This is a genomic window from Sphingobacterium deserti (genome assembly GCF_000757725.1).
Lineage (GTDB): Bacteria > Bacteroidota > Bacteroidia > Sphingobacteriales > Sphingobacteriaceae > Sphingobacterium > Sphingobacterium deserti.
Map to the genome: position 1 here is coordinate 57672 of NZ_JJMU01000053.1, position 57671 is coordinate 115342.

53 protein-coding genes (2 of these 53 cut by a window edge) are annotated in these 57671 nt (G+C 42.2%); 27 read left to right on the forward strand and 26 right to left on the reverse strand.

Annotated features, from left to right (window positions below; all coding sequences use genetic code 11):
• The 7 genes from mrdA to DI53_RS13920 form a co-directional block, all read right to left on the reverse strand.
• Positions 1-118 carry the beginning of a penicillin-binding protein 2 gene (gene mrdA / locus DI53_RS13890; RefSeq protein WP_037500793.1) on the reverse strand. Its footprint begins 1850 nt before the window's first position, so 118 of the gene's 1968 nt are visible here — the first part of the coding sequence; its start codon is at positions 116-118; its stop codon lies beyond the left edge, outside the window.
• Positions 119-138: 20 nt separating this feature from the next.
• On the reverse strand, positions 139-666 hold the full coding sequence (locus DI53_RS13895; RefSeq protein WP_037500796.1) for a hypothetical protein: 528 nt from the start codon (positions 664-666) through the stop codon (positions 139-141).
• Positions 659-1495, reverse strand: a complete 837-nt coding sequence (gene mreC, locus DI53_RS13900) for a rod shape-determining protein MreC (protein WP_037500799.1) — start codon at positions 1493-1495, stop codon at positions 659-661. Before mreC ends, DI53_RS13895 begins: the two co-directional genes overlap by 8 nt.
• A gap of 97 nt (positions 1496-1592) precedes the next feature.
• Positions 1593-2615 (reverse strand): rod shape-determining protein, encoded by a 1023-nt coding sequence (locus tag DI53_RS13905; RefSeq protein WP_037500802.1) that lies wholly within the window; start codon positions 2613-2615, stop codon positions 1593-1595.
• A 152-nt stretch (positions 2616-2767) separates the two neighbouring features.
• The gene (locus DI53_RS13910) at positions 2768-4429 is read right to left on the reverse strand and encodes a M1 family metallopeptidase (RefSeq protein ID WP_037500804.1); all 1662 of its coding nucleotides are present in this window, start codon (positions 4427-4429) and stop codon (positions 2768-2770) included.
• Positions 4430-4856: 427 nt separating this feature from the next.
• Positions 4857-5594, reverse strand: coding sequence for a metallophosphoesterase family protein (locus DI53_RS13915; protein WP_037500807.1), 738 nt, complete (start codon positions 5592-5594; stop codon positions 4857-4859).
• Positions 5595-5596: 2 nt separating this feature from the next.
• Positions 5597-6340 (reverse strand): nucleotidyltransferase, encoded by a 744-nt coding sequence (locus tag DI53_RS13920; RefSeq protein WP_037500810.1) that lies wholly within the window; start codon positions 6338-6340, stop codon positions 5597-5599.
• A gap of 332 nt (positions 6341-6672) precedes the next feature.
• Between DI53_RS13920 and DI53_RS13925 the strand changes: the two genes are divergently transcribed.
• The 3 genes from DI53_RS13925 (at position 6673) to egtB (ending at position 9137) form a co-directional block, all read left to right on the forward strand.
• Positions 6673-6909: a hypothetical protein gene (locus DI53_RS13925; RefSeq protein ID WP_037500813.1), complete on the forward strand. Its 237-nt coding sequence runs from the start codon at positions 6673-6675 to the stop codon at positions 6907-6909.
• Positions 6910-6980: 71 nt separating this feature from the next.
• Entirely contained in the window at positions 6981-7955 is a 975-nt protein-coding gene (egtD, locus tag DI53_RS13930; protein ID WP_052072408.1) for an L-histidine N(alpha)-methyltransferase, read from the forward strand.
• Between the two features lie 21 nt (positions 7956-7976).
• Positions 7977-9137: an ergothioneine biosynthesis protein EgtB gene (gene egtB / locus DI53_RS13935; protein ID WP_037500819.1), complete on the forward strand. Its 1161-nt coding sequence runs from the start codon at positions 7977-7979 to the stop codon at positions 9135-9137.
• A gap of 1 nt (position 9138) precedes the next feature.
• Here the strand turns inward: egtB and DI53_RS13940 are convergent, their stop codons facing one another.
• Positions 9139-9645: a GNAT family N-acetyltransferase gene (locus DI53_RS13940; RefSeq protein WP_037500822.1), complete on the reverse strand. Its 507-nt coding sequence runs from the start codon at positions 9643-9645 to the stop codon at positions 9139-9141.
• 375 nt (positions 9646-10020) lie between these two features.
• Between DI53_RS13940 and DI53_RS13945 the strand changes: the two genes are divergently transcribed.
• The gene (locus tag DI53_RS13945; RefSeq protein WP_052072409.1) at positions 10021-11415 is read left to right on the forward strand and encodes a glycoside hydrolase family 30 protein; all 1395 of its coding nucleotides are present in this window, start codon (positions 10021-10023) and stop codon (positions 11413-11415) included.
• 89 nt (positions 11416-11504) lie between these two features.
• Here the strand turns inward: DI53_RS13945 and DI53_RS13950 are convergent, their stop codons facing one another.
• Positions 11505-11966: a GNAT family N-acetyltransferase gene (locus tag DI53_RS13950; RefSeq protein WP_037500825.1), complete on the reverse strand. Its 462-nt coding sequence runs from the start codon at positions 11964-11966 to the stop codon at positions 11505-11507.
• A gap of 228 nt (positions 11967-12194) precedes the next feature.
• On the opposite strand from DI53_RS13950, the gene DI53_RS13955 reads away from it, so the two are divergent.
• The 7 genes from DI53_RS13955 to DI53_RS13985 all read left to right on the forward strand — a co-directional run bounded on the left by DI53_RS13955 (position 12195) and on the right by DI53_RS13985 (position 21840).
• Positions 12195-13178, forward strand: a complete 984-nt coding sequence (locus tag DI53_RS13955) for an aldo/keto reductase (protein ID WP_037500828.1) — start codon at positions 12195-12197, stop codon at positions 13176-13178.
• 472 nt (positions 13179-13650) lie between these two features.
• A complete protein-coding gene (locus DI53_RS13960; protein WP_052072410.1) occupies positions 13651-14739 on the forward strand; it encodes a sensor histidine kinase in 1089 nt (362 codons plus the stop codon).
• A complete protein-coding gene (locus tag DI53_RS13965) occupies positions 14736-15494 on the forward strand; it encodes a LytR/AlgR family response regulator transcription factor (RefSeq protein ID WP_037500831.1) in 759 nt (252 codons plus the stop codon). Before DI53_RS13960 ends, DI53_RS13965 begins: the two co-directional genes overlap by 4 nt.
• Before the next feature lie 9 nt (positions 15495-15503).
• Positions 15504-15833: a DMT family transporter gene (locus DI53_RS13970; RefSeq protein ID WP_037500834.1), complete on the forward strand. Its 330-nt coding sequence runs from the start codon at positions 15504-15506 to the stop codon at positions 15831-15833.
• Positions 15834-16099: 266 nt separating this feature from the next.
• Positions 16100-17236 (forward strand): efflux RND transporter periplasmic adaptor subunit, encoded by a 1137-nt coding sequence (locus DI53_RS13975; RefSeq protein ID WP_037500838.1) that lies wholly within the window; start codon positions 16100-16102, stop codon positions 17234-17236.
• Between the two features lie 30 nt (positions 17237-17266).
• Positions 17267-20416: an efflux RND transporter permease subunit gene (locus DI53_RS13980; protein ID WP_037500841.1), complete on the forward strand. Its 3150-nt coding sequence runs from the start codon at positions 17267-17269 to the stop codon at positions 20414-20416.
• Between the two features lie 5 nt (positions 20417-20421).
• Positions 20422-21840: an efflux transporter outer membrane subunit gene (locus DI53_RS13985; RefSeq protein WP_037501097.1), complete on the forward strand. Its 1419-nt coding sequence runs from the start codon at positions 20422-20424 to the stop codon at positions 21838-21840.
• A gap of 156 nt (positions 21841-21996) precedes the next feature.
• Here DI53_RS13985 and map read toward each other — a convergent pair whose 3' ends face one another.
• The gene (map, locus tag DI53_RS13990; protein ID WP_037500843.1) at positions 21997-22773 is read right to left on the reverse strand and encodes a type I methionyl aminopeptidase; all 777 of its coding nucleotides are present in this window, start codon (positions 22771-22773) and stop codon (positions 21997-21999) included.
• A gap of 95 nt (positions 22774-22868) precedes the next feature.
• Between map and DI53_RS13995 the strand changes: the two genes are divergently transcribed.
• Together DI53_RS13995 and catB are read left to right on the forward strand one after the other, a co-directional pair.
• Positions 22869-23693, forward strand: coding sequence for an AraC family transcriptional regulator (locus DI53_RS13995; RefSeq protein ID WP_157836785.1), 825 nt, complete (start codon positions 22869-22871; stop codon positions 23691-23693).
• Positions 23694-23698: 5 nt separating this feature from the next.
• A complete protein-coding gene (catB, locus tag DI53_RS14000; protein WP_037500849.1) occupies positions 23699-24334 on the forward strand; it encodes a type B chloramphenicol O-acetyltransferase in 636 nt (211 codons plus the stop codon).
• Positions 24335-24831: 497 nt separating this feature from the next.
• On the opposite strand, the gene DI53_RS19680 is transcribed toward catB, so the two are convergent.
• Positions 24832-26157, reverse strand: a complete 1326-nt coding sequence (locus tag DI53_RS19680) for a glycosyltransferase family 25 protein (protein ID WP_052072411.1) — start codon at positions 26155-26157, stop codon at positions 24832-24834.
• A 74-nt stretch (positions 26158-26231) separates the two neighbouring features.
• Positions 26232-27428 carry a peroxiredoxin family protein gene (locus DI53_RS14015; RefSeq protein WP_037500850.1) on the reverse strand — a complete coding sequence of 399 codons (1197 nt, stop codon included), beginning with the start codon at positions 27426-27428 and terminating at the stop codon, positions 26232-26234.
• A gap of 96 nt (positions 27429-27524) precedes the next feature.
• Here DI53_RS14015 and DI53_RS20185 point away from each other — a divergent pair, with 96 nt between their 5' ends.
• Positions 27525-27734, forward strand: coding sequence for a hypothetical protein (locus tag DI53_RS20185; protein WP_131555283.1), 210 nt, complete (start codon positions 27525-27527; stop codon positions 27732-27734).
• A gap of 37 nt (positions 27735-27771) precedes the next feature.
• Here the strand turns inward: DI53_RS20185 and DI53_RS14020 are convergent, their stop codons facing one another.
• From DI53_RS14020 to DI53_RS14030, 4 genes are all read right to left on the reverse strand, one after another.
• Positions 27772-28119 carry a peroxiredoxin family protein gene (locus DI53_RS14020; protein WP_081939465.1) on the reverse strand — a complete coding sequence of 116 codons (348 nt, stop codon included), beginning with the start codon at positions 28117-28119 and terminating at the stop codon, positions 27772-27774.
• Positions 28120-28215: 96 nt separating this feature from the next.
• Positions 28216-29442 carry a TlpA disulfide reductase family protein gene (locus DI53_RS19685; protein ID WP_052072412.1) on the reverse strand — a complete coding sequence of 409 codons (1227 nt, stop codon included), beginning with the start codon at positions 29440-29442 and terminating at the stop codon, positions 28216-28218.
• 89 nt (positions 29443-29531) lie between these two features.
• Positions 29532-29768, reverse strand: a complete 237-nt coding sequence (locus DI53_RS20190; protein ID WP_131555285.1) for a hypothetical protein — start codon at positions 29766-29768, stop codon at positions 29532-29534.
• Positions 29769-29894: 126 nt separating this feature from the next.
• Positions 29895-31535: a vitamin K epoxide reductase family protein gene (locus DI53_RS14030; protein ID WP_037500854.1), complete on the reverse strand. Its 1641-nt coding sequence runs from the start codon at positions 31533-31535 to the stop codon at positions 29895-29897.
• A gap of 624 nt (positions 31536-32159) precedes the next feature.
• Between DI53_RS14030 and DI53_RS14035 the strand changes: the two genes are divergently transcribed.
• The 3 genes from DI53_RS14035 to DI53_RS14045 are packed head-to-tail and all read left to right on the forward strand — an operon-like array spanning position 32160 to position 36820.
• On the forward strand, positions 32160-33308 hold the full coding sequence (locus tag DI53_RS14035) for a TlpA family protein disulfide reductase (RefSeq protein WP_081939466.1): 1149 nt from the start codon (positions 32160-32162) through the stop codon (positions 33306-33308).
• 41 nt (positions 33309-33349) lie between these two features.
• Complete coding sequence (locus DI53_RS14040; protein ID WP_037500859.1) at positions 33350-35536, forward strand: peptidase domain-containing ABC transporter; 2187 nt, start codon at positions 33350-33352, stop codon at positions 35534-35536.
• Between the two features lie 3 nt (positions 35537-35539).
• Positions 35540-36820 (forward strand): HlyD family secretion protein, encoded by a 1281-nt coding sequence (locus DI53_RS14045; protein WP_037500862.1) that lies wholly within the window; start codon positions 35540-35542, stop codon positions 36818-36820.
• A gap of 73 nt (positions 36821-36893) precedes the next feature.
• On the opposite strand, the gene DI53_RS14050 is transcribed toward DI53_RS14045, so the two are convergent.
• A complete protein-coding gene (locus tag DI53_RS14050) occupies positions 36894-38414 on the reverse strand; it encodes a bifunctional ADP-dependent NAD(P)H-hydrate dehydratase/NAD(P)H-hydrate epimerase (RefSeq protein WP_037500865.1) in 1521 nt (506 codons plus the stop codon).
• Between the two features lie 463 nt (positions 38415-38877).
• Here DI53_RS14050 and DI53_RS20760 point away from each other — a divergent pair, with 463 nt between their 5' ends.
• The 3 genes from DI53_RS20760 to DI53_RS14060 all read left to right on the forward strand — a co-directional run bounded on the left by DI53_RS20760 (position 38878) and on the right by DI53_RS14060 (position 41681).
• The gene (locus tag DI53_RS20760) at positions 38878-38991 is read left to right on the forward strand and encodes a beta/gamma crystallin-related protein (RefSeq protein ID WP_071790501.1); all 114 of its coding nucleotides are present in this window, start codon (positions 38878-38880) and stop codon (positions 38989-38991) included.
• Positions 38992-39481: 490 nt separating this feature from the next.
• The gene (locus DI53_RS14055; RefSeq protein WP_052072413.1) at positions 39482-40990 is read left to right on the forward strand and encodes an alpha-L-fucosidase; all 1509 of its coding nucleotides are present in this window, start codon (positions 39482-39484) and stop codon (positions 40988-40990) included.
• 160 nt (positions 40991-41150) lie between these two features.
• Positions 41151-41681: an STM3941 family protein gene (locus tag DI53_RS14060; RefSeq protein WP_037500869.1), complete on the forward strand. Its 531-nt coding sequence runs from the start codon at positions 41151-41153 to the stop codon at positions 41679-41681.
• Positions 41682-42235: 554 nt separating this feature from the next.
• Here the strand turns inward: DI53_RS14060 and DI53_RS14065 are convergent.
• Entirely contained in the window at positions 42236-43267 is a 1032-nt protein-coding gene (locus DI53_RS14065) for a beta-ketoacyl-ACP synthase III (protein ID WP_241462434.1), read from the reverse strand.
• A gap of 314 nt (positions 43268-43581) precedes the next feature.
• Positions 43582-44637 carry an endonuclease/exonuclease/phosphatase family protein gene (locus DI53_RS14070; protein WP_037500875.1) on the reverse strand — a complete coding sequence of 352 codons (1056 nt, stop codon included), beginning with the start codon at positions 44635-44637 and terminating at the stop codon, positions 43582-43584.
• A gap of 254 nt (positions 44638-44891) precedes the next feature.
• On the opposite strand from DI53_RS14070, the gene DI53_RS14075 reads away from it, so the two are divergent.
• Complete coding sequence (locus DI53_RS14075; RefSeq protein WP_037500878.1) at positions 44892-45110, forward strand: hypothetical protein; 219 nt, start codon at positions 44892-44894, stop codon at positions 45108-45110.
• Positions 45111-45236: 126 nt separating this feature from the next.
• Here the strand turns inward: DI53_RS14075 and DI53_RS14080 are convergent, their stop codons facing one another.
• Positions 45237-45872 carry a peptidylprolyl isomerase gene (locus DI53_RS14080; protein ID WP_037500881.1) on the reverse strand — a complete coding sequence of 212 codons (636 nt, stop codon included), beginning with the start codon at positions 45870-45872 and terminating at the stop codon, positions 45237-45239.
• 191 nt (positions 45873-46063) lie between these two features.
• Between DI53_RS14080 and mgrA the strand changes: the two genes are divergently transcribed.
• Positions 46064-47092: an L-glyceraldehyde 3-phosphate reductase gene (mgrA, locus tag DI53_RS14085; RefSeq protein ID WP_037500884.1), complete on the forward strand. Its 1029-nt coding sequence runs from the start codon at positions 46064-46066 to the stop codon at positions 47090-47092.
• Between the two features lie 64 nt (positions 47093-47156).
• Here the strand turns inward: mgrA and DI53_RS14090 are convergent, their stop codons facing one another.
• The 4 genes from DI53_RS14090 to DI53_RS14105 all read right to left on the reverse strand — a co-directional run bounded on the left by DI53_RS14090 (position 47157) and on the right by DI53_RS14105 (position 51529).
• Positions 47157-48893, reverse strand: a complete 1737-nt coding sequence (locus tag DI53_RS14090) for a thiamine pyrophosphate-dependent enzyme (RefSeq protein WP_037500887.1) — start codon at positions 48891-48893, stop codon at positions 47157-47159.
• A gap of 368 nt (positions 48894-49261) precedes the next feature.
• Positions 49262-50071: a methionine ABC transporter substrate-binding lipoprotein MetQ gene (gene metQ / locus DI53_RS14095; RefSeq protein WP_037500890.1), complete on the reverse strand. Its 810-nt coding sequence runs from the start codon at positions 50069-50071 to the stop codon at positions 49262-49264.
• A gap of 42 nt (positions 50072-50113) precedes the next feature.
• On the reverse strand, positions 50114-50770 hold the full coding sequence (gene metI, locus DI53_RS14100; RefSeq protein WP_037501120.1) for a methionine ABC transporter permease MetI: 657 nt from the start codon (positions 50768-50770) through the stop codon (positions 50114-50116).
• Between the two features lie 12 nt (positions 50771-50782).
• The gene (locus DI53_RS14105) at positions 50783-51529 is read right to left on the reverse strand and encodes a methionine ABC transporter ATP-binding protein (RefSeq protein WP_052072414.1); all 747 of its coding nucleotides are present in this window, start codon (positions 51527-51529) and stop codon (positions 50783-50785) included.
• Between the two features lie 368 nt (positions 51530-51897).
• On the opposite strand from DI53_RS14105, the gene DI53_RS14110 reads away from it, so the two are divergent.
• The 3 genes from DI53_RS14110 (at position 51898) to DI53_RS14120 (ending at position 54213) form a co-directional block, all read left to right on the forward strand.
• On the forward strand, positions 51898-53007 hold the full coding sequence (locus DI53_RS14110) for a hypothetical protein (RefSeq protein ID WP_037500893.1): 1110 nt from the start codon (positions 51898-51900) through the stop codon (positions 53005-53007).
• 138 nt (positions 53008-53145) lie between these two features.
• Positions 53146-53853 (forward strand): type 1 glutamine amidotransferase domain-containing protein, encoded by a 708-nt coding sequence (locus DI53_RS14115; protein ID WP_037500896.1) that lies wholly within the window; start codon positions 53146-53148, stop codon positions 53851-53853.
• Positions 53854-53970: 117 nt separating this feature from the next.
• The gene (locus DI53_RS14120; RefSeq protein ID WP_037500899.1) at positions 53971-54213 is read left to right on the forward strand and encodes a hypothetical protein; all 243 of its coding nucleotides are present in this window, start codon (positions 53971-53973) and stop codon (positions 54211-54213) included.
• A 73-nt stretch (positions 54214-54286) separates the two neighbouring features.
• On the opposite strand, the gene DI53_RS14125 is transcribed toward DI53_RS14120, so the two are convergent.
• Both DI53_RS14125 and DI53_RS14130 read right to left on the reverse strand, forming a co-directional pair.
• Positions 54287-55480 (reverse strand): glycosyltransferase family 4 protein, encoded by a 1194-nt coding sequence (locus DI53_RS14125; RefSeq protein WP_037500902.1) that lies wholly within the window; start codon positions 55478-55480, stop codon positions 54287-54289.
• Between the two features lie 368 nt (positions 55481-55848).
• Positions 55849-56415 (reverse strand): YqgE/AlgH family protein, encoded by a 567-nt coding sequence (locus DI53_RS14130; protein ID WP_037500904.1) that lies wholly within the window; start codon positions 56413-56415, stop codon positions 55849-55851.
• Positions 56416-56684: 269 nt separating this feature from the next.
• Between DI53_RS14130 and pdxH the strand changes: the two genes are divergently transcribed.
• Together pdxH and DI53_RS14140 are read left to right on the forward strand one after the other, a co-directional pair.
• Positions 56685-57338 (forward strand): pyridoxamine 5'-phosphate oxidase, encoded by a 654-nt coding sequence (pdxH, locus tag DI53_RS14135; protein ID WP_037500907.1) that lies wholly within the window; start codon positions 56685-56687, stop codon positions 57336-57338.
• Positions 57339-57341: 3 nt separating this feature from the next.
• A protein-coding gene (locus DI53_RS14140; protein WP_037500910.1) for an NADH-quinone oxidoreductase subunit C crosses the window boundary here: on the forward strand, positions 57342-57671 show its 5' portion. The gene runs 162 nt beyond the window's last position; 330 of the gene's 492 nt are visible here — the first part of the coding sequence; the start codon lies at positions 57342-57344; its stop codon lies beyond the right edge, outside the window.

The following is a 57671-nucleotide window of genomic DNA, read 5'->3' on the forward strand; positions in this document are numbered from 1 at the left end:
CCGATAATAAATATGATTCGTCAATGATCTGAATATAAAACAAACGGATTACAATGATCAGGGCCACTGCAATAAATATTCCTTGAATGACAAATTTACGTGCGAAAAAACTATTCATGAACGTAAAGTCCTTTTGGTTTAAATACTATTGATACGTGATTTTCTTTTGTAGACCAACAAGCTCATTAAAAAGATCACACAGACTGTAAAGATACTACTTAAAATGATGCTCGCTAGGGTGTACAGGAAATTTGTAAAAGAAAATGTTTCGACAATAAATAGGGTGAAGTGATGCACCAAGGTGCCGAAAAATACATATGGAAGAAACCATTTTGTTCCCATTTCCCCCAAGGAGGGCGTGTTAAATGAGTCTTTAATTTCTACTTCCAATGTTATTTTGTGGAAGAAAGTGCGAAACAGGGATAAGGATACGCAGGCGGCCGCATGAACGCCAACCGAATCGTAAAAAGCATCCACGGTAAGTCCTGTCAGAAATGCAATTGTAAATAAAATGATGTTTGGAAGTCCGATAGGTAACAGGAGGATGAAAAATATATATGGAAAAGTAGATGCAATATTGTAGTAACCCATATTTTTAAACAGGGCCACTTGCAGCAAGATTACTACGAAGAAACGGAGAATATTTAAAATGATTACTTTACCCATTGTCTTGATTCATGGCTTCTAAGGTTTCCTTTTCATCAACCTGCAGATCCTTCACGATATATACGTGATTAAGTTTGCTAAAATTTGTTGATAGCTTTATTTTCAGATCTAAAAAGCTCTCCCCGGACTTTATATCCGTTTCGGCAATATTTCCGACGTGAATACCGGCAGGAAATAGCGAATAACCTGAGGTGTATACCTTTTCGCCTTTTTTCACCTGCACGTGGTTTGGAATATCGCGAACCATTCCAAATCTTGGATCAATATTGTTTCCCCATACCAAGGATCCAAAAACTTCCGAGCTGTCGAGCGTTACGGAGATTTTTGTGTCGGGGTGTAGCAATGACTGAACCGAGCTAAAATGAGCCGAAGTTTGTAAGACAATCCCCACTACACCGTTGCTAGTAATGACGCCCATACCTTTTTCGACGCCGTCTGCGGATCCTTTGTCTAACGTAAGGTAATTACTTTTTTGATGTACGCTATTGTTCGCAACATTAGCTACAATAAACGCGTAGCGTCCTTGCTCTATGGAATCTACAATATGTACGGAGTCTGCAGAGGTGTCTGCTTGAAGCAGGTTCTGGATCTGCTGCCTCAGCATAACATTTTCTGCCGCCAGATCTTCATTGGATTCATGCAAAGACAAGTAACTCTTCCAAGAATTTACTTGCTTATAAAATGAGCCCACGAGCACATTTGAAGAATTAAAAAAGGAAGCGCGTTGATAATTATTGTGTTGAACAACAAGTATGATGGATATCGTAAAAAAGAGAATAAACCAGAAGATAGCATTATATCTAACAAGAAATAGCCAAAGGTTTTTCATGAATACCCGTTAAATTAGACTGTCAACAAATACGCGATACAGAAGAGGGTGTTTGTTTTCCATATCGCGCGTATATTCATTATAAAATTAATGTGCACTATTGCATCAAAAATTTAAATCTTCCTATGTTTTTCAAGGCTATGCCTGTTCCTCTTACCACCGCTCGAAGTGGATCTTCAGCCACATGCACCGGCAACTTCGTTTTAGCCTGAACACGTCTGTCGAGTCCACGAAGAAGTGCGCCCCCACCAGTTAAATAGATTCCTGTTTGGTAAATATCGGCTGATAGTTCTGGAGGTGTGATTTCCAGCGCTTTCAGGATAGCTTCTTCGATTTTTGAAATTGATTTGTCTAAACAGTGGGCGATTTCGGTGTAAGACACGGTGATTTGTTTCGGTATCCCTGTCATCAAATCACGACCCTGAACGGCAAAGTCTGCTGGTGGATCCTGTAGCTCAGGAAGCGCAGCACCTACCTCAATTTTAATCTTTTCCGCGGTACGTTCACCAATCATGATGTTATGTTGGCGGCGTATGTATTGTACGATGTCGGAGTCAAAGTTATCCCCCGCTACGCGAATAGATTGGTCGCAAACGATTCCAGACAGCGCGATAACAGCAATTTCTGTCGTACCGCCACCGATATCGATGATCATGTTTCCAACGGGCTCTTCAACATCAATCCCGATACCGACTGCTGCTGCCATTGGCTCGTGAATCAAATAAACTTCTTTCGCTCCTGCAATTTCGGCAGAATCCCGAACGGCACGTTTTTCTACCTCGGTAATGCCCGAAGGAATGCAGACTACCATACGAAGTGAGGGGAAAAACCAAGATTTTCCATTATTAACTAATTTCACCATTCCGCGAATCAAATGTTCAGCGGCAGTAAAGTCAGCGATTACCCCATCACGAAGAGGTCTTACAGTCTTTATATTATCATGCGTCTTTCCTTCCATCTGCATCGCTTGGCGTCCGATCGCAATAACTTTATTCGTTGTACGATCAAAAGCAACAATGGAAGGTTCGTCGACGACTACTTTATCATTATGTATGATGAGGGTGTTGGCAGTTCCCAAATCGATAGCAACTTCTTGCGTAAACCAGTTAAATAACCCCATTGAATATGTCTTGTCTTATTTTCAAATTTAAATGCAAACCTAAATAAAAAAAATGGTTTTACCCATCTGTTAGCTAGGAAAAAGTAGTGCACCCGATAAATGTTTTGTTGATTAAAAATCTATTAAAATTCTACAACGTGCATTTGCTGTAATTATTGCATTAAGACGCCAATATAATAGTTAAAGGTATCAATATGAAGGGCTTTGAGGTCTTCTGTTTTTATGGGTAATGTCTCGAATTTTGATGTCACTTCGTACCTTTTTAAGGTTTCACCCGCTATCCCTAAATGGATAGGCATTTTAAAATCCGGCGTTTCCGAAATCCATCGACACTGCAGCTGCCCATCGTTAGTTTTACGAACTTCCAGGACCGGGATACTCTTCCGTTGAACGTACTGTTCGAACACGCTGCTCAAGTCTAAACCCGATTCCTTGTTTACATACTGCACGATGTCACCATAGTCAACCGTCTTATGATAGAAATTCTCATTCAGTCCACGTAAAATGCGTCGCCAAACCTCATCATTATCAATTATCCTACGAATCATATTCATCAGAACACCGCCTTTCGGGTACATGTCGCCAGAGCCTTCTTTGTTAACGTGGTAGGGTCCTTGCATTGGCTTGTCATTCAGAATACCTTGACGATTACCGTGCACATAGGCCAAGCTGGCATCCTTTCCATAGTGGTAGTCTATAAATAATGCTTCCGAATAGTTCGTGAAGCTTTCATGGATCCACATGTCAGCGAGATCATTTGCGGTGATGTTATTACCAAACCATTCGTGACCGGATTCATGTACCACAATGAAATCCCACTTTAAACCCCAGCCTGTTCCTGATGCATCTCTACCAAGGTAGCCATTTTGAAATTTATTGCCATAGGCTACGGCGCTTTGATGTTCCATCCCTAAGTGAGCCGTCTCTATTAGCTTGTAACCATCTTCGTAGAAAGGGTAGGGGCCAAACCAGTGCTCCAACGCATCGAGCGTTTGTTTTGCATTCTTTTGCAGATGTGATATTTTCCCTTTATTTTCTTTTAGTACATAATAGTCCAAAGAAAGTGGGCCTTTCTCTCCTTGATATGTCTCGTTCACGTGTGTGTAGTCGCCGATATTAAGGGCTATGTTATAGTTGTTAATTGGGTTGCGTACCTTCCAATCGTATCGTGTGTAGCCATTTTCCAATTTTTCAACGTTCTGTAGGCGCCCATTAGAAACATTCATCAGTCCATTCGGTACAGATACAGATACCAGCATACTATCCACCTCATCGGATTGATGGTCTTTATTTGGCCACCATACGCTTGCCCCCAGTCCTTGGCAGGCGGTAGCTACCCAAGGTCTTCCATTGCTGTCCGTTTTCCAATCAAAACCGCCATCCCATGGAGCGCGTGTTGCCGCTACAGGATGACCGGAGTAATAAACAGTGAATGAATCTGTTTTTCCCTTTTCAATAGTTGATGGAAAGTCAACGAACACTGCATTATAGGATCTTTCAAATGCTAGTGTTTTGCCATGAAACTTAACACTATCGACGGAGAGATTCTCAAATAAATCGAATTGCAACCTATTAAAACTTTCCACTGCTCGAAATTGGAAAAGGTTGCTGCCCGAAATATAGCGGTTTTGTATATCAACTTTAACGTCTAAGTGATAATATTGGACATCATAGCAGGTGCGAAGCGGGGTAAGCATGCCCCGCAGCGAATCTGCTTTGTTAAAAAGTTCTTTCGCCTTCATCAGCTGCCCGTGAGCGGGCAAACAAAGCACAGAAAGGGTAGCAATGGCGTATAGTTGAATGATGTTTTTCATTGACGAATCTTTTCTCGGATGTTTCAAAGGTAAATATATAAAACGATGGACGAACTGTTGTTGTCAACGAGCATAATTTGGAAGATATCATAATAAGCCGAAGTTGGTATTCATAAAATGGTCGGAGAATATCTACATTATTAATTATTTAAAGGGGGGGAATAACCGTTTGTGAAGCTTAATGTGAGGAAAGTAGTTATTTCTTGACATATGTTAAGTCGGAAAGTTTAATTTTCCTTTAGTTTTGGTTAACATAATTGAATTGATTTATGAGTGCATCCGATAATACTAAGCTTAAAGAGAAAAAAAACGGCTCTTTTGGGGGAAAGAAGAATACTGCAGTAAGGCAAAATAAGGAAGAACTATGGAAAGCTAGTTATTTCTTCCTCAATTTGCCATTCCGTCTCATGATATAAATTCGGTTGGATTATATTTCGACGATAAAAAAATCTTTTTCCTGTTGGTGTTTTCGCAAAACAGGCAGAGCAACGTTGTATACGGCTAGATTATCCTTTAAGGATCCTTTCAACTGCCCAGCGTGGGCATGGCCGTGAAACACCGCGGATACCTGCCGCCTTACCAGCGGTTCTGCTAATAATGAAGAGCCTAGAAAGGGAAAGATTTCTACTGGTTCGCCCTGCACCGTTTCTGCTGTGGGTGAGTAGTGTAAAATTGCCACCTTCGGTATTTCTGGATACTCTTGCTCCAGTCTGGCCAGTGCTCTATCGAGCAGCATCGACTCGTTTACAGATTCCTGAACAAATGCTTTCATTGCGTCTTCACCAAACATGGATAGCATATAGCGGTCGAAACCGCCACCGAATCCCTTTACGCCGGCGAATCCGGTATCTTTTATCACTACGGACTCTCCATCCAATAATTGGAAATTGCTCGTTGTCAATGTTTGTCTGATCAATTTTTGACGGCCTTTTTCATGATCATGATTTCCTAGCACACCGACGGCAGGAATGTGTAGCGAAAGCAGTTCCTCCGCTAATATCGCCGCTTCTTCTTCGTCTCCCGTATCTGTAAGATCTCCACAAATCAACAATACATCGGCTAGTTCTGAAATTTCTTCGAAGCAAGCTTTCCAAGCCCCCTTATCGTTGTTTTTAACATGGAGATCGCCTACTGCGGCAATTTTGATAGGTTCTCTTGTTGACATAATTAAACTGTTTTTATTGTATATGATTTATAGTTCCACTCCCGTACATCCACTTGATACTGTGTTTGATCGATAAGTGGGCCACGACAAACCTTTTCGACGGGTGGTGGGAGGTCGTATTGCTCTTTGGCTCGTTGTAAAAGATCCATAAATAATTTTTGTGGGATGATTTCTGCATATTCTGATGGGTATACAAATTGGAACGATAGCAGCTGGCTTAACAACAGGTGCCAATGTGCATCAATCCTAAAAAGTAGATGATCCCAGTCCAACTGCTTTCCATGCTTCAGGAGGGTATGGTTGATATCTGCGTTGTCATTGCGCTCTCTGTTTTGGACATAGAGTTTACACCATATTAATTCTTCTGCAGGAATGAACCGAACGGGAATATCAAGGAAATGTCCATCCGAAGCACGCGCATACCACGAGTCGTCGACAGTGCAGATATGGTTTACACTATCGAAGATGATGTCGATATAGAAATCGTCCTTAAACACCTTTGCTAACCAACGCACGTCGGTGTTTTCCACCCTATAGCCCTGCTCAGCAAAAAATTTCAATATTTGCACATACTCGGTGCTTTTACAAAATATATCAAGATCTTTTGTTTCCCGGAAAATACCGGTATAATGGAACATAGCAAAAGCACCGCCCAGCATATAGGGAAGTTGGCTTTCATGAAGTTTTTGCAACGCTTCCTTGAAAAAAGCTTCAGTTGCTTTGTGGTCTATTTCTGATTCTGCCATAACGATATTAAGCTTTAGTCAATCACGGCACCAACGTATCGGGCCATTTGCACATAAAATAACAGTGGAAGGATGCATTCGTTCACCCTGCTCAAGCTTTTTAAGTATTAATATGCATTTCGAAAAATGGTTATACTCATGCTAATTAAGATATTACATCGAAAAATATGATAATCACCCGTACTATAAGTGCTATCACCACGGTTAGAACTACTCGTATGGTTTGTATTTATACGTGTTTTTTCCGCGCCGCCCAACTTGTTCTACGTTTGAGCGTCCTTAACAGGTAGGGAGGTCTGACCTCCACATTACTCACGATAAGCACAAGTGTTATGAAAAAAATGTTTTTGATAGGTTTTGCTGCATTACCTTTATTTTTATTCTCTTGCGGAGGCAACAATGAGAAAAAGGCTTCTGAGACGGAAGAAAGCACGCCAGGTCCGGTGAGTGAGATGGATAAATCACGCTACAACCTAAATTCTACGGATGAACCGTTATATGGCACGACAGATACACTCAAGCAGGACTCTTTGGAAAAAGCAGATTCCTTGAAGAAGGCCTCGGAATAATCAATGCAAGATATTGCAATGAAAACAATCTCACATCGTCGATGTTTAGCTAGAGAGGGAATACTATGTATATGTTAAGTAAACGAGACGATTCGTCGACATCTCCGGTAAACCGAAATTTTTACGACGATGTAATGTGCGGCCTGCGTCAAACCGAAAAGTCTTTGCCGTCAAAATATTTCTACGATGCGCAGGGTGATGTGCTGTTCCAACAAATCATGCATTGTCCGGAATACTATCTGACACGCTGCGAGGAAGAAATTTTAAGAGAACAAAGGGAAGACCTAGCACCATGCGTTTCGCTAGGAGATGACGTAACATTAGTGGAACTGGGTGCCGGCGATGGCAGCAAAACATTCCATTTGCTTCAATGTCTAGTTTCGAATTATAAGCATGTCACCTACCATCCCATCGATATTTCATCCCATATTCTAAAGCATTTGGAAGCAGATCTCGGAAATAAATTGCCTGAGCTTTCAATTGATAGTTATCATGGTGATTATTTCGAAGGGCTTGCTGCGTTACAGCAACAAGGACATACGCCAAAGGTTGTACTTTTTTTAGGAGCTAACATCGGTAACATGCCGAAAGCCGAGGCCATGCAGTTTTGCATTCGTATGCGAAGTTTTTTGAATAAAGGTGACAAAGTGCTGATCGGTTTCGATTTGGTCAAGAACCCGCGTATTATCCAAGCCGCCTATGATGATGAAGCGGGCTTGACGCGAAGATTCAATATCAATCTTCTTACACGTATGAATCGGGAGCTTGACGCTGATTTTAATGAAGAGCTTTTTGAACACTACTGCCATTATGACCCAACATCGGGAACTTGTTCTAGTTATTTGGTAAGCTTATTAGAACATACCGTCCTATTTCCGGAAGATGAGATTCATTTCGATAAAGGGGAATTGATCCATATGGAGGTATCACAGAAGTATCTACCATCTGAGATCGATCATATGGCTTCCGAGACAGGTTTCGCTCCAGTCAAAACCTTCACCGATAAAAGGGGTTGGTTTGTAGACGTATTATGGGAAGCTAAATAAATTGAGTATTAAAATGTTGTTATGAATGACCTTGTAAAGCTATTTGAAACCATTAGAAATAGGACGGAAGAAATCTGTGCTCCACTGTTGACTGAAGATTATGTCGTTCAGCCAATCGATTTTGTGAGTCCGCCCAAATGGCATTTGGGGCATACGGCATGGTTTTTTGAAACTTTCCTTCTATTGGGTAAGGATAATTATGCTGCTTTTGATCCGCAGTATAATTTCGTTTTTAATAGCTATTACGAGTCTGTAGGTGCCCGAGTGGTGCGCACTGATCGCGGTAACCTAAGTAGGCCAACCGTGGCAGATGTGTATGAATACCGGCACCATGTGGATAAAGAGATTATCGCGCGAATGGACGAGATCGAATCAGACGAGCGGTTGCGTGAAATTTTGATTTTAGGATTAAACCATGAACAGCAGCATCAAGAACTTCTTTTTACTGATATCAAATATATTTTAGGGCATAATCCGCTTTTTCCACCTTATGATTTAGGGTATCGGGATCCGTTGCCTTTTTCCCCCGTCCATAACGCATTTATAAAATTTAAAGAAGGCCTCTACACTATCGGACATGATGGCGAAGGCTTTGCCTACGATAACGAAAAAGTGCGTCATCAAGTGTGGTTGGAGGAATTTGAAATTTCGACGCAGTTAGTGAGCAATGCTGATTTTCTGGCGTTTGTTGCAGCGGGAGGCTATCAGAATTTTGCTTTTTGGCATTCCGATGGTTGGCAATGGGTGAATGATAACAAATTCCAGGCGCCGTTATATTGGTACCAAATAGATGGCGAGTGGATGCAGTACACGCTTAATGGCCTTCGTAAATTGAATCTTGAAGACCCGGTTAATCATATTAGCTTCTACGAAGCATCTGCCTATGCCGCTTGGAAGAAGATGCGCTTGCCTACGGAGCAGGAATGGGAAGTTGCTGCTCCATCGTTAGACTGGGGGCGACGTTGGGAGTGGACGAATAGCGCCTATCTGCCTTACCCGAACTTTAAAAAAGAAGAAGGGGCCATTGGCGAGTACAATGGAAAGTTTATGGTCAACCAAATGGTACTTCGCGGAGCGTCTGATGTCACTTCTAAAGAGCACAGCCGTGCTACGTATAGAAACTTTTTCCATGCATCGACACGCTGGCAATATGCAGGCATCCGGTTAGTTAAGGATAGTTAATTTAAGGAGCTAAACGCTTTCCTAAAATCTTCAATCCATATTCTTGCCCATCCATTTCGGCAATCCGCGGAAAATCTCCCCAATCGGTAAATCCCGTCTTATAAAACAATTGTAAGCTAGGTTCATTATGTGCAAAAATAAACGCTAATAAGGTCTTGATGCCCAGTTGGGGAGCACGGCCTATCGAATCGTTTAAAATTTGTTTACCGTAACCAAGGCCTCGCATTTCTGGCGAGAGATAGATGCTTATTTCTACAGTTCCATTGTAGGCAGGACGCCCATAAAAAGATTGAAAGCTGACCCATCCGACTGTCTCCTTGTTTTCATTTTCCACGATCCATAGCGGACGCTGCTCAGGGTTGTGTGCCGCAAACCAAGATTCGCGACTTTCCAGACTCACTTCTTCCGTGTCTGCCGTTACTAAACGGGAAGCTATTGTTGTATTATAAATTGCTACAATCTGTTTCAAATCCGAATGCGATGCATCCCGATAAACTAATGCTTTCATGTCCATTGTTTTGTCGCTGCAAATATATTTAAAGACTGCGGACATTATAAACCAGATATTGATTTTTATTACCACCTACCAAGATACATTTGCGTGTCGTAGCAAAAGTAACTCGGGAAGTTACTTAAGTGACTTTCGTTGAAAACGACGTTATTAATGATATTTAACTTTTTTATTTTAAAATATATCTTAAAATGATTTAAATTTGTTTTGAATACTGTTTATTTAGTGTTTGTACGCTTGAAAATTATGTCTAAATATTGATACTACGTTTATATTGTTGAGAGGGTATTTTCTGAATATTATACCGATATTATATTGCGTTGCATGCGTTATTTAACGTTTATCTCTAATAGCCATTTAATAAATTCTACTATGAAAAATATTAAGTTTAAGTTGGCCCTGATCATTTTCGGGTTTACATTTCAGGCTGTAAAAGGCCAAGCAGTCAAGGTTCATTACGTCGATCTGCGCGATAATGCCGCTGTGGAACGTGTTCCGCTAAAAGCCTTTCATTCCGATTCTGTAGGAAAAGCTCAAGAAAGAATTGTCGTCCATCCCGACATACGTTTCCAAACGATCAATGGTGTCGGGGGCGCATTCAATGAAATTGGCGGGGAAGCCCTAATGACTTTATCAGCTGATAAGCGTGAAATATTGATGGAGGGATTGTTTTCTGAAAAAGCTGGTGCCGGTTTTTCATTTTGTAGAACAGCGATAGGCGCCAGTGATTTTGGTATAGATGCCTATTCCTATAGCGAAACAGCAGAAGACTATCACATGGAAAAATTTTCTATAGACCGGGAAAAGCGTTCTGTTATACCTTATTTGCAACTGGCCTTCAAACAGAATCCAAACTTGAAGATGTTCGCTTCTCCCTGGAGCCCGCCGGGATGGATGAAGTATAGCGGTCTTATGGACAAAGGCATAGATGCCGGGAAAAAAAATAGATTGATAGATGATAAAAAGATATATGATGCCTACGCGCTTTATTTTTTAAAATACGTGAAAGCGTATGCGCAGGAAGGTGTCAGCATCGATCGCATCTTGATTCAAAATGAGCAGGATCTAAACACAAACTATCCATCATGTAATATGCCTGTGGAACAAATGGTGACCCTTGTCCAGCAGCACATCCATCCGCTTTTTCAAAAAAATAAGTTGAAAACCGAATTGTGGGCTGGTACGTTCCGCGCCGCCGATGGTGCAATTGATGGTGTACAATTTATGTCGGAGCCGGCACATTTTAAAGGTTTTGATGGTGTCGGAATACAGTATACGAACGGGAGGTTTATTTCGGATATGAAAGCGCTAAACCCGCAGATGGACATCATGCATACCGAAAGTGACTGCTATAATGGCGACAACAGCATGGAGCAGGCACGCAAGCGGTTTGATGAAATTGCTTCTTACATAAATGCAGGTAGTGAAAACTTTACCTATTGGAATATGATATTGAACGAAACCGGGAAAAGCGGTTGGAATTGGAAGCAAAACTCCCTCGTTACGATCGACAGGGGTAATCAGCAAATTACTTATAATCCGGATTATGCGGTGATGTTTCTTATGAGCACCTACATACGCCCGGGGTATGTGCGGGTCGCTCATTTCGCGTATTCAAATGTTATGACGTTATACAATGGTAAAAACGCAACACTTTTTATACAGAACAACAGTAATAAAATTCAAAGTAAGGAATGCGTGGTCGGCGAAAAGACGTACAAGTTCAGTATTCCACCCTTATCTCTTTGCGCTGTCGAGTTGCTATAGGTAGGTTTGCTAAAAAGGTTATGCCGTTCCAAAAACAATATCTGTTAAAAAAAGCAAATATTTGCCTTTTGGGTTTAGGATCGTTCACTTTAAGGATGTTGTCGTTCATACAGCATCTTGTACATATCAAATCCCGGAGCCCAATAGTCTTTTTGAATATCAACGACTTTAAATCCATGTTTTTCGTAAAAGCGGTAAGCGAGCTGCGAGGTGCGCACAGTTATTTCCTGAACCTGGGGCATCTTAATAATTAGGTCGATTCGGTAATTAAGTAGCATTTTCCCCAATCCTCGACCATGCTTATCAGGATGGACAAAGTCCCAGCTTAATTTGCCAATGCCGTGTTCCTTTTCAAAGTTGATGCCAGCAGCGGCAACGAGTTTGCCCTGCTCTTCGGCAACAAAGTAGCGTTCGACTTCGTTGTCCAAATATTCGCTGAGATCTGCAATTTCCTCCTCGGCAAAGTACGTCGGAACTAACAGCCTCAAAAGTTCGAGTAAGGTCGCTTTGTCTGTTGATTGATAGGGTCTGATAATGATGTTTTTTTCCATTTAGTTTGCTGATTGAATGCGTGAAAATTGTATGCCATCGAGATAGCAATTCCTATTTCATAGAACAAGATATAAATTGCGCCCTATTTCTTCGTAATTTTTGACCGGTGTAACTTAATTGTTTTTAATACGTTGAACGCTACCTTCCTTTTTTTCTATTGAATGGGGAATGAAAATTGCTTAGTTTGGCAAGCATTTAATAAGTAAAATCAACGAAATTAGATAATAATGGAATATAGGAAATTAGGTAATAGCGATTTAGAGCTATCGACAATCACGTTTGGAGCCTGGGCAGCTGGTGGCTGGATGTGGGGCAGTACCGATAGAAATGATGCGGTGGAGGCTATTCGCGCATCTTTCGATGTGGGTGTGACATCCATTGATACCGCGCCCATCTATGGACAGGGCACGAGCGAAGAAATAGTAGGTGAAGCTATAAAAGGGATCGCACGCGATAAAGTTCAACTTTTAACAAAGTTTGGGATGCGCTGGGACTTGGAGAGCCCGCAGGGTGACTTTGCCATGCATACTAAAGACAATAGTGGAAAGGAGATTGATGTTTACCGATATGCTGCGAAGGATAGCGTGATAAAAGAGGTGGAAGATAGCTTGAAACGGTTAGGAACCGATTACATCGATCTTTTGCAGATCCATTGGCCAGATAGCACAACACCCATCAGCGAAACAATGGAGGCTATGGAACTTTTGCTGCAACAAGGAAAGATTCGGGCAGCGGGTGTATGCAATTACAACGTTGACCAAGTCAAAGAAGCGAAACAAACATTGAATATCGCGAGTAACCAAGTGCCTTACAGTATGCTCAATAGAGGGATTGAATCGGAATTGGTTCCTTACGCTTTGGAGCAAAATTTGGGTATCGTTGCCTACAGCCCAATGGAACGTGGATTACTGACGGGTAAATACCGAGGCGAGACATCTCTCAACGATGGTGACCACCGGCAGCAATACTTCAAAAAATTCGAAGGAAAAGATGTACTGGGCCTTCTTGATGAGATACATCCGCTGGCAACCGATAAAGGAGCGAGCCTAGCACAAGTTGTGTTACGCTGGACGACCTTACAACCTGGGATAACTGTGGTTTTGGCTGGCGCCCGGAATAAAGAACAGGCCGTGTCCAATGCCAAGGCTATGCAGATTGATCTAAGTGCTTCCGAACGCGATATCATTGCTGAGGCTTTAGCTAAGTTATAGCACGTTGAATCATTGATGGTCTGCATGAAGATTACTTCAGTTGCAGCATAAAGCAAATTTTTATTAAATAAGCTAGCGTGATAAACAAGCAATAAGTCGTTTGTTGGCACACTAGCTTTATTTTTTGATAGCGCAACACTAATAGGGTATCGGGTTTGTATACGCCGCAGGCCTATATCGTATCATCGGTTTTGCCAATCATTTCCTTTATTCGATAGCGACCTTTTCTTCGCACATTATCTTGCTAAATCAATCTGTGTCCTTGCATCCTCACTACGCTCAAATTAATACTAGTTTGTAATGTGCTAGACAAGTTAATCGGCTTAATTCAAATAAGGTATCAACGAGTTGGGTAATCCTATTTTACAGTTCAGACGAAAAAAAAGACAGTTAGGAAAGAAAATGATGTAAAAGCAGCAGGCATCGTTTACCTTTGTATACGTTTTATACATACGCAATATTGTGATGGCATATGGGATTGAATAGTATGAGGGATAGTTTTTTAAGCAATAGCCGAAAGCGCATTTTGCTGGTGTTTTTTGCGTTGGTTTTGCTTTATCTCGTTTCCTACATTATTGATCCCTTTTCATCCTACTGGGATGGATATTTCACCCGATCGTCCACTATTGCCGATTTGTTATTTTCATTCACCCTGTGCTTCGCCTACTCCGAATCCAGTATTTTTATAAGTTCCCGATTAAATAAGCGTGTTCCTTGGACGGTCAGTCCGGCGAGGCGTTTTCTTTTTGAATCCTTACTTATATTTTTCAGCGTTTTGCTGATTAATTTTACTGCAGATTCTATCAGTATTCTATTTATTGACGCCAGTTGCGGTGGTATTTGGCGGGATGTATCGATTGAAGAAACGCGTGGAATACTGCAGTGGACGGTTGTAAGCGTCATGATCGCGTTCATGATCATGGCTGTCAATACCGGAAATTACTTGATCCAAAACTGGAAAAATGCCGCGGTGCATGCCGCCGAATTGAATCAGTTGGCTACCGAAGCAGAACTTCATTCGCTAAAATTGCAAATCGATCCACATTTTGTATTTAATAACCTCAGTGTGCTTTCTGAGCTTATTTTGGAAGACCAGCAGCTGGGCTATGAATACGCAGAAAACTTCTCAAAAATCTACCGGTATATGTTGGTCAACTCCAAGCGCGATATGATCTCGCTGGAAGATGAGCTTCGTTTTTTAAATTCTTATATCTTTTTGATTGAGAACAGATTTGGGGAAGGCGTGCAGTTTGAAATTAACGTGGAGCCGCAATCTCTACCACTCTACACGCCACCATTGACACTGCAATTGTTGGTCGAAAATGCGTTGAAGCACAATAAAACCAGCAAGAAAGATCCGCTTTTGGTGCGCATTTATACTGTAAATCAAGATACGTTGGTGGTGGAGAATACTCGTTTACCTATCGATAAAAGATTGGACTCATCGGGTATTGGTATCGAGAATATCAAACGCAGGTACAAACTGTTATCTGTACGTGAACTACAGGTATTGCAAGAAGATAATCTGTTTAAAGTCATTATCCCTTTGATCCAACGATGATAGCAAAAGTTGTAATTATTGAAGATGAGAAGCCTAATGCAGATCGCTTGAAGCGCTTGTTGCGGGCGCTTTATCCCGATGCGGAAATCGTAGCCGTATTGGACTGTATTGCTGAAAGTGTGAAATGGTTTTCTTACAACCCGCACCCGGATGTCGTGTTGATGGATGTTCGGCTTTCTGATGGTTTAAGTTTTGAAATATTTGATAAAGTGAATGTCACCGCTCCGGTGATCTTTACAACGGCGTATGATGAGTATGCGCTACGTGCTTTCAAGCATAACGGCATTGACTATCTACTTAAGCCGATAGAATCTGACGAACTCAAGATCGCATTGACAAAAGTGGAACAGAACCAGTTTTCCGTGATGCAAAATGTATCGCTGGGTAGTGTTTTGGATTTGTTCAAGCCGAAAGAATATCGGAAGCGATTCTTACTGCCCTATCGGGATGGCTACAAAACAGTGATGTTGGAAGATGTTGCTTTTTTCTATTCTGAATTGAAAATTACACATGCTAAGTTACGCGATGGTCAGGAAGAAACCATTCCCCAAACTATGGAAGAGCTTGAACAGCAGCTCGATCCAAAGCTTTTTTTTCGAGCAAATCGTCAGTTTCTTGTGCACATTGATGCCATAGCACGCGTGCACAATTATTTTAATGGCAAGCTAAAGCTCGAAATCAAGAAAAATCCTGCTGTTGAAGTGGTGGTAAGCCGCGACAAAGCGATGTTGCTCAAAAATTGGTTAGACTTTTAATTTTTTCTAATGAAATATATTTATTTGGCTCTGGCCATTCTTTTGGAAGTAACAGGTTCGAGCTTCTTGCAAGCATCAAAAGGCTTCTCCAGGCCTATACCAACTGTCGTGATGGTTATTGCCTACGTGGCTTGCTTCTTCTTTTTATCGCAGGCACTAAAAACCATCCCATTGGGCGTCGCGTATGCAATATGGGCTGGCTTAGGCATTGTGTTGACAGCTGCCGTCTCTGTTTTGATTTTTAAACAGAGTTTGGATCTTCCCGCCATTATAGGTATGGCGCTGATCATTGTGGGTGTGGTGGTTATCAACGCTTTTTCAAAAACAGCAGCGCATTAATAAATCGTTGCGCTGACTCAGTAGGCGATGTCACACTCCTGTCTACGCATGCGTTTTCTTAGCCAACTCGCGCCCCCTTTAGATTGCTTTCGCTACACTAATAACTAAATTTTCCTCGTGGTATAGGAAGCTTCTGCTTCTTTGCCGTTCCTCGCGGCGGTAACACTATTCGATTCGGCTCCCAAAAACAACGGTTCGGTTAGATTATTCAACTTTTCATTCCTTGCTTTTCGTTGTTTTGTGCCGAAAAATATAATTCGGTAAACATGACAAAGCGATTTTCACAAATAGGGAAAGGGACAGTAGCCTACATGCTGTGTGCCCTATTGTTATCTTCCTGCGCAGGCAATCAACAAGAAAGTTATGAGGCGGCGCCAGTAGAGGTTGATTTTATAAATATCCAACCTGCTGATGCGGCTGTGGAACAACGCTATCCAGGGACGATAGAAGGTACCGTCAATGTTGATGTCAAAGCACAAGTATCGGGCTATCTAGCTAACATATACGTGAAAGAGGGGGATTACGTTCAGCAAGGGCAAACCCTTTTCAAGATTAAGGATGATGTTTACAATGAGCAGGTAGAAAATAGCGAGGCTCTTTTGCAGGCAGCACAGGCCGCTGAAGAAAGTGCGCGTATCGAGCTGCAAAAAATCAAACCGTTGGTCATGGGAAAGGTGGTTACCGAGCTTCAATTGCAGACTGCTGAGGCCAATTATGCCGCAGCCAAGGCTCAGGTAGCGCGAGCAAAAGCTTCCCTCGGCTCGTCCCGCATCAACGCAGGCTTTACGCTGATCAAGGCACCCGTCAGCGGGTACATCGGGCGTATTCCGAATCGTGTGGGAAATCTCATCACACCGACAGATATGACGCCTCTCACATCGCTATCTGAGATTAATCAGGTACTCGTTTACTTCTCGCTGAGCGAGGCAGATTATATCGCTTTCATGCAAGATCAAAAACAAGATGCAGGTATGAATACGGTGGAGCTTATCATGGCTAACGGCACGGTTTACGACGAGAAAGGGCGCATTGAGTCTGCCAGCGGAAATGTGGATCGAACAACCGGAAGTATACCTCTTAAAGCCGTATTCGCTAATCCAGATAAGATTTTACGTTCGGGAGGATCAGGGAAGATCGTCATCAGGAAGAATATGAAGCAAGTCTTAACGATTCCGATGGCCAGCGTGAAAGATATACAGAATAAGTATTTCGTTTTCGCCTTAGCCGATAGCAATAAAGTCGCCATGAGACCTATCGAAATTGCTGGGCATACCGGTAATAGGTATATCGTTAAATCTGGATTGCAAACCGGTGAAAAGGTTGCTTTGAATAGGATAGATGTTTTGGCCGAAGGTATGAGCGTGAAGCCTACAGGCGAAGAAAAGAAGGTAGCGCAACAGTAGTCGTTCTGGCGAGATGATAAAAAGTAAAAGATGTTAAAGAAAATTATAGATAGACCAGTGTTTGCGACGGTTATTTCCGTTGTGATCGTCATATTGGGTATTATCGGGATGATCAGTCTGCCGATAACCCGTTTCCCTGATATTGCGCCGCCAACCGTTATGGTGAGCGGTAGCTATCCGGGAGGAAATAGTGAAGCCGTTATCCGCTCCGTGGTGACGCCTTTGGAAGAGCAGATTAACGGAGTAGAAAACATGCAGTACATTACTTCTACAGCGAGTAATGACGGTACATTTTCCGTACGTATTGTTTTTAAACAAGGCGTAGACCCAGATCAAGCCGCTGTAAACGTACAAAATCGAGTGCAACAGGCTACACCGATATTGCCTCAAGAAGTGGTGCGGATGGGATTAACCACATCGAAGCAGCAAAACAGTATGATCATGATCTTCAACATTTATACGGAAGATAATGCGAAATACGATGAGCTATTTCTGCAAAACTATGTCAATATCAATTTGATCCCCCAGATTAAACGTGTTCCTGGCGTGGGGCAGGCGCAGGTTTTTGGTATGAAGGATTATTCCATGCGGGTATGGCTAAATCCAGAGCGGATGGCGAACTACAGCCTAATTCCGCAAGATGTAACAGCTGCTATTGCGAGCCAAAGTTTGGAGTCGGCGCCTGGAAAATTGGGTGAGGAATCAAAAGCGGCGCTAGAGTATGTCATCCGATATAAAGGCAAGAAAAACTTGCCAGAGGAATATGAAAATATCGTCGTTAAGCGAAATGGAGCAGATTTGGTGCGCTTGAAAGACGTTGCCCGCATCGAATTTGGTTCTATTAGTTACAGCGGAGATAATTCCATGAATGGCAAAAACGCAGTAACTGTAGCCATTCTACAGACATCGGGATCGAATGCAAACGCTATTGAAGTCGGTGTTCGAGAGGAAATTCTTAGCTCCTCACGCACCTTTCCGCCGGGTATTAAGTACAGCAGCGTCATGAGTACCAAAGATCGACTTGATGAGGCTACTGGCCAAGTGAAATCTACGTTGATCGAAGCGTTTATTCTCGTATTTATCGTCGTGTTTTTGTTTTTGCAAGATTTCCGCTCAACGATTATTCCCGCTATTGCGGTGCCAGTTGCTATTGTAGGAACTTTCTTCTTCTTATTGATTTTCGGTTTCACAATCAATATCCTTACGCTTTTTGCCTTGGTATTGGCGATCGGTATTGTGGTGGATGATGCCATCGTGGTGGTTGAAGCGGTGCACAGCAAAATGGAGGGGAGTACACTATCTGGTCGGGAGGCCACGCACAGTGCGATGAGTGAAATCACCGGGGCTGTTATCTCCATTACAATGGTGATGGCGGCCGTCTTTATCCCTATTGGATTTATGACGGGTTCATCGGGTCTTTTTTATAAGCAGTTTGCGTATACCTTGGCTATCGCCATTATTATTTCAGCGGTTAACGCATTGACCTTGACCCCTGCTCTATGTGCGTTGTTGCTTAAAAATGATCATGCTGACGACGCGCAAGGGCACGCTAAGCGGCAAGGTTTTGGGAAGCGCTTCTTCGTGGCATTCAATTCCAGTTTTGAAAACCTCACAAACCGATATGTTGGTGGCGTTCGGTTTTTAGCAACTAAGAAATGGCTTTCCGCTGTATTGATATTGATCACAATTCTCGCTGCCGGTTATCTAATGAACAGTACATCTCGAAGCTTCGTGCCCATGGAAGATGACAATTTTATCGTGTACAGCTTGAGCATGCCTCCCGGAACGGCCTTAGACCGTACCACGGCTGTGGCAAAGCGTATCGATAGCTTGTTAACAGACATGGAGGCTGTCGAAAGTAACTCTGGCATTACGGGATTCAATATCTTGAACAATAGTGCGGGACCAGCTTATGCACTCGGGTTTGTGAAGCTTAAACAACCGAAAGCACGTGGCGAGGTGAAAGATATTGAAGTCATCAATAACATGATTTCGGAAAAACTTGCGGCGATCAAAGAAGGTTCAGCCATGGCTTTCCGTATGCCGCCGGTAGACGGTTACGGTGTGACCTCAGGTGCTGAGCTCGTGTTGCAAGATCGGATGGGTAAGGATCCCGCTTCGCTGAAAGCAATGGCCGACAATGTTATCGGGCAGATTATGCAGATGCCGGGTGTGCAGTATGCCTACACCATGTTCCGCGCAGATTTTCCGCAATTGGAACTGGAAGTGGATGAAGATAAAGCTGCGCAAATGGGGGTGGACGTCAGCGTTATGCTGGGCGCTATCCAGACCTATTTCTCAGGCGATCAATCGCTTAATTTTTCACGTTTCGGTAAGTTCTATCGTATCAACGTGAAAGCAGATGGCGTTTTCCGGATGGATCAAGAGGCATTTAACGAGATTTTTGTACGCAATGATCAAAGACAGATGGTGCCGGTGAAGTCGCTCGTCACGTTAAGCAAAGTATACGGCCCAGAATCTGTCAGCCGCTACAACCTCTACAATTCATTAACGATTAATGTGGTGGCTAATCCCGGGACCAGTAATGGAGCCATTATGGAAGGTTTAGAAAACGATATATTGAGCAAATTACCTAGCGATTACAGTTATGAATGGACCGGTTTGAGCTTGGAAGAAAAATCCTCGGGTAACCAAACGGTCTTTATCCTAGCACTTAGTTTACTCTTCGTATACTTTTTACTTTCGGCGCAATACGAAAGCTACTTATTGCCTTTGGCGGTTTTGTTATCTATTCCTACGGGTGTCATCGGTGCGTTTTTAGGTATCAAGGCCATTGGTTTGGACAACAACATTTATGTACAGGTTGGTTTAATCATGTTGATTGGCCTGTTGGCGAAAAACGCCATTTTGATCATCGAGTTTGCGGTGCAGCGACGTCGGGCAGGTTTATCAATCAAAGATGCTGCGCTCGAAGGCGCAAAAGCGAGGTTGCGACCGATTATCATGACGTCTTTGGCCTTTATTGCCGGAATGATTCCGTTGATGCTGGCCACTGGTGGAGCTGCCGCTGGAAACAAGTCCATCAGTACTGGAGCTGCGATGGGTATGCTTACGGGTGTCGTGCTTGGGGTATTTGTTATTCCGTTGCTCTTTATGTTTTTCCAGTACCTACAGGAAAAAATCGGACGAAAAAATAGAGTAGATAGCTTAAATGGATAATGTATATGCGTAGTTTAAGATTAAATATAATAGGATTGACGTTAGTTCTGTTAGGCTCGTTTGCATCATGCAATGTGGGCAAGCGATACAGCCGACCCGAGTTGGATATGCCTGAACACTATCGGGATTCCACCCTTTCACTGACTGCTGATACGGTTATTTTACCTTGGAAAACCTTCTTTAAGGATCCATTGTTGATTGGATTAATCGATCAGGCCTTGCAAAAAAATAACGATCTGGCAGTTGCTCTGCTCAGCATGCAACAGGTAGATTTAACGTATCAACGGGCCAAACGCGAACTCTTGCCGACCTTGAATCTACAAGTTGGCGCTTCTCGCAACTGGTTTTCAACCAACTCATTAAATGGTTCTTTAGGCGAGCAGTTTTTGGGAAGTGACTTTCTGGACGATTACAGTGCTACTTTGCAGTTGCAATGGGAGGCTGATATCTGGGGAAAGGCCAAAAAGCAAAAGGAAGAAGCCTTAGCGCAGTACTTTGCACAGCAAGAAAATGTATCGGCCTTACGCACACGCATTATTGCGCAGGTGGCACAAGCTTATTACAATCTTTTGGCATTGGATGAGCAGGTGGAAGTCGCCAACAGGAATATAGAAATGAGCAGCACCACACTGCAAATGATCGAATTGCAGTATAATTCTGCGCAGGTAAATTCCTTGGCGGTCGATCAGGCAATTGCGCAAAAGAAAACTGCGGAACTGCTGTTACCATTGGCGAGACAACAGATTACAGTGCAAGAGAATGCATTAAGCATCTTATGTGGTAGCTACCCAGATGGTGTAGCTAGAGCAGGGGCATTAAAAGATGCCATGCCAGCAGCTATCTTCACTTCGGGCGTTCCTGCAACATTATTAAGCCGTCGCCCAGATGTTAAGGCGGCCGAGTTTGCAGTCGTTGCCGCGAATGCACGGGCGGGTTTAGCCCAGGCTGCTATGTATCCGACGATCAGCATTTCGCCATCTATAGGCGCAAATTCCTTTCAGTTCAATAGCTGGTTTGATTTGCCAGGGTCACTCGTAAAAAACGTGGGGGCAAACCTCACGCAGCCCCTCTTTCAAAAAGGAGCATTGAAGACGGCACACGAGATTGCAAAACTCGAACAGGAAAAGGCTGCAGTACAATTTAAGCAATCCGTAATGACGGCAGTCGCAGAGGTGTCTGATGCACTGGCTATCGTCTCGCATAGCGAGGAGCGATTGACGTTGGTAGGTGAAAAAACAGCATCGCTCAGCAAAGCGTCGAACGATGCCTTGCTGTTGTATCAGAACGGTATGGCCAACTATTTGGAAGTCATCACCGTACAAAGTAATGCTTTGCAAAATGAGCTGGATGCGATAGCCATTCATCGCGAAAAGTTGCAGGCGATGACCGACTTGTATCGTGCTCTGGGCGGGGGAGTGGAGTAAGTGACTGCTGTTTGATAGACGTAGCGATCAGCGCGATGACAGCTTTAGTTGGCTGTCATCGCGCTGATCGATGGTCGTAGGTGCTGGAAGAAGCAGGCGTTACTTTCAAACCAATACCTCTTAGCAACGGCATGCAGGCTTTGAACGGTAACCGTATTATTCAATTTTAGACGAGCTTAAATACAGCATTGGTGTAATAACAATAGGTGCTTTCTCACTTAATACCAGCGTCACTTCATGTTGTACAGCAAAACCTCCTTTGTTTCCTAGCATGGTAAAGCCATCAGCCTGCTCAACCGCGACGGTAGAACGTGTGTTAAAAAATGTTTCAATGGCAACCACCGATCCTTTACGGAAGCGACGTTTGTCTGCCGCATCTCGGTAATTTAAGATTTCGGTAGGCTCTTCGTGCAAGGCTTTTCCTAAGCCATGGCCGCCCAGATTTTTGATAACCTGGTAGCCTGCGGCTTTGGCCTGCTTTTCCATATAGGCGCCCACTTCATTAATCCGCATCCCGGACCGCACGCTCTTTATAATGCCTTGCAGTGTTTGGATCGAGCAATCCACTAGTTTTTGATGTTGGTGTATGTCGTCGCCCACCACTCTTGAAGCACCGTTGTCTGCCCAAAAGCCATTCCACTCGGCAGAAACATCAATGTTTATCAAATCGCCTTCTTGTACAATAATATCGCTAGCAGGAATTCCATGGGCAACCACGTTATTTACACTGATACACGTATTACCAGGGAAGTTATACGTAAGTCGGGGTGCTGATTGCGCTCCTTTATCTGCTAAGTAGGCGCCTCCAAGATCATCCAATTCTTTGGTGGTCATTCCCGGGCGCACTTGTTCAAGCATATAGTGTAAAGTCTGCGCCACAATCATTCCTGCTTGTTTTAGCATGCTCAGTTCTTGTTCGCTTTCTATTATCATTTCTGTTTTTTATCAAAGGTAAGTTGTATGTTTTTTAGAGAGATAGTAAATTTTGGACATGGGCATTGCTCGGTAAAATGGTTATCTTTGTAGCTATGCCCATACAATGTTTGACATCGATTCGGTTTTCGAGTGAACACGCAGGAAACAGTCTACCTGTAGATCCGCGTGTGGCAGCATTTGTAGTGGGCATATACGAGTTTGACCTCGCGGCCTTGGGCAAAGAGGTTGCCCTGTTTAATGATGGCTTGCCGGCATTGATAATTCTTCCAAAACCTGACTTAGCAAGCTCATGTCGCATACAAAATAAATGCATTGAGCTGGATTCTATTTGGTTTACAGCGGGTTTGCTCAATCAAAGTTATTGGTTGCCACCTGAAACGATTGCTTCCGAAAAGCTGACGATTGTGCGTTTCTTCCCGTCTGCATGGAATGCGCTATTTGGTAAACGAGCGATTATCGCACCCTATGTACACAATCTTGCAGATTATCATCCCGACCATTTTTCGATGTTTCAGCAGGTTTACGAAGGACCTGCGCTAGTCACAAATTTAGTAGACCTTTTGTCGGATTTATTCACCACGGTCTTGATCGATAAGAAGGCATTGACATTTGACCAGCTCGCTATTCACGTATCAACCGAAGATGCGATGGGCGGAAAAGAACTATCCGTTTTATCCAGGTTTCACCCTAAGTGGGTACAACGACAATTTAAACGCAATCTAGGCCTGAGTCCCTATCAATTTGGACAGCTCCAACGTTTTATTGCCGCCTATAGGCATCTGGACCAAGAACCCACACTTAACCTACACGGCGTTGCCGATAACTGCGGCTATTACGATGCAAACCATCTTGTCAAGGATTTTAATAAGTATTTGGGAATATCTCCAAAACAGTATTTTAAAGAACGAGCAGGTTGATAAGCATGGAAAACAACTTTGAGAGCCCTTTTCGCGGCAAAATTATTGCTGAGCATAACACGAATCCAAACATTATTGCTGGAAAATTCAGCTATTATTCAGGCTATTATCATGGTCATGCTTTTGAAGACTGTGCACGTTATCTATTCCCCGATCGGGGTGATGTTGATAAGTTAATTATCGGAAACTACTGTTCTATCGGTACCGGCGTTTCTTTTATTATGGCTGGTAATCAGGGACATCGCAGCGATTGGATTTCGACCTTTCCATTCCATTTCATGGATGAGGAGGATGGGTTTAAGAATAGCGAGAATGGCTATAAGCCAGCAGGGGATACCATCATTGGTAATGATGTGTGGATTGGCGCAGAAGCGATGATTATGCCGGGCATACGCATCGGCGATGGAGCCATAATCGGTAGCCGGGCGCTAATCACTAAAGATGTTGCGCCTTATACCATCGTTGCCGGAAATCCAGCTAAAGAAATTCGAAAACGATTTACAATCGAAGAAATTGATAAGTTAATGGAAATCAAATGGTGGAATTGGGAAATGGATAAAGTCGCCGCAGCCATGGCCATAATCTGTTCTGCTGATGTGGAGAGCTTATACCTTTTTCATTGTATGTATGATCCTATCTAGCAGATCAACCTTATCCAATTTGAAGTCGAAATACCATTATCAATGATGATTCCTAAGGCAACAGGTTTCGCCATTAAAGAGACTTTAAAAATTTATTTCTTTAGTGAATTTTCAATCCATTCGATCAGTTTTTCATTACCCATGTAAGCCCCAATACTTTTGTAGGAAGATTGCTTCCTAACCGTGTTCATCCGTATAAAATTTGATGTTTATATGTTCAATTTTATGTTAGAGGATCGAAAAGTTGGCAGCGACTGTCTTTGTCGGTAATACGCTAGTTTTACCCCAGATTTCTAAGCTTATCATTTACTTATTCTAGTTTATTGGAGTTTAGTATAACTAATCCATTAGGGGTCTGTTAAACTTTATGCGGTTTAACTTATGCTGCTATAGCGGTTAATCTTAGACCCCCTATGACACTTGTTCCATTTTCTTTCTAAGTTCAAATTTTAATAACAACTTCGTTGTCAAAAACTTGTATCTCGTTGCAAATACATTTACTTAGGACAGTATCTCTTGTGAACCGAACGTATGCGATTTAACTTTAGTTCACATTTCGAAAACCAAGATTGGTAGTTGGCTGTATTAACGCCTGCAATTGGAATATCCGAATAACCAAAATCTTTTTGCGTAGATATGAAAGGGTGTATAACGTATTTATTTGCGGTTATTTCGGACCACTTGATATCCACTGCATCCGTGTCTTCAAAATCTACTGTGAGGATATCATCGAAAAGGTTGCTGTATACAATCGTAAACTGTGCACCTAAAAAAGTATCTACCCAGCAAAGATCGGGACTTACTACAATGGCCTGTAAGGTATTACTAATTCCTCCCAATATAAGATCAGCGCCTAAGTGAGCTCCTTGAATAATTGCGCGGAACAACGTTTCTTTGGAATAATCTTCTGAAAAGGTATGGTCGTCTTCGCAAATGATGACGATATCTTCATCCATATCTTTTGCATGTTGAACAGCCTTTCTGATACTGCTCCAAAGCCCCAACGAACCACGCTCACTTTGACATGCTTCGATAATATTTAGATCAAACTCACTTTTACCTTCGAATTGGCTTTTGATATGCTTTAACCTATCAATCCGTTTAGGAAGGTTGATTGCATAGGTTGTTATCATTAAGCTTTCGTAGTCACTAACCTGTAATTCGACCTTTTCAAGCTTACTTACGCGTGAATAGATCTGATCCAACCCCGCTAGGCGATTTATTATATCAATATATAACTTACTTACAACGCCCTGCTTATTGTTCATAGCATTTACATCCGAGTAGCCAAAATCGTGTTGTACGGAAATTATCGAGTTTGTCGTAAAAATTCGATCGGAGATGTCGGAGATGACATGGTCTATGTGCTCGTGTTTGCGAAAAGGATAATTGTACAATTTCTTATAAAAGCGCTTAAAAACAATTAGAAACTGTGCTCCGGTAAATGCGTTGAGCCAAGATAGATTCTCGTCCACTCTAACACCATAGTCAAACCAACTCGGTCCACCTACTAAGACGTCGGCCTCAAGCAAATCACATCGATCAATCAGCTTAATTAATGTTAAGTAGTCATAATCTGATGTAAAGTGATGATCGTCTTCGCAAATGAGGACAAATTCTTCATCACTAATTAATGCTCGCGCCATAATCGACAAAACAGTTTGAGATAAACCAAAACCGCCAATGTGATCTTCAATGGCAGGAATGACCGTGACGCTAAACTCATCTTTATCATTAAACTCTCTTAATACGTGAGTTTTTCGATCAGGCCTTCGTTCGAGATTGATGATAAAGGTTGGTATTTTTAATGGAGTTAGGCTCATAGCAAACAAATTAGATCTGTGAATGTTAAATAGTATAATAGGTTCGTGTCAGTTCATACAATCAGGAAACAATGTTATTTCAAAAAATCCTTTAGTTCATCGATTGAAGCATTTATTTTTACGATACGACCATCTTCACCAAGTAAATAATTCAACGGGATCGTTGGAATAAAAAAATCGGACAATTGAGGCCCTTGCGGTGAAGACCAAACCTCGACCCAAGGGTATCTGTGCTCCCCTATTGCCCTTAGCCAGGCGTCTCGTTCCTTATCAATAGAAATTGTCAGAACCTCAAACCGCTTTCTATCCATGGAAGGGTAGTAGTCTCTTATTTCGTTCATTTTTTGAATACACGGGCCGCACCAGGAAGCCCAAAAGTCAACTAAAAGGTACTCGCTATGCTTAAGTTTTTCCGAAACGGAATGTACGATGCCAGAAGTATCTTCCAAGCTGATATTTGGAAAAAGATCGCCGACCTTATGTTTGCCCATGGAGTTCACAGTTCGGATGTATTGATTGACTACCGGGTTCCGCAGCATATCGTTCGAGAAATGGGTCGCACCAGAAACTATCTCATGTTTGTGTTCGATCATATCATCCAAATTTTCCCGGGTTATGCTATAGCTATCCAAAGCTAGCGCGCTAGCATAGGAGCCGGGGTAAAGACGTACGTACTTCAGAAACATCTGTTCCGGATACGCTCTGTACATTTTGCTGTACGCATCGATGAGTACCGCTTTTTTTTCTCGTCCCAGCAAAGAATCTATTTGCCTGTTTAGCTTCTTTTTGTGCTCACTGCTGTATTCTTCCAGCGGTTTATTACCCAATTTTGTATCGTAAATCTGGTAGAGATCCTCTTGATAGCGGGAGGCGTTCTGTCGATCATGAGTGAAGCGTTGTAAAATCTCTTCCTGCCAAGATCCTGATATAAGGCTTTTAGTCAAGTCATTAGATGCTACAAATACGGAGACTGGTGCCGTGTCTACAAAAAATGAGATAACAGATTTCCTATTTGCCAATACCAATTCCCGTGGATAGGCTATATGTCCTTTAAAATTGAAACTACCATCTTTATTTGTTGGAATTTTTATCTTACTAAATTTTTCACCGGAGGTATTGGGATGATCTGAAAGGAATAGTGTATCTAAGGGCTCTTCTATACCATAAAAAAAAATGGTTACGTTAATTTCCAATGAATCTTGTGCATAGCTTGGCGAACAGATCAAACTGAAAACCGCTAAAAAAAATGTAAATTGGCTGAGTATTTTCATGCGAAAAGTTTTAAAATTTTTAGAGAGAGGTTATTGATTTATTTTACCTCTCTCTTGCAGCTATCGTTGTCGAGCCACCGTTAGCAGTTCTTTCTTATGGGGTTTTCCCCTGTACATTCGCAATTTACGGAAGTAGATGTACTCGAACAGCTACCGCCGTTAGGGCAACCACAATCTATTGTCTTCGGTGTAGTTCCTTCAGGAACTATACAGCTAACCGCAGCAACACATGAGAAAGCCTCGCTTCCTCCGCTACCGGTCGATCCTCCTAAGATATGCTTTAGCTGCTCTCTTGACAATCTCTAAAATCCGAAACTCTAAGGAATTCATATGATTTGGATATTTACATCAATCCAATTTCCTGTAGTTTATTTTTTACGTCGTCCAGTTTATTTGAGTTTAATATGACCACTCCATTGGGGTCTATTAAGACCTTATGCGGTAAACTTATTGCCTTGTTGCGGTCAATCATAGAGCCTTTGTTGCCTTGAAGATCGCTAATATTTAACCAAGGAATGGTATGCTCTTTTATACTTCTTTTCCATAAATAATCCTTGGTATCGAATGAAACGCCCACAAAAGTTATTTTCTTTTTGTCAAGCGAGCTATACACCTTTCTTAACTCTGGGAGCTCCACCAAACATGGCACACACCAACTAGCCCAAAAGTCTAACAGAATATACTTCCCGATGAGATCTGAACCTGTAGCTCACGATGTCGATAGCTCTAAAGAAATTTTAAGAATATGCTTCATCACATACAATACATAAATTATATTTTGCTCTTGTTACAAACTTCCTAAATGTTCATCCAACCATCTCAGCACTTCTCCGCCCTCATCGACATTATTACTGATGACTTGAATAATACCATCTTTGTCAATAATTAGGTAATAAGGGATTCCGTTGATTTCATATCTTTTTCTCAAATTGTTCGCTGTTATTCCCTTTCCTTTTTCCGGATTTACCAATTCGCTACTTAAGGCATGAGTCCACATAAAAAGCTCGTCATCGCGAATAGCTTTTTTCCATAGCTCGGGCTTATCGTCGAGTGATATACTGATAATCTCAAGGTCAGTAGTATTATATTTACGGTATAGATTTTTAAGACCAGAGGATTGCTGCCGGCATGGCACGCACCAACTAGCCCAAAAATCTAGAAGAACAACTTTTTTATTTTTTAAATCCGATAGATGCAGAATCCGACCATCAACACTCTTAAAGGTTATGTCTTCAGCCAACTGCCCAATTTTTAGTGTTCTTGAATCCTGAATACTTTCTAAGAACCGCTGCCCGCCCTTGCTAAGCTGGATTTCGGCATCCAAGCCACTATACACGGAAAGTAATATCTGATGATCAAAAACCCCCGCAGGAACAAGGCTTCTCAAAAGAAATATGCTAGCAAAGGAGGATGGATTTTCAACAGCGAAATTCTTATCTTTTAGATACATCTTGTGTAACTGTTTGTAAGATTCTTCATTCACAATGTTCATCTCATTATCCAGTCTTTTACGGATAATTGAATCTTGGGTTTCCAGCTGTTTCGCCAAATCCTCCCGACGTTTGTTTAATGAATCTATTGCTACTATCTGTTCTTGCTTTTGTTGCTGTAACGCGAGCATTTGAAGGTTAAGACCAGACCCTTCTACACGAATCTTTTGAAAGTTTTCATGATCAAGATTTACAACCATTTCTGTGGGCTCAAGATAGATGGTTCCTACCAATGGACCATTATAATCAACAACAAATGTACCCTTTTTCCCATTTACAAGATACCCAACGACCGGCTCATCTAAACTTCCGGAAAAAGAAAACTTACCATTATTCACCTCGGTTATATGTTGAATTTCCTTATCTTCTGGATTCCAATAGCGAAGCATTACTTTTACTCCATCTTTTTCAGCAACATACCCAGAGATTGTGAATTTTGGAGAATTACCTTGTGCAAATACTTCCAAAAACAGGAAATAACATAGCGACGTAATAAACGCGTAACAATAATTTTTTCTGTTCATAATTTCAATTTTGAACTACAACATCTACTTTTTAAGGATAGGTAAGCTGTCCTTAAAAAGTAGATGTTGTTGCTTGTTAACGGTTAGTATTATCCATTTACGCTTGTAACACAAGTTCCCCAACCAACAGATTCGCCACCTACACGATAACATATCGTACAGTTTCCCCAACAAGCTAATTCAGAAACAACGGGCCCCATTTTACAACTTTGCGAGCAAGTGGGGCTACCACTTCCCAAGTTACCTCCCAGCACATCTTTCAGTTGCTCTCTTGATAATTTCTCCACCTCCTTGAGATTAAGATTCTTTAATGAAATTTTTTGCATAATTTTGCACTATTAATTACATATTGATGTTCACTCACTCCTGAACATCTTTGGAGGGTCTTTTACAGGGAGCCTTCTGTGTGCCCAAGATCGTTTGCAACCGGCTTGGGCTTTTTTATAGAGTCTTTACAAAATGTTTTTCAGTTCTGCTATTTGATAACCATCAGGCAGCTCGCTACCGTTAATAAAAATAGTCGGCGTAGCCCGAATCTTCATCAAGTCACACCAATCTCGCATCGCGTCGATCTTATCGCCTTGCAGTTCTAGCTCTCCATTCATTGGATATTTAGTTGAAAATTTCTCGTAATTCTTTTCCTTGGCGAGATACCAATCGTCCAGTGCTTCTCTAACTTTCTCCATTCCAAGTGTTTGTTGTATGGCCAAAAGGTGTGCAACAGGTTTGGTTCTTATATCGTCGGCTGCGCCTGTGCCAGTGAAAATAATTCTTAATTTTACGTTAGGGTTCTGATCAAGAACCGCTTCCAGCTCGGGGTGAGCCTTGGAACAAGGACCACAGTATGTGTTGCATACCTTTACAATCTCTATCTTAGCCTCTGGATTACCAATGACTACCCCAAGTCCATCTACAGGTGTGGTGATTTTGCTGCTCTTTTCCAGTAAAGACTGAAAAATATCGGGATTGTAACGCAAGCGACGCCATTGCCTTTCAAGATCTTTACTCTTTTTCGAATCTTTCAATAGGGGAACGGCTTGATGTGCCAGCAATAAGAAACCGAGAAAGAGAAACCCTAAAGGAAGTAAAGCAAATCCGTTCAGACTGCCGTAAGCCAAAGAAGATTCACTTAAAAAATAAACAGATGCTAGGGCATTAACCAATAGTGTGGCTTGAACAAACAGACATAGGGGGCACCACTGTTTTATTATACGAGCCTGAAAGTATAAGGAATATGCGATATAGGGCGAAACAAATATGGAGGCGTAGGCTAAAAGATACAATCCTGAAGGCTGGAACACAAAAAACAATTGAGAAACAAAAAAGCATGCAAAATATGCAAATCCCCAGGTAGACCAACTTAAACCTAAAAAGGAAGCTCCAGAAGAAGAAAGCACGGCGTTGCAGTCTGATTTTTTTCCGAAGCCACCGCAAACTTCTTTTAAAAAAGGGTGAAATGCATCTACTTCATGCCAGATCAGCAGTGAGGAAAGGGCTAGTCCTATAGACGAAGTGAAAAGGAAAATAGCAGCGAGCCAAGTCGCTTCAAAAGATGTATTCAGGATATTGAGCAATGCTAACGATAGGAGTATACCAGATCCATAAAATGCAGCTTTTTTTAGATTGTGTTGCCGCTTCTCGGTTTTTCTATTCGTTGCGTAATCAGCCTCGTCCCGTTTAGCGCCATCGTCCAACAGCAAGACGACCTCCTTATCAATTTTGCTGAAATCACGTACCGAAACTCTCTCCATTCTCTTATGCTCTGGATCCCAAAAGCTAACCTGATCTTCCGCCGCCTGCTTGACAACTGTTAAGGCAGGATGAGGCCAGTGTTCCCGCTGTAACACACAAATAAATGGGGTTTCAAAATCATTGTACTGATAATCCCCTAAACGCACGGCAGCACTTTCTATTCCATAGGAATCTAGGATATCCTGTACCGATAGCAACGAAAATGGTTCAAGATGGGAAGACAAGGAATTAGAAAGTTGCAGTTGCGTATGCTTCACCTTGGCATACAGCAGTACTTCCTGGCACACTTGTATGACATTGCTTTCACGATCTATATAGCGCTGTTTCAGTAAATTCACCATAACAATGCGTTTATTTACTAAATATTATCGAGGTAATATTTAGTGTATTGGTTATTACTTTTTCAAATATATGTGGTAATGTCAAAAAAAAATAAGCATATTTTTAAGCAATCGATTGCTTAAAAATATTATAAATACATATTTCTATGAAATATTCAGGTAAGGATTTTTGCTAAACAAATGTATATGATGCATTTATATGGACAAAACTCTATATTAATTTTATTGAATGTTTTGTTAATTCTTGTAAAAAGTATTTATATAAATATTCTCTTGTTTGTAACAAGATGTGAATTGCGGATAGTTTATTGTTATTATTGAATAATAAGATTTATATACAGATCTTTTTTTTAAACGGCTAGAGTCAGTTTCGATCAGGTGAATAGTCGTCTATAGACTATCATGACAGTTTAACTTGTTAATTCTTTTTTACTTAAACGGTAACACTTAGTGTTTTTAAGCGGATAGTATAAAAGCTTTGGTAGTTTCTTTCTTAGATAAAAACTCATTTTGGATCGAAAATCTGTTACAGATAAAATTTTAATTGTATTTTTATACGTTGGTAAACCGTTTTATTAAAAATAATTCTTTTTTTTGAAGCAATTATTGAAAAAGAGAGTATATATGAGGATAAGAACTTTTACACTGTATTTTTATTGTATGCTTAGCTTTGCTATATATTCGCAAGAGCTCAAGAACCCTTCATTAAATCTCGGAGATACAGCTCCTCCGTTGTATTTAAAGGAGTGGATAAGGGGTGACCCCATCCAAAAGTTTGAAAAGGGTCAAGTTTATGTGCTAGAGTTTTGGGCTACATGGTGTAAACCTTGTATTGCTGCAATGCCATATCTTTCGCATTTAGCGGCCAGGTACAAAGGTCAAGTCACCGTTGTCGCTGTCAATGTCTATGAAGATGAAAATACCTCTCTTGGTCAAATTCGAGAGTTCGTTGATGATAAGGGTGAAGTGATGAGTTTTAACATAGCTGTAGACGATCACAATTATATGACCAAAGAATGGATTGTAGCTGCTGCTGAACAAAATTACGGAATTCCGCGATCTTTTGTGATAAATGCCGAAGGCAGATTAGCATGGATCGGCCATCCTAAAGACCTTGACACAGTTTTGCAAGAAATCGTTGATAACAGCTGGGATATCGAGAAAGCACGGTCTTATCGTAATGAAGGCCGAATAATAGACAGTCTGGCAAAAGATGTAAGCTATATGTTAAGCGATGTAGAATACGATTCCGCAACACAAACACATTTCCCCGTGTATGCTACAGCTGAATCAAAACTAGATGCTGTAGAGGAAATTGTAGGAAGAGAACCCCGCTTAAAAAATACACATGTAATCACTTATGTAACCTTTTCATCCTTACTTCAAGTTGATCAGAGAAAGGCTTGCGAATATGCTAAGGAGATGTTGGCCTCTTCTACTTTGGGTAAACACCAACCTTATGAGGCTATTATCGAAATTGTGACATCTCATGCTGATACGTTGGATATGTATCCGGAAGTTTACCATACTGGTGCAGAGGCTTACAAAGTAGCAATTTCCCATCTTGCTTATCTGGAGTTAACGGATATAGTAATGTGTTATGGTAAGATGGCTGAGTGGTATTGGAGAGGGAAAGATAAAACGAACGCTATAATTTCGCTAGAAAACGGCCTTAAACAGTTGAAAAATAACAAGAATTTTTCAGCTTTAGATTTAGAGCCCTTGGAATCGCTGCTCGTAAAATATAAGAGTTCGGCAATAGATGAAAGTTGAACGTAAGCGCTTCCATTTGATACACCGTCTGAAATTAAACCATGTTAAAACGCTTCCCACACTACAAACAAATGGATCAGATGGACTGCGGCGCCACCTGTTTGCGAATGGTATTCAAGTACTATGGGCAGTTGGTTTCCATCCACAAGATTCGGAAGTTGTGCCAGACGACCAAAGCAGGTGTCAACCTGTTGGGCATAAGTGAAGCTGCGGAGAAGCTGGGCTTTCGCACGTACGGTGTTCGGCTTTCCTTGGAGCAGCTTTGGGAAGCCGAGCTTCCCTGTATCTTGCATTGGAACCAAAATCACTTCGTGGTATTGTACAAAATCAAAAAAGGAAAGTATTATGTTGCAGATCCAGCATCGGGCCTGTTGACCTACGATGAAAAAGAGTTTGCCAAAAACTGGTTTTCGACCAAAGAACTGCACAACGGACTTTCGTTGCTGCTAAGCCCTGGGCCGCGATTTTATCAGCTTGACGAGGAAGAACCCCAGCTCAAGCTAAATTGGCGTAAGGTAGTGAGCTACTTTTACAAGTACAAGCGTCTTTTCGTGCAATTGATATTAGGGATGTTGCTAGGAACGATCCTACAATTGATTACGCCGTTTTTAACGCAGTCTGTTGTTGATATCGGGATCAACACCAAAAACATCAACTTCATCAACCTGATTCTGATCGCACAATTGATGCTGTTTATCGGGCAGACATCCGTATCCTTTATCCGATCCTGGATCATGCTGCACATTACCACACGGGTAAACATCGCGATCCTGACCGATCTGCTGATCAAGATTATGCGCTTGCCCATGACCTTCTTCGACCTGAAAACCCATGGTGACATCATGCAACGCATGGGCGACCAGCAACGTGTAGAATCCTTTATTACGGGCAATACGCTAAATACGCTCTTTTCCCTCGTGAATATGCTCGTATTCGGGATCTTGCTCATCATCTACCATAAATTGATTTTCGCGATCTTCTTTGCGGCGACTTTACTATACACGTTGTGGATCTTGCTGTTTATGAAATACCGGCGTGAGTTGGATCACCGCCGTTTTAAGATCAGTTCTGACAATCAAACGTATATGGTGGAGATGATTCAAAGTGTCAAAGATATCAAGCTTAACAATGCACAAAAGCAAAAGCGATGGGGCTGGGAGGCTTTGCAGGCCAAACTCTTTAAGTTTAAGGTAGACAGCCTGACTCTTTCCCAATATCAGTCTATTGGCTCCCTAGCCATCAATCAGCTCAAAGGGATATTGATCACCTTCGTCGCTGCAAAAGCCGTTATTGATGGCGAAATGACATTAGGAGGGATGATGGCGGTGCAATATATTGTGGGCATGGTGGCTAGTCCGGTTGAGTCTTTGTTGGGCTTTATGCAATCTTATCAAGACGCTAAAATTAGTATGGAACGGCTAAACGAAATATATGAGGCCGAAGAAGAGGAGATATTGGAAAAGGACTACCTTCGCCAATTACCTGCTGAGAAAACAATTGAGGTCCGGAACCTCACCTTTCGGTATTACGGTGCAGGTAATGAGCCCATCTTCTCAAACTTGAACCTAACTTTTCCAGCTGGAAAGACGACCGCCATTGTGGGAACCAGCGGGAGCGGCAAAACGACAATCCTGAAACTTTTGTTGAGATTTTACGAAGCGGAAGAGGGAGAGATCCTTATCGGAGGTAAGAAATTGGATCAGATCGACTTTACGCTTTGGCGAGATAGCTGTGGCTTCGTCTTGCAGGATAATTATGTATTTGCCGATACCATTGAGGGTAACATTGCGGTTAAAGATGAAATTCCAGATCAGCAAAAGCTGGAAGATGCCATCCACATTGCGAATCTAAATGAATTTATTGCCGAACAGCCCTTTGGATTGGCCACCAAGATAGGTACAGCCGGTAAGGGCATAAGCCAAGGGCAGCGACAGCGGTTGATGATTGCCCGGGCGGTATATAAGCAGCCCGAATTTCTGTTTCTGGATGAAGCCACCAATTCATTGGATGCCAATAATGAAAAGGTCATCACCGACAACCTAGATACCTTTTTTGAACAGCGGACAGTTATTGTGGTTGCACATCGCCTTAGCACGGTCAAAAACGCAGACAATATTATTGTGCTCGAAAAAGGGCAAGTTGTGGAACAGGGCACGCATACAACGCTAACCGCCCAACGTGGGAAATATTATGAGCTTGTTAAAAATCAGTTAGAATTGGGGAATTAACGTATGGCAAAGAAAACAGGATATTACGAAGATGATTTGCATTCCGAAGATCTGCAGGAAATCATCGCCAAGCCGCCCTCATGGCTGCTGCAACGTGGCATCACCTTTATTTTATTGACCGTGCTGATGATGATTGGCCTTTCTTTCTACATTAAATACCCGGAAATGGTGGCGGCCAACCTAAAATTCAATACGGTACAGGCGCCCAAGGTCGTTGTCAGTAAAACACAGGCTAATATCTCGCGATTGCTGGTGGCGGATGAGAGCTGGGTTAAAGCTAATACGGGTCTGGCCTATATGGAGAGCACAGCAGATCATGGACAAGTATTAATGGTGCTTGATACCTTGAAGCAGTACCGCGAAAGGCTGATCGAACTGGATAATTTGGAAGAGATGCTCTCGCCAAGTAAGCTCAATCTTGGCGAGCTGCAAAGTAGTTACCACAATTTTTACCTCGCTTACCTCAACTATCAAGCCGCGAGCAAGCAAGGGATATTTGACCGGAGGCGCAAGCTATTAGTGGAGGAAATGTCGAATATCCGTGAGCAAAAAAGTCATATTCAAGAGACCTACGATCTGCAAAAAAGAGAATTGGCATTGGCCGAGGCCGAGTTTGAGAAGTATAAGATCCTGGCAGAGAAGGAAATTATCAGTCCCATCGAACTTCAGCAAAAAGAAGCAACGCTACTGATAAAACGGCAATCCATCCCGCAAATGGAAAATACCATTATCAATAATCAGGGCAGCATGTTGTCAAAGGATAAGGAGCTCTCCGAAATTGATAACCAGATCATGGAGGAGCGGAAGAAGTTTGTGCAAGCGCTAAACAGTTTTATCAGTGAAGGAGAAAACTGGAAAAAGCAATATGTGCTTACCGCGCCAGTTTCTGGAAAACTGATCTATAGTTCTTTCCTACAGGAAAACCAGCTGATCAAGATGGGGGAGGAGCTGTTTTATATTAATCCTAACAACGAGGAGTATTACGGCGAAATGTTTATTCCGCAGGCCAGCTCCTCAAAGGTCAAACGTAATCAGGAGGTGTTGATCAAGGTGCGGTCCTATCCGTATGAAGAGTATGGGTATTTGCGTGGTAAGATCGCCTACATCAGTGATATTCCGGTTAGGGATAGTGTGTTTTTTTCCCGCGTGGATGTGCTACGTCACGAAAAAGATTCACTTATTAAATTGAAACCTGGCATTTTGGCGGATGCGGAGATTATCACCGAAGATCAATCTGTTTTTAAACGCATTTGGCTGAATCTGACAAAATCGCTTAAATTTTAACTCTTTAAAAAGGCCTGTCATCCAGCTCTATTCCGTTTATTACAGAATATTATCTTGTCATCGTGTTGCCTGCTTAAGACAACAAATACCGCCACGCGTCCGAGAGATGTTCGATAAGATCCGATGCCGTGATACTTTTTTGATGGATCGTTTTTGCAGCGCAATCGCCCGCTAGGCCATGTAGGAATACACCTAGGATAGCGGCGTCCTTAGGCGCGTAGCCTTGAGCCAAGAGCGAACCAATAATGCCTGATAATACATCGCCTGCGCCAGCTGTGGCCATGCCTGGATTACCAGTCGAGTTGAAGTGCAGTTGACCATCCGGAAAAATGATGACCGTATTGGCACCTTTGATAACTAAAATTTGTTGGTATTTCGCGCTCCAGGCAGACGCTTTTTGGAGTTTGTCGAAGTCGTTTTCCCATTCGCCGATCAGGCGTTGCAATTCTTTCGGATGTGGCGTCAGTATGGAAAAGGATGGAAGTAAATTTAACCATTCCTTGTGCAGGGATAAAATATTAAGTGCATCTGCATCTAATAGAAGTTTTGGAGGATGGTCGAGCTTGTCTAGATCTTTTAGAAACTGATGTAAGGCTTCCTGACTTTGCTGTGCTCTCCCTAAGCCCATTCCCACCGCGATAGATCTGGCCTGCAAAAGCTCCGGAGCAAAGTTACTGATAACCCGATCTGCCGAATCTGTTTTTACCAAAGCTTCGGGCACGGTGGATTGCATGATTTGATAACCACACTGTGGTACATAGCTGCTTACAAGGCCACATCCTGTTTTTAGCGCCGCACGACTCGCAAGCACTACAGCACCTATACTGCCGTAACTTCCTCCAGCTATTACAGCATGACCGAACGTACCTTTATGCGAAAACTTACCCAGTGGCTTAGCCATTTTTTTGACATCATCCAGTGTGCTGTAATAATTTTTTGTGTCAATCTCATGGAGCGCATCCTGATCAAGTCCGATATCCAGCAGTACAAAATCTCCCACAAACGCTCCATATGCTGGCAGTAGCAGCGCAAGTTTTACGAAGGCAAGCGTGTAGGTGCGTTCTGCTTTCACCACAGGTGCATCCGGAGGTGTGTGCTCGTCAGCAAGTAAACCTGAGGGAATATCAATAGCAAAAATACGATTGTTTGCAGAATTGATTTGTTGGATCAATGGAGTCCAGCTTTCATCAAGCAAACGAGAAAGTCCGTAGCCGAAGAGCGCATCAAGGATAATGCTTTTTTCGGAAAAAGCAAGGATGCTGTCCTTGTTTATGTTTACAATTTCGACACCGCTTTCACGCAGCCGTTTCTGGTTGATTAAATTATCATTACTATAATGGTCATGCTCCACGAGATATATCGTCACCTCGTGTCCTGCTTCATGCAATAAACGTCCCAACACCAATCCATCGCCGCCGTTATTGCCAAAGCCACACAGTATCTCCGCCTTGCATCGGCATTCGCCAAATACATTTTGAAGTTCGCCAAACAGCAAGCGACCAGCGCGCTCCATTAGGGCTGCTTCCGATAATTGCTGTTTGATCTCCGTTTGCTGCTCTAAGCTTCGGATGTCTTGGGCGGATAGGATTTTCATAAGGCTCTGTTTTAAACTACTTGAAATGGCTAATAGTTAAACCTAATTGCCCGCTTAAAGTTTTTTAAACGGTAGATTTCAGCTCGAATCAGCGTCAAGTAATTTCAGCCTCCTATTTCTTTGTCGTAGAACTCCTCACTCTTCGTTGAGCGAAAGGCTCGTTTATCCCATTTAGATAAGATTGTGTGCCATTTGGCGTTTCGAAGCACTTGCATTGTTACTCTATTTTTTTTAAAAGTTTCTTCTATGTGTTTATTTGTTTTTAAATGATGTTATTAGTTACGCAAACGATTGTGTTTTATTTACTATATTTTATTTGTGTAGTATTTATTAATATTGACTGATAATTCTTTCGTAGTTAATAACTAGACGGAATAGTGCTAACATATTAAATAAATCCTGAACGGCTTTTGGCCTCTTTTAAAACATCTTATCATTGCGGATTCCTCCTGGAATAAAGGTGATGCTGTTTGACCAAGATAATTTTCGCGGTAACTCTCTCACTCTAACATCAGATACGGCAGATTTAGATGCGTTTAAAAACAAAACTAGTTCAATATTGGTATTGAGAAACTGATTCTTATAAAGAAAACGCATTTTTTTCGTTTGGTAGACTTCATCAACAAAGGACTAAAAGTGATTAAGTTTTCAATTAGCTTGTTTTTACAATGTAAGATTTAAATTAAGAAATGGGTAGATCCTTTTAAATCGCTTTTTACCTGGGGGTATTCAGACTAAAAAAACTGGTTGATAGTTGTTTAGCCATCTATGCCTTATCAGAGGAAACTTCCAGGAGAGTAAATTAAATTTAGCTCTTGATCGGAAAGCAGAAGTTTGTCGAATGCTAGACACTGGTGAGGCTCTTATATTCTCAAATGCTGATGGCAATACGATTATCGATTTACCGAAGCGAGCCAGCTTTGATAATAGTATAATGGTGGTTAAAATAACGATGGAATAAATGCTATTTCTCAAACGGTTCGCAAATATGTAGCTACAAGAGATGCAGTAACGCTTTCCTTGGTGATACAATATTTTTTTAACAGTTTACATTAAATACATAACAAATGAAACTAAAGATTTCAATAAAAATAGCTTGTTTCTTATCCGCTTTTATGGTGTGCATAAACGTGTATGGACAGCAAAATACTCCAAATAAAGAACGGTTGGAGCTTCGTCACGGTAGCCATAGGGAAGGAAAGCGAAATGATGCTGAAATGCAACGCTGGCGTGATTATGGTTTAGGACAATTTATTCATTGGGGCGTATATGCTATCCCGGGTGGGGCATGGGATGGGATTAGCTATAATGGGGCGGCGGAATGGATCCGATCGTGGTCGGAGAAAAGTGGTGCGCCAAAGGACTGGCGAGCAACATATGACAAGCTTTACAAGCAATTTAATCCTCAGCATTTTGATGCAAAAATTTGGGCTAAACAAGCCAAAAAGATGGGCGCGAGATATATGATATTTACTACCAAACATCACGATGGATTCTGCCTATGGCCAAGTAAATATACCAAATACACGATCGTCAACTCGCCTTATAAGAAGGATATCGTGAAGGAAGTTGTGGAAGCTTATGCAGCAGAAGGTATAGATGTGTATCTGTATTTCTCTATTATCTTCTGGAATCATCCAGGCTACCGCAGTACAGTGCCTAAAGCTCCACATGATAGCCTTGCTTACGAATCGTTTAAGGAGTTTACCCGCAATCAACTTGTTGAACTCCTTCAAAACTACCCACAAACCAAAGGCTTATGGTTTGACGGATCTTGGGACGCAGCGTGGGTGAATCAAGCTGCTTGGACAGACAAATTGGAAACAGAGCTTAGGCAATTAAAGCCAGGATTAATCATTGGTAGCAGATTTCGCGCAGATGAGTATGGCAAACGGCATTTTGATTCAAACGGGATAATGATGGGCGATTACGAGCAAGGTTGGGAACGGAAATTACCAACCACCATTGATGATACGCATGGAAACGATTGGGACTGCGTGATGACTATTCCTCCTAATCAGTGGGGATACAACGCCGACTGGAAGTCTTCTTATATTAAAACACCGTATGATCTGATCGCTATGCTGATGCAGGCAAATTCGCTTAATGGCAACTTTGTTATCAATTTTGGACCCGATGGCCAAGGCGCAATACGGCCGGAGGAAAGTGCTATTGCAGCAAAAGTAGGTGAGTGGATGCAGATAAATAGCGAAGCGGTGTATGGTGTGACCCATGCCAATTTTCCGAAGCCAGACTACGGAGTGTTAACTAAGAAAGACACAACGCTGTATGTAACAGTTTTTAATAGGCCTATTAATAATATCGTTCGGCTGGCGATACCAAAATCCAGTAAAGAAATTCCCGGAAAAGCATATCTATTAGTAAATAACGTACCTTTAGATCTGTCTGCCGTCAATATGGGATTAGATAGGGATAATAATATGTATTACGATGTGGCGCTGCCAGTCGGCTTTTCTGCGGCGGAAATGCCCTTTGTAATCGTTGTACAATTAGAGCAAAGTAAGGAATCTGGAAGTCGTTACCGTGATGCATTAACCTATCTACGTAGATCTTAAAGGAACTGCTTCTGCGTGAATCATTATCCCTGCTTGGATTGTCGTTATTCATCAGCGTTGCTGTCAGGCCAATTGAGCTATCGCGCACATTTTCTATGCAAAGATCAGCCTCATTCACTCGGCTATCGCTATATTTGAGCGCTAAAAAAAATTCCTGATAATGACTCGACAAATAGAGATATTTCGCGACAGCAGAAAGAGTAGAAGTTTATTTATTAAGACAACGGCATTATGTGTAATCCTAGCAGCTACGGCTGTATATAGCGTTGGTGTTTTCGATCATGTGGTCAAGATAAAATTAGCGGTTGTATCTTGCGCGCTTTTGTTGATTATGCTTTTTATGCTCGTTGGATCCTTGCGTCGATTAAAAGATAAGTCAGCCTTAGTGAGAATAAATGCGAAAGGAATATCAGGAACAACTACACCACTCTCAAAAGCCTTTGGAGAAATCGAATGGGGCGATGTTGTTGATATTCAGTTGCAGAAAGTGAGCGGGGATACATTAGTGGCCTTCGTCATCCAAGACCATCCGAAATACGAAAAGCGCTTATCTAAATCATTCCGTAGCATGGCTTTTAAAAAAGAGACCAACCACTATGTTATTATGTTTACAGCTTCTGAAATAGAGACTGATGCCGACACGCTTTTTGATCAAGCTCAACAGTATTGGAAGATGCATGCAGCAGGCTAAAATGCTTTGTTTAAAAACGGAGAATAGGCCAGACCTTGTAAAGAAGAAATTTACATTTGAAAATTATCCCATCCTCGACCTTTCCGTCCTTGCCAGGACAGGGCCTTCCTTTTTTTTCTAAAAAAAGGAAGAAAAAAAATCGTCGCTGAATTTCTGTTGCATCCTTAATGGACAGTGGAATGGCGAATGACTACATACGCAACAGAAATGAGGCGACATTTCGATGAATTATGGATAATGCATTTAATACAATAAGCCTATTGGGTCGCAAGCAGCAATTAAAAAGTAACAAACTCCACAACCGCTACCCATACTATATACTAAGTACTAAAATCTACATACTAAATTTTATTCTCACTACGCATTACCTAATACCCACTACTGATAGATTGCCGCGCCATCGTTCCTCCGGCTCGCAATGTCGTTTACTTATCGCAAACAATATCTCACAACGCGATACTCACTACCCTTTCTAAATATCAGGTACTAAAATCTATATACTAAATACTAGGATCTACTCTCACTACACGATACCCAATACTCACTACCACTTTTTAAATCGCCCAGCGAAGTAGGCTGGCTCCCCAAGAGAAACCCGCGCCAAAGGCGGTAAGCATGAGTAAGTCTCCTTTCTGCAGCTGCTTAAGGTTTTCCCATATGCAGAGTGGAATAGTGGCGGCAATTGTATTTCCCAAATACTCGATATTACTCAGTGTACGGTCCGCCGCAATATTAATCTCTTTGCCAACCGCATCTATTATCCGTTTATTAGCCTGATGTGGAATCAGCCAGTTTACTTGATCGATATCGAGGTTATTGCGTTTCAATACTTGGTTGCAAGCATCACTCATCGACTGTATGGCCTGTTTGAATACTACTTTACCATCCTGACGGATATATTTTTTTTCAATTGCTATAGTTTCATTGTTCAGCGAATGCAAGGAGCCACCGCCTTCAATGTTAAGAAACTCACGTCCGTCGCCATTGCTCTGCATAAAAGCATCAATAATGCCATTTTCGGAAGATGGTTCTAGCCAAACAACACCAGCGCCGTCGCCAAAAAGAATATTTGTAGAACGATCTTGAATATCTACGAATGAGCTGATATTATCCGCTCCGACGACCAACACATTTTTATACCGCTCCGTCTCAATCAGTGACGAGCCCATATCCAACGCATATAAAAAGCCAGAACATGCCGCATTCATATCAAACGCCCAAACATTTTTCAACCCTAATTTTTTTGCTATAATATTTGCAGTAGCTGGCATCATTACATCCGGAGTGGATGTAGCCACAATGATGGCATCAACATCATCCAAATCTTTGTTGAATTGTGTACAAAGGTCGCGGATAGCCATCACTGCCATGTCTGATGTGGCTAAGTCCTTATCCAATATACGACGTTCCTTGATCCCGGTTCTTTTCATGATCCACTCATCCGATGTATCGCACACCTGCTCTAAATCAAGGTTAGTCCTTCGTTTCTGGGGCACATATCCACCAATACCCGTGATTGCTGCATACGGTCTAGAAAGGTAATTTTGCTGCATGTATTTCTCTTGTTCCTCAAATAAACTGTGCAAAGGTACATTTTTTTATCTTCTTTGCTGTGACTGCTTCCTGTTAAAAATTATCAAATCTCCCGACTTTATCCACCAATATTTATAGCAAAATCCAATTAAAATTGAAATTCGGCAATAGATGCTTCGAAACGTATCCAACTATTTAATTTTAAGCGGTTTTAAAAAAAATATTCGATTCGTCAAATGATTACATCTAAACGCTTTTGAACACCAGTAAAGACCTTTAGACCGCTCGATCGCTATAAGGTACTACCCGTATAGTTAACATTTTTATCGATTGGTCAGGCGCTCGCTACCCCACATATCCCGGTGCACTACGTGTCTGCATGTCGCTTTTCGGCTGCGGTTTCCCGATCGTCCGCATCAGCTTCCAGCACAGCATCTTCCTGTTCCTCATCTGCGTTTCGCTCATATTGCAACTGCGCGAAGATAGGGAAGTGGTCTGAATCGAAATTGTCTTCTTTCCTGATGGTTTTCAACTTAAAATGCGGAGAGATAAATGCATGGTCTAAGGGAAAACGAAGGAAAGGATAGTGCGCATGAAAAGTGTTGAAAAATCCACGTCCGCGACGCGGGTCTAAGAGGCCGCTAATCTTCAAGAATAAAGTTGTTGTGTAACTCCAGGCTACATCGTTCAAATCACCCATCACTAAAACAGGTAATTTTGTTTTGCTCGCTTCTTCAGCAATTATCAATAGCTCCTTGTCGCGCTCTGTCGATCGAGGGTTTTCATTAGGAACTGGCGGCGTAGGATGCACCGCGTATACCTGAACTTTTTTTCGACTCGGTAACTCTACCAGGCAACGTATCGAAGGAATATCTTCCTCTACAAGACAGCGCACGGTCGCATTATGCAACGGATACTTGGAAAACAGAAGCATGCCGTAGGTATTATTTAGGGGAACCTTCACTTGGTGCGGATACGTGTCATCCAATGTCTGTGTGCCTGCAGCCCATTTATCATTTGTTTCCAGCAAGAGCACTAGATCGGCATTACAACGATTGACTACATTTAGGCAACCTGCAATATTGTCGTTGTCTTCATACACATTGGATATTAAGATAGAGATGCTGTTGTCTTGGTCATTTAGCGTGGCTTTTTGAACCTGTTTTGTGGCTAATATCGTAAAGGGGAAAATTAAATAAAATAGATAAATCGCATTGATAGACATCAACACAGCCATCACAGCTACCGTTGTTTCCGAGGGTATGCCCATGGCAAGATAAACCCCAATCCAGGCCAACGTTAACACCAATTTTTGTAGGCGGGGATAGTCGAACACTCGGAATGTCCAGTGGTCATGACGAATAAGAGGTATGAGCGTGAAACATAAAATTACGATTCCCGCGAGCATTAAAGCATTATTCATGTATATTATTAAATACGGTTATCCAATAAACCACGCAATAAAATTAAAGTTTGGATTTTATTGAAATTTAGTATGTGATCTCAGGTCTTGTTACATGTTTTCGCCAGCTTGTTGCATAATACGATATGAAACATTGTTTTAATGTTTTTATTTGCGATATTCAAATTGCGCTTGATAATATTGGCTAATGGCAAAGCTGATCCCTATGGTTGAACGTTGCATGCTTTCAAACATGCATTAAAAACAAAATTCTTATGGAAAAATTAATTTTTGAAACAGATGTAAGGTGCTCATCATTCTTTGAAAAGATACATGTAGCCGTTAAAAAAGTTAAAGGAATTTCCACGTGGACATTAGATTTAGACTCTGCTTATCGCTTACTTACCGTTGAAGGGAAATCCCTGGATTACAAGGAAATCATCAATCAGCTATCCATGCACGGTGTCGATGCAAATCGATTATACGAGGAATAAACTACGTGTGTGTATAGTGTTCAGACAACTCCAGATTGGCTCCATACCAAGCTGATTTGGATTGTTTTTTTACAGTGGAGAATGGACATCCGGCCAAACACAGCACATCTATCCAATATCCGGCAATTACTTAATCTCCTCTACAGTGAATGAAATTTCCTTTACAGGATAATCGGCTTTATCCGTTTCGGTTCTGCTCATCTCCAGTAACACTGCTAAGCCTTCGTAAACCTCTCCAAAAACGGTGTAGTCGTTATCTAGCCGTGGCTGGCCGCCTATTTTCAAATAGGTCTCACGAGCTTCCTTACTGTATGTAATGCCTTTCTTCTGTTCCAACTCGTCCAAATATTCCGCAGTGACAGGTTTCCCCACGACAAAATAGATCTGATTTAAAAAAGATGCTTTTTCTGGATTGTCGTCACGGCCGGCACCAAAGGCGCCCACCTTATGGAAAGCACGCTGGTCAAATTCCCCCGCTAGACGTGGCTTGCCCAGCTCAGGCTGCTTGGCTTCTCGTTTCGCAATATCGACATCGTGTTCGCCGCCTTGAATTACGAAATTTTCAATGATACGGTTAAAGAGTGCATCGCGATAAGCACCCGTCTTTATAGCGGTCAAAAACAAGTCGCGATGCTTTGGCGTGTAGTCATAAAGCAAAACTTTAAAGTCACCATAGCTTGTCTTAAATAAGACGCGATGTGTTTGGGCAGACAGACCCGTGAACACTAAAAGGAAAAGGCAAATCGTGATTATCTTTTTCATCCGTGAGAGCAAAGTTCCAGGCCAAACTTATCGAAAAAAACTGAAAGTAAGCGCGTCATACAGTCCTTTTGTGTTTGAGGACTGGAAGGGAAATGATATTAGTTAGCTGTTCAACTAGCATATCTCTGTGCCATTGTCTCTGTTGACAATCAGCCTAAATTTGTCTATTTTGCATGTAAATTTATATTTCCATGAAGTATACAGCTCATCCAGATCGTTATAAAAAGATGCGGTATAACCGCTGTGGTAAAAGTGGCCTGTTGTTGCCAGCCATCTCGTTGGGGCTTTGGCATAATTTCGGCGATGACGTTCCCCATCAAACGAAGGTCGATATCTGCACCAGCGCATTTGATCTTGGTATTACACATTTCGATTTGGCCAATAATTATGGGCCGCCGCCGGGTAGCGCCGAAAAAGCTTTTGGCCGCATATTAAAAGAAGAATTTGCCGGGCTGCGTGATGAACTTATTCTTTCATCAAAATCAGGATACCTGATGTGGGACGGTCCTTATGGCGAGTGGGGCAGCCGCAAAAATATGATCGCTAGCTGTGATCAGAGTTTAAGGCGTTTGGGGGTGGATTACGTAGATATTTTCTATTCCCACCGGTTCGATCCGGAGACCCCTCTCCAAGAAACCATGCAGGCTTTAGACCAGTTGGTGCGATCTGGTAAGGCGCTTTACGTGGGGGTATCGTCGTATAATGCGGCGCGTACACGAGAAGCTTATGCCATCCTGCAGGAGTTGGGAACACCGTTCGTCATCCATCAGCCTAGCTACTCTATGCTCAACCGTTGGGTGGAAACAGACGGTCTGTTGGATACCCTGGAAGACATCGGTGTAGGTTCGATTGTCTTTTCACCGCTAGCACAGGGCATGCTAACCAATAAATATTTGCAGGACATTCCGCAAGGTAGCCGTGCTAGCCAAAGTAAATCCTTATCAACCAGCTTTCTTTCTGAAGAAAATTTAGGTCGGGTGAAAGCCCTGAACCAGATTGCGGAGGAGCGCGGTCAGACGTTGGCACAAATGGCTATAGCCTGGGTATTGCGTGATAAGCGCGTTACTTCAGCCCTGATCGGTGCAAGTAAGCCGCAACAAGTTGTCGACTGTGTGGGCGCCTTGGAACGATTGGATTTTTCACAAGGAGAGCTCGCCGCTATCGATCGTTACGCATTGGACAGCGATATCAATATCTGGGCGAAGTCTGCAGAACTTTAGTATCCATGCCGTCTTTCCCTCCGAAAAAGTTAGCAGGAGGGAAAGACGCATAGGCTAATTAAGCTTAGAAAATTTCCTTGAGGTGCTTGTAGTTGGATTTTATCGTGTCAAACACTTCGTCCATTCTGCCGCCGAGTATCATTTTCGTCATGCTTTCCGTCATGCCCAATACCTGCTCTTTCGTGATATGCGCAGGCATAGCCAGCGCATTGGGATTGGTGAACACATTTAATAAAAACGGACCATCAAAGGAAAATGCCTGGCGTAAACCATCCTCCACTGCTGACGGCTCGTGCACATTAAGGGCATGAATACCCATTGCTTCCGCTACACGCGCGAAATCTGGATTTTCCATCGTTGTTTCATTGTCTACTAAACCGGCAACTTCCATTTCCAATTTGACCATCCCTAGCGCACGGTTATTGAATACAATAAGTTTAATAGGTAAATTGTATTGCTTGATCGTTGATAGATCGGCCAGCAGCATAGATAGTCCGCCATCACCACAGAAAGCAATCACCTGCCGCTCAGGGTGTGCCAATGCTGCTCCAATCGCCATCGGCATAGCATTGGCCATACTACCATGGTTGAAGGAACCCAACAAAACGCGATTTCCCGTTTGGTGAATATATCGAGCTCCCCAAACGCAGGACATGCCAGTGTCTACTGTAAATATGCTGTCGTCGTTGGCTAAGGTGTTGATCTTGTCTGCCAAAAACTCAGGTTGAATAGCATCTTTCTCGCCGCTGCTTTCTACGTATTGATGCAACCTTTCCTGTACCTTTTGGTGAAATGTTCCGAAAGAGTCTAGAAACGACCGATCCTGTTTTTCTTCGAGGAAAGGGAGTAAAGATTTAATTGTCTCTTTCACGTCGCCAACAGCACCGATTGTTAAATCAGCGCGTCGCCCGAGCCGATTTTGTGCCAGGTCGATCTGAATAATCTTATTATCTTTTGGCATAAATGCGTCGTAGGGCATATCCGTACCTAGAAGAAGCAGCACATCTGCTTCCTTCATCGCTTGGTAGCAAGACGGAATACCCAACAGGCCTGTCATACCGACGTCATAAGGAGCGTCCAACTGCACGTGCATCTTTCCGCGGAAGCTATAGCCTACTGGCGCATTTAATTTTTCAGCCAAATTAGCCACTTGTTCCTTTGCACCTGCGCATCCAATGCCGCCATAAATAGTTACTTTTTTGGCTTCGTTAAGTAGCTGAGCGATGCACTGCAACTCGTAGTCGGATGGACGGATGACGGGCTGGCAATGATAAACCTGTTGTGCCGTGTGCGGTTCTACTGCCTTAAGCTCGGATACATCGCCTGGAAGGCCGATAACACTTACTGCTTTTTGCGATATGGCGTGTTGGATAGCCGTTTGGAAAATGCGTGGCGCCTGTTCGGCCGTTGTCACCAATTGATTATAGCCACTACAGTCATCGAATAATTTATACGTATTTGTCTCTTGGAAATAGTCTGTTCCCATTTGGTTGGTGGGGATGGTCGAAGCAATGACCAGCAATGGGAGGTGGGAACGGTGCGCTTCGTATACGCCGTTAATGAGGTGTATGTGTCCCGGCCCACAGCTTCCTGCACAGCAGGCAATGCCATCCAATTCCGCTTCAGCCGCGGCAGCATAAGCCCCAACCTCCTCATGGCGCACGTGGATCCATTTTATCCGACCATCTTTACGTATGGCCTCATTGAAAAAATTTAAACTATCTCCGGTGACAGCATAAACACGTTTTATACCAGCGTCTACCAACATTTCCACCAATTGCTCTGCAACTATCTTAGCCATATCATTTATATTTTAACATTACAATCTTTACATAATGGAAACAGCAGGACGGTGGTTTTTGTTCCGTAGAATTTTTTCATTCCTGCGAATTCCGTTTAAACCCGCACTGGGCATTTTGATTGTGGCTGATTTTATTTTGGCTATCAAGAAGTGGACTCGCTTTTTATTGGAAATACCGGCATGTATGATATCTAGAGATTAATCGCAAAGTAACCTTGCGTTTGGAATTTGTAAAAACGTTGTATAATCAGAATAGAGGCTATTTACAAAGCTAAATCAACAAATTCCAACTGCTCAAGTTCTGTTTAAACAAAAAGGTAAGCTTAGTGTGTATGAGCTTACCTTTTTTCAATAAAGTAAAGGGCTTTTTACCAGCCTTTGACTGCACCGCCTTTGAAAACTTCCTCCGCTTTTGCTTCCACCTCAGCAGATTGATAGGCTTTTGCAAAACTTTTTACTTTCTCGTCTTCCATGTTGTCATCCCGGCTAACAATAATATTAACATAGGGTGACTTCTCATTCTCCACAAAAATGCCATCACGCTTCGCTGTCAAATTGTTACTTGCTGCAAAATTGTTGTTGATTACGGCGACTGTAACCTTATCATCATCCAATGTGCGAGGAAGCTGTGGAGCTTCAAGCTCCAGGATCGTTAATTTTAAGCGATTTTCGGTGATATCCTGTAGTTTCGGTAAGATACCTACATCAGCTTTTAACTTAATTAAGCCCACTTCTTGCAGAAGCAGCAACGCTCGGCCAAGGTTTGTAGGGTCATTAGGGATGACGATGGTATCTTCGTTTTTCAGTTCACTGATGTTCTTTATTTTTTTAGAATACCCCGCCATAGGGTATACAAAAGTGTTTCCTACTATTGCGAAATTATAGCCTCGGCTTTCGGTCTGTACATCCAAATAAGGCTTGGTTTGAAATACATTGATGTCGATATCTTTTTGATGCAATGCCTCGTTCGGCATAACATAGTCGTTAAAGGATACCAATTCCACATCAAGGTCGTATTTCTCTTTTGCCACCTTTTGAGCAGTTTCTGCCAGACTGTATTCTGGTCCTGCCTGCACACCAACCTTCAGAATATTTGACGATTCCGTGTTGGATCCACAAGATGAAAAAGCAAATAGGACAAAAAGGGCTGCCGAAGCTATTTTAAGATTTAAGTTCATTTCAAGATGCTTGTATTGTATGTAATCTAATATATTATTTTACTATTTACGATGGTCGACACGTTTAGAAAGGCGGTCGCCCAAAAATTGTATGCCAAAAACGAGGCCAATAAGTAGCAGAAGCACCATATTCATAATAAATGCATCATAGCCCACATAACCATACTGGTAGCCGATATGCCCAAGCCCGCCAGCACCTACAGCGCCGCCCATCGCCGAATACCCTACTAACGTGATCAGTGTTAGCGATGCACTGTTAATTAATGCAGGTAGTGCTTCAGGAATCAATACTTTGCGAACGATTTGCATGGTCGTAGCGCCCATTGATCTCGCGGCTTCTATTATGCCGTAAGGAATCTCCAATAAGCAATTCTCCACCAACCGGGCGACAAATGGTGCCGCGCCTATACTCAGGGGAACAATTGCTGCTTTCATACCGATAGACGTACCAACAAGTGCCCGTGTGAAAGGGATCATCCATACGATTAATATGATGAAAGGTATGGAGCGAAAGATGTTGACGAAGAAAGCTACTGTTCTGTTCACTGAACGATTGGCGAGTAGCTGCCTTTCCCGTGTTAAGAAAAGCATGATCCCCAGTGGGAGGCCTATTACAAAGCTGAAAAAGCCGGAAGAGAAAGTCATGGCTATGGTCTCCCAGGTTCCTTTCATTAATAACCAAAATGTAGCTTCAGACATAGATATGATTTGTTAATCGATAAATAGGGAAGGGTTGAGGAGTTCGTTGGTAATGGGCGATTGTGCCTGTTGGAATAGCGCTTCGGTCTCATTTGTTTCAATGATTTCACCCTGCGATATTACGGCGACCCGTTGGCAAATAGCGCGCACGACTTCCATTTGATGGGTGATGAGCACAATGGTGATGCCTAGTTCGCGGTTGATGCGCTTTAAGAGGGATAGGATAGAGCGTGTCGTTTGCGGATCTAAGGCACTGGTCGCTTCGTCGCAGAGTAGTATTTCCGGATCGGAGGCCAAGGCGCGAGCAATAGCAACGCGCTGCTTTTGTCCGCCAGACAATGACGCCGGGTAATCCTCAGCTTTCTCCAATAGATCGATCAACGATAGAAGCTCGTTTACACGTTGCCTTATTTGTTCCTTTGGCATCCCCGTCAGCGTTAGCGGGAATGCAATGTTATCGAATACGGATTGTGAAGATAAGAGGTTAAAGTGTTGAAAAATCATCCCGATTTTACGACGAAACGGGATCAGCTGTTTATCGGAATAATGGGTGATTTCGTCGTTTGAAAGAAAAATTCTACCCGATGTCGGGCGTTCTAAAAGGTTGATTGTTCTGACCAACGTGCTTTTTCCAGATCCTGAATAACCGATAATTCCGAAAATCTCTCCGCTGTCGATTTCTAAAGACACATTTTTAAGGGCCTGTATCTCTTTATTCTTTTTATAAAAAACTTTGTTGATCTCTTCCAGTCTGATCATATATTGTCAAATACAATATTTATTTGTTAAGTACTTATTCCATGAGCCAGCTACGCTCGGCTTGTTTTTCATCGCTATTTGCCTGTTGAAGGACAAATAGCATTTCCTGATGTTTCTGTTTGTCTATGACAGATATTTCGTTATGCCCAAAGATTAAAATTGATCGACAAAACATTTGCAAATATACAATTTTTGCGTTGCAAATTTAGTCTATTTATTGGGTAGTGTTTCGCTAGCCGCAACTTTAATTGGAGCGTGATTTCGGGCTAAGCTTTTTAACGGATGTACGTTCACATAAGTTTGTATGCTGTATTTAAATTTTGCGTTTCTTCGATGATTTAGATATATTGAGGCTCGATTTAATTTGTATGGGAATATTTGATTTTTTAAAGAAGAAGAAGGGCGTTGATGCTTCATCGGCAGAAGCCAATGTAAATGCAGACTGGAAAACAGATAAGTTTGATGAGCACAGTAACGAGCAAGCTTTAAGTGGCTCGACAGAGCTACCGCAAGAAAATATAGATGAATATCATGAGGAGGAACGTGCAGAAGAAATTGCTCCTATAGCGGAGGCTACTCCTGGACAACCTGATGCAGTTTTTGTCGAAGAGAACGTGTCGGTAGTCGAGCCACCGGAAGAACTGGCAGAAGATGATGGTATCGATACGGTTGAAAGTAGTAAAAGCGATGAGGATATCTTCGGCGAACAAATTCAGGATAAGCACAATGATTTACCATTTTCTGAAAAGCCACCCACATCATCTGAAAATCCGGGAGATGCTTATATGGGAAACCTCGAGCATACGGCAATAATCGATCAGCTGCTAAGAGTTCCGCGGGAGGAACGCAACGATGACTGGGTGGGTAATTTTTTGTCGCACGTCGCTACGGCGAGCTTCGCTTGCGGTGAACCGCAAGTTATTCAGGGGCCAGATAATTTTCCATATTTCCAGATCTTTATCCCAGAAGCCAATAAACCGTTTCAATGCTACGTGCTGGAGCATATGTTGAACGATTTTCTGCTGGAAAATGGGCTTGGCGTAGCGTTGGAGCCGCGCGGAGGAGAAGTGGAATGGGTGCTTTCCTATGGCGACCTTTTGCACTATTCGGTACACCGTACCTTTGCTATTCCGCCAGATCATCCATTTGGCAAAGCGAAGGAGGGCGATGAAACGATACAGTCTGATGAAGAGATGCTCGTTGGATCACCTTCTGAACACGTGTTGCCAAAGCTAGCACGTCATGTTATCAAAAGCTTTTTGCAAGCGCAAGGCGTGCAAGATCCAAAAGTTTGCCTTATCGATCGGTCGAAGAACGATAAAGGGCAAGACCTTGTATTCAACCTTGTGCCTTGGCAATTCGAGAGCCAGCAACACTACCGCGCTATTATGCAAGCTCTAGGTTGGTTCTTACCGCGTTACTACTCTTATATCGGGGCGGAGGAACGCGCTTTTGAAGGCCATTTTGAACGTCTATAGCATGCTTAAGAATTGATACGAATAGAAAACCACCTACAGGCAATTGCTAAGGTGGTTTTTTTAATAGCATAGCAAAAAGATGTTTTTTTAAGAACGATAGGGGAGATTCGATGGTTAATACAATATAGATCATACATTATGGCACATCGAAAAGTACTTATTATATTGACTTCGCATCAAGACATGATTGATACCGACTCCAAAACTGGCGTTTGGTTAGGCGAGTTTACCGATCCGTACTATGCATTTAAAGATGCGGGATATGAGATAACATTGGCCAGCCCTAAAGGTGGAACACCGCCAATAGATCCGCTAAGTAAGCTTACCGAAAATGTGGCGGCATCGAACAAGCGCTTTCAGAAAGACGAAGAGGCGCAGCTTGCTTTTGCTTCTACCGAGAAGGTCGATACCATCAATCCTGCCGAATTTGATACTGTATTTGTTCCAGGTGGGCATGGACCTTTATGGGATTTAGCTGAAAACATTGCCGTAGGAAGAATACTTACACACTGCGTCAACGAATCAAAAATAATTGGTGCCGTATGCCACGGGCCAGCAGCGCTTTTTGCTATTGAGGCCAATATATTTGGCTACCTGCGGGGAAAAAAGATTACTGCTTTTAGTAATCTGGAGGAAAATATGGTTTTGCGTGCTGCACAGGTTCCATATCTTCTAGAAACCAGACTCCGCGAACATGAGGCTGATCTAAGCTTATCAAAAGTTCCTTTTATGTCGCATGTTTTGGTAGATGAAAATTTGGTCACCGGCCAAAATCCATTGTCGGCACTCCCGACAGCAAAAAAAGTTATTGAACTTGTTCAAAAGCACTACGTGAGCTCTTTGTAGATTTCCTACAAAATCTCGCATATGATGCTTTGCAGTCGTAAACAAAATTAGCACAGCTGCGTTTTATACCCGACAATACCTTATGTTTTTTTTCTCCAACAATAGATACCTACGACAATGGAATTTGTAAAACTAAATTATAAAATACTTAAGGAGTTAAAAGTAAAAGGCTTTAATGCCTTGCGTTCCAGATCGGATGTGGATAGTAATGATCCGTCTTGGGTGCCCGATCGAATAGATATTAATTTTGCATCTTATTCCTATGTAAAGACCGAATTCAATAATTTTTTGGTCATCGAAAATGCACTTCAGCATGCCGAGGATGTCGAACTAACCGGTATGGTTTTTTTAGAGCGATAAAGAAAAAGCCCTTCGAAGCAAAACTTGAAGGGCTTTTTATTTATATGTGTATATATGATTTGTGTCTGTGTGTCTAAGAAGACAGCCGTGAGCTATCAGCGGTGAATAATGTTTTTACTTTTTGTCTGTTCCCATTAGGTATTTCGATTGTTTTCACACCCAACGTTTTGAGCAACTCATAATATTGTCTACCCACATTCTTCCAAGAAATTAAGCGGCCATACGCGGCAGCATTACGTCTATATTTTGCCAATACCAATGGATCATCCAACAACATGTTTATTTGATTGGCTAGGGCTGTTTCGTTTTTGAAATCAAATAGTAGTCCACGGTCATTTGCCAGCAAGTCTTTTGCATACCAGTATGGCGTAGAGATCACCGCCGCACCAGCGCCAACTGCAAATGTGAGTGTACCGCTGCTGATTTGGTTTTCGTTTGGATAAGGTGTTACATAGATATCGCAGGCTGTTAGATATTCAATCAACAGATCTTCAGACGCAAATGTATTAATCAATTTAATTTTCTCGCCCAAACCCTTTTCGTCGATCTTACCTTGCAGAAATTCCCTATAGCTATCGCCCTCTTCACGCAAAACATTCGGGTGCGTTGATCCAAGAACCAAATAAAGAAAATTTGGATCATTTACTTGGGAAACAGCGTCAATGGCAGTTTCTATACCTTTACCACGGCCCAAAAAGCCAAAGCTAAGCATCACGCTCTTTCCAGCAAGACCAAGCTCGGTTTTTGCTTTCAATTGATTGTAGTCAAATGTCGGAACGCCGTGCGAAACGCAGTGTACCTTTTCACTCGGTACAGTAAAAACGTTTTGAAGCAGTTCAATAGCCTTTTCCGTCATCACCGTTACCGCATTGCTCCGCTCACACAAAGCTTTAAGCACACGATGCTCCACAGGGTTCGGTTTTTCTAGAACGGTATGGAGATTGCTCACCACCGGTACTTTTAAATGATCTGTTAACGATAATATGAAGTCACCTGCATCACCGCCGAATATGCCATATTCGTGTTGTATCACACAAACATCGAAATGTGCGTTGATATATTTTGCAGCCGCAATGTATTCGCTGCGCTCGTTTCTGGCTATGCAAAGTCTGACTTCCTCTGGAAAGGACAGCTCGCTCCCGTCACTTATCGCAACAATAGCATGGTCCTCATTCATTTCCCTAGGTAACGCTTTGTAAAGATCTTGCGTGAATGTTGCGATACCGCACTGTCTGGGAGGATATGTTCCAATTATAGCTACTCTCATCTTTCCTTCGTATTTTATTAGTTCATTTAAAAACGCTTAGTAAGCGACTTGTTATAATCAAACCTAACAATACGAAGAATGTTTCAGCCCTATGTGCTAAATGTGAGAAATCGGATTAAAAATCCGTAGAAAAACAAGATATTTTGAATGAAATAAGTATAAAACGCTAGTGCTACTTTCGAGGACAGCGGAAATAGCGAATTAATACTAAGTAATTCGCGAAAAAGCAGGCATTAAACATTTAAGTAGAGCGTCATGAGTTTTTAATTAGAGTGCCACAGTAGGGTTCAGTAGTTTTATGAGGTGAAAGCAGGGTGTAATGGTAACAAACTGCTGGTTTACAGAAAGTAAACGAGTATTTCCTCCTCTCAATTCAAATCAGGCGTTTTCGGAAAGTTTGCCACGTGGGCGTACTTAGGCCCTAGATTTATTAAGGCTTGTTTCCAAAGATCTTCACCATCCTGTAAAAGTAGGAGAGCCGTTGGGAATTTGTTGTGCACCGCCCAGCTATTTTGCTGGATCTCCGCTTGGAGTTGTCCTACATTCCAGCCGGCGTAGCCGATGAAAAACTTGATATTGGTATTGTCAATTAGTTTATCATTTATCAGAAACAAGGCCTGTTCAAAATCTCCTCCGAAATACATGTCTTCAAAAAGAGGTAGCGCACCTTCAATTTGTTCAGGAATGTTATGTATGAAAAATAACGCTTCCATGTTTACCGGCCCGCCAATATAAAGCGGGAAGTTGGGGTTATTCACTTCCTGTATAACATCAGAAAGAAGCAAAGAAGATTTATTGTTTAAGACAAGGCCCATCGTTCCGTTTTGGTCATCGTGGTCGCAAAGCAATATGACAGAGCGTTCGAAATTTGTATCAAGCATAAAGGGCTCTGATAGTAAAAGGCTGCCTTTTTTTGGAATATCAGTATTGAACATGTTGCAAATAATTAATTAATAGCCGATTAACTATAAAATTTATAACCTGTATAGACATTGTACAGGAAGATCGTTTCAAGGCTATCCAGCGGAATTTCCCGTCTTTTAGTCTATAACGTTCGAAAACTTGTTTTCTGCACGTCTTCGCTGCTTAATGTAATATGCTATCAATATACCTTAATTTACATAAAAACGCAATTTTTTCCAGCCGTTCTGTGCAAAGCCATGGCTTTTGATTAAGTTTGCTTTGTATCAATAAGACTTAGACCATGGGCATTACGCACAAAAATATTGCTGCAATTCGGGAAGACTATAGCAAATATACGCTCGATGAACATGATGTGCTTGACCATCCTATCGCGCAATTTCAGCGTTGGTTTGACGAAGCGTTGCATGCTGAGGTGACAGAGCCCAATGCAATGGTGCTCTCGACGATCAGTGACGATGGTTACCCCTCATCAAGAGTAGTTTTATTGAAGGATATAAGGTCTTCAGGATTTAGTTTTTTTACGAACTACCAGAGCAAAAAGGGGCAGTCGATGCTAGTAAGGAAGCAAGTGAGTTTATTATTTTTCTGGCCTGAGCTACAGAGGCAAGTACGTATTGAAGGATGGGTGGAGAAACTTCCATCCGAAGATTCGGATGAATATTTCGCTTCCAGACCTCGGGGCAGCCGAATAGGCGCCATCGCTTCGCCGCAAAGTAAAGTTATTGACGATAGGGCAGTGTTGGAGCAGCGCGTTAGCGAAGTAAGCGCGACCTATCAAAACCAGGAAGATTTTCCTCGTCCGGCTTTTTGGGGTGGCTACCAAGTAAGCCCTATGCGGGTAGAATTTTGGCAGGGAAGAAGTAGCCGACTTCACGATCGTATAGAATACGTTTTTCAAGACGGGAATTGGCTTCGTCAACGCCTAGCACCTTAACATATGATTGAACAGATACGAGATTTACTGGTTGATAAATTTGGCGAGGAAGCCGTGATACGTCTAGATGAGCAACCGTTACAACCGATATTGGTTGTGCATGCTGCTTACATCGAACAGATAGGGTTTTTTCTTCGCGACACGGAAGGCTGTTATTTTGACTTTCTATCGAATATTTCGGCAGTAGACTATTTTCCGGAAGATCGTTTTTCCGTGGTATACCATCTAGCATCCTTGCCCTACCAAACTCAGGTTACCTTGAAAATAGAACTGCAGAACAATCGCGACTTAAAACAATTGCCGGAAGTGGATTCTGTTTCCGCTGTTTGGCGC

Bases quoted from the DNA above. Each gene is read 5' to 3' on its own strand.
- mreC (WP_037500799.1), bottom strand. From the start codon at position 1,495: ATGAAAAACCTTTGGCTATTTCTTGTTAGATATAATGCTATCTTCTGG.
- DI53_RS14120 (WP_037500899.1), top strand. From the start codon at position 53,971: ATGGAATTTGTAAAACTAAATTATAAAATACTTAAGGAGTTAAAAGTA.
- DI53_RS13970 (WP_037500834.1), top strand. From the start codon at position 15,504: ATGAAATATATTTATTTGGCTCTGGCCATTCTTTTGGAAGTAACAGGT.
- catB (WP_037500849.1), top strand. From the start codon at position 23,699: ATGGAAAACAACTTTGAGAGCCCTTTTCGCGGCAAAATTATTGCTGAG.
- DI53_RS20185 (WP_131555283.1), top strand. From the start codon at position 27,525: ATGGGGTTTTCCCCTGTACATTCGCAATTTACGGAAGTAGATGTACTC.
- DI53_RS13985 (WP_037501097.1), top strand. From the start codon at position 20,422: ATGCGTAGTTTAAGATTAAATATAATAGGATTGACGTTAGTTCTGTTA.
- DI53_RS19685 (WP_052072412.1), bottom strand. From the start codon at position 29,442: ATGAACAGAAAAAATTATTGTTACGCGTTTATTACGTCGCTATGTTAT.
- DI53_RS13895 (WP_037500796.1), bottom strand. From the start codon at position 666: ATGGGTAAAGTAATCATTTTAAATATTCTCCGTTTCTTCGTAGTAATC.
- DI53_RS20190 (WP_131555285.1), bottom strand. From the start codon at position 29,768: ATGCAAAAAATTTCATTAAAGAATCTTAATCTCAAGGAGGTGGAGAAA.
- DI53_RS13915 (WP_037500807.1), bottom strand. From the start codon at position 5,594: ATGTCAACAAGAGAACCTATCAAAATTGCCGCAGTAGGCGATCTCCAT.
- DI53_RS13965 (WP_037500831.1), top strand. From the start codon at position 14,736: ATGATAGCAAAAGTTGTAATTATTGAAGATGAGAAGCCTAATGCAGAT.
- DI53_RS14055 (WP_052072413.1), top strand. From the start codon at position 39,482: ATGAAACTAAAGATTTCAATAAAAATAGCTTGTTTCTTATCCGCTTTT.
- DI53_RS13955 (WP_037500828.1), top strand. From the start codon at position 12,195: ATGGAATATAGGAAATTAGGTAATAGCGATTTAGAGCTATCGACAATC.
- DI53_RS14110 (WP_037500893.1), top strand. From the start codon at position 51,898: ATGGGAATATTTGATTTTTTAAAGAAGAAGAAGGGCGTTGATGCTTCA.
- DI53_RS13905 (WP_037500802.1), bottom strand. From the start codon at position 2,615: ATGGGGTTATTTAACTGGTTTACGCAAGAAGTTGCTATCGATTTGGGA.
- DI53_RS20760 (WP_071790501.1), top strand. From the start codon at position 38,878: ATGCTGTTTGACCAAGATAATTTTCGCGGTAACTCTCTCACTCTAACA.
- egtB (WP_037500819.1), top strand. From the start codon at position 7,977: ATGAATGACCTTGTAAAGCTATTTGAAACCATTAGAAATAGGACGGAA.
- DI53_RS14040 (WP_037500859.1), top strand. From the start codon at position 33,350: ATGTTAAAACGCTTCCCACACTACAAACAAATGGATCAGATGGACTGC.
- metQ (WP_037500890.1), bottom strand. From the start codon at position 50,071: ATGAACTTAAATCTTAAAATAGCTTCGGCAGCCCTTTTTGTCCTATTT.
- DI53_RS14115 (WP_037500896.1), top strand. From the start codon at position 53,146: ATGGCACATCGAAAAGTACTTATTATATTGACTTCGCATCAAGACATG.
- map (WP_037500843.1), bottom strand. From the start codon at position 22,773: ATGATAATAGAAAGCGAACAAGAACTGAGCATGCTAAAACAAGCAGGA.
- mgrA (WP_037500884.1), top strand. From the start codon at position 46,064: ATGAAGTATACAGCTCATCCAGATCGTTATAAAAAGATGCGGTATAAC.
- DI53_RS13910 (WP_037500804.1), bottom strand. From the start codon at position 4,429: ATGAAAAACATCATTCAACTATACGCCATTGCTACCCTTTCTGTGCTT.
- DI53_RS13925 (WP_037500813.1), top strand. From the start codon at position 6,673: ATGAAAAAAATGTTTTTGATAGGTTTTGCTGCATTACCTTTATTTTTA.
- DI53_RS14070 (WP_037500875.1), bottom strand. From the start codon at position 44,637: ATGAATAATGCTTTAATGCTCGCGGGAATCGTAATTTTATGTTTCACG.
- DI53_RS13950 (WP_037500825.1), bottom strand. From the start codon at position 11,966: ATGGAAAAAAACATCATTATCAGACCCTATCAATCAACAGACAAAGCG.
- DI53_RS14030 (WP_037500854.1), bottom strand. From the start codon at position 31,535: ATGGTGAATTTACTGAAACAGCGCTATATAGATCGTGAAAGCAATGTC.
- DI53_RS13960 (WP_052072410.1), top strand. From the start codon at position 13,651: ATGGGATTGAATAGTATGAGGGATAGTTTTTTAAGCAATAGCCGAAAG.
- egtD (WP_052072408.1), top strand. From the start codon at position 6,981: ATGTTAAGTAAACGAGACGATTCGTCGACATCTCCGGTAAACCGAAAT.
- DI53_RS13940 (WP_037500822.1), bottom strand. From the start codon at position 9,645: ATGAAAGCATTAGTTTATCGGGATGCATCGCATTCGGATTTGAAACAG.
- DI53_RS14105 (WP_052072414.1), bottom strand. From the start codon at position 51,529: ATGATCAGACTGGAAGAGATCAACAAAGTTTTTTATAAAAAGAATAAA.
- DI53_RS13995 (WP_157836785.1), top strand. From the start codon at position 22,869: ATGCCCATACAATGTTTGACATCGATTCGGTTTTCGAGTGAACACGCA.
- DI53_RS14075 (WP_037500878.1), top strand. From the start codon at position 44,892: ATGGAAAAATTAATTTTTGAAACAGATGTAAGGTGCTCATCATTCTTT.
- pdxH (WP_037500907.1), top strand. From the start codon at position 56,685: ATGGGCATTACGCACAAAAATATTGCTGCAATTCGGGAAGACTATAGC.
- DI53_RS19680 (WP_052072411.1), bottom strand. From the start codon at position 26,157: ATGAGCCTAACTCCATTAAAAATACCAACCTTTATCATCAATCTCGAA.
- DI53_RS13920 (WP_037500810.1), bottom strand. From the start codon at position 6,340: ATGGCAGAATCAGAAATAGACCACAAAGCAACTGAAGCTTTTTTCAAG.
- DI53_RS13945 (WP_052072409.1), top strand. From the start codon at position 10,021: ATGAAAAATATTAAGTTTAAGTTGGCCCTGATCATTTTCGGGTTTACA.
- DI53_RS14045 (WP_037500862.1), top strand. From the start codon at position 35,540: ATGGCAAAGAAAACAGGATATTACGAAGATGATTTGCATTCCGAAGAT.
- DI53_RS13980 (WP_037500841.1), top strand. From the start codon at position 17,267: ATGTTAAAGAAAATTATAGATAGACCAGTGTTTGCGACGGTTATTTCC.
- DI53_RS13975 (WP_037500838.1), top strand. From the start codon at position 16,100: ATGACAAAGCGATTTTCACAAATAGGGAAAGGGACAGTAGCCTACATG.
- DI53_RS14130 (WP_037500904.1), bottom strand. From the start codon at position 56,415: ATGTTCAATACTGATATTCCAAAAAAAGGCAGCCTTTTACTATCAGAG.
- DI53_RS14050 (WP_037500865.1), bottom strand. From the start codon at position 38,414: ATGAAAATCCTATCCGCCCAAGACATCCGAAGCTTAGAGCAGCAAACG.
- DI53_RS14060 (WP_037500869.1), top strand. From the start codon at position 41,151: ATGACTCGACAAATAGAGATATTTCGCGACAGCAGAAAGAGTAGAAGT.
- DI53_RS14035 (WP_081939466.1), top strand. From the start codon at position 32,160: ATGAGGATAAGAACTTTTACACTGTATTTTTATTGTATGCTTAGCTTT.
- metI (WP_037501120.1), bottom strand. From the start codon at position 50,770: ATGTCTGAAGCTACATTTTGGTTATTAATGAAAGGAACCTGGGAGACC.
- DI53_RS14090 (WP_037500887.1), bottom strand. From the start codon at position 48,893: ATGGCTAAGATAGTTGCAGAGCAATTGGTGGAAATGTTGGTAGACGCT.
- DI53_RS14080 (WP_037500881.1), bottom strand. From the start codon at position 45,872: ATGAAAAAGATAATCACGATTTGCCTTTTCCTTTTAGTGTTCACGGGT.
- DI53_RS14015 (WP_037500850.1), bottom strand. From the start codon at position 27,428: ATGAAAATACTCAGCCAATTTACATTTTTTTTAGCGGTTTTCAGTTTG.
- DI53_RS14125 (WP_037500902.1), bottom strand. From the start codon at position 55,480: ATGAGAGTAGCTATAATTGGAACATATCCTCCCAGACAGTGCGGTATC.